The organism is Verrucosispora sioxanthis (genome assembly GCF_010560025.1).
Classification (GTDB): Bacteria; Actinomycetota; Actinomycetes; order Mycobacteriales; family Micromonosporaceae; genus Micromonospora; species Micromonospora palythoicola.
On the sequence record NZ_SAIY01000005.1, the window covers coordinates 402,181 to 459,851 of the forward strand.

Sequence of the window (57,671 nt, forward strand, 5' to 3'; positions counted from 1 at the left end):
TGCGGCTCGACCGGCCAGTCGTCGACGATCTGGTGCCGGGCGCCGGGTCCGGCGGGTGGCGGAAACGCACATACCAGACCGGGTGCCGACTCGTCCACGTGCTGGCTGCCCCGTCCAGCGAGCCGGCGATCCGCCGCGCGAACACCGCGGACACCCTGCGCTTCTGGGCCGAGCAGGTAGGACGTCCCGGACCCGAGGATCAGGTGCTGCTGGTGACCACCGATCTGCACGTGCCGTTCCAGCACTGCGACGCAGTCCGCACCCTCTCGCTGCGCTACGGCTGCGGCGTCGACACCGTGGGGCTGGAGCCACAGGCGTTGGCCGACCCGCAGCTGCGGCACGCGTATCCGACATCGGCCGTACTTCAGGAGTTGAGGTCCGCCGTGCGATCGATGCGCGCTCTCTACGAGGCGCTGCCAGCGGTTTCCTTGATGGCCTCGCGAAACGCCTCAGACCGGTGTTGATAGTTGCGGTAGCGACCGTAGCTGGGGGCGGCCGGTGACAGAAGTACCACCCCGCCGGGTGGCGTGAGCTTGCGGGCCTGCCGGACCGCGGCCGTCAGACCCTCGGCGATCTCGCTATTTACACCTGGTAGATCGGCCAGGGTCGCGACGATTCGAGGACCGCTGTCCGGGATGCCGATGACAGTGATCTCTCGTTCGGCAAGGTGATCGCGCAGCGGGCCGTAGTCCACTCCCCGGTCATTGCCACCGAGGATCACCGTGAGCGGTCTGCCGTCGTAGGCGTCGATGGCGTACATGGCCGCGTACGGGCTGGTCGCGAGGGTGTCGTCGACGAACGTGATGCCCGACGGGTCGGCGATCTCGGTGAGTCGGTGAGCCAGGCCCTGGAACTCGGCGACCGCGATCGCCAGGGTGTCCTTGCGCGCGACCACGTCCACGCCGATCGCGCCGAGCACCGCCAGCGCCACGCAGAGGTTGCCCTCGTTGTGCCGGCCCACCAACGGCAGCACCGCACGCGGAAACAGCGGCTGATCGACCAGGTGGAACCAGGGTTCGCCGTCCGGCCCGACCGCCACGTTCACTGAATCGCCCGTGCCGGCGCGTACCGCCGCGCGGTCGCCCAGTTCCACGTCCAGCCGGGGGTCGCTGCCGTTCACCACGACGGTACGTGGACCATAAGCGATCAGGTTGAGCTTGTCCCGGTAGTACTGCTGCTCGCTGCCATGGGCGTCGAGGTGCTCCGGGAAGAGCGCGGTGACCACGGCGACTCGGGGTGATTCGGTCAGATCGCTGCACTGGTAGCTGGAGAGTTCCAGCACATACAGCTCCGCCTCGGGCAGTTCGAGTGTCGGTACGCCGATGTTGCCACCGAACACGTTCGACCGGTCGACGGCGGTGAGCAGGTGGCTGATCAGGCTGGAGGTGGTGCTCTTTCCCTTACTGCCGGTCACCCCGATGGTGCGTTCGGCATGGTCGGCCATCCACAGGGCCGTACCCTGAGTGATCAGCACGCCGCGCTCACGCAGCTGTGGCATCCAGGGGTGGGTCTGCGGCACTCCCGGCGAGCGGACCACCACGTCCGCAGCGAGCAGGCGCTCCAGCCCAGCCTTACCGCTGACCAGCGGCGCCGCCTCGGCGACAGCGCCCTCCCAGGGCAGCGACAGGAAGTCCTCGCGGTCGTCCACCGCCACCAGGGCCGCCGGACCGTGCGCGGCGACGGCGGTGGCCGCAGCCATCCCCTCACGGCCAGTGCCCCAGATCGCCACAGAGCGTCCGCGCAGGTCAGACAGGTGCACGTGTGATCTCCTTGCTCGCGGCCAGCGCTGCCCGGACTAGTATGACCTGTGCCCAATAAGCAGCTGGCGCGGATGGACGCGTTCACCTTCCCGTCCTACTCGATCGACCTGTCCACCGGCGAGGTGTTGCTCGACTACGCCCTGACCGGGCCTGACGGCGAGCAACGGTTCACCGAGGTGGTCACGTTGCCGGTGCCGGCGGAGTCCCCGTCGGACGCCGCCGTGGCGGCGCTGGGTCGGGTGCTGGAGCTGCTGCACGTGGTGGCCGGGGTCAGCTACTACAAGACGGCCGCGCCGGGGCAGCTGGTGCTGCCGGCACCGCTCGGCCCGGCCGCCGTCGAGCTCGTCACGGCCGTCTACACCAAGGGCCTCGCCGAGTACGCGTACCGCAACCAACTGCCGCACGTGCTGGAGCTGACCCCGCGCGTGCCCGACGGACGGGTCAAACCCGCGGCCGAGTACGACAACTCCGACCGGCGCCCGCTGTCGGCGGTCGGCGGCGGCAAGGACTCGATCGTCAGCCTGGAGGCGCTGCGTCGGGCCGGCCTCGACCCGGTGCCCTTCTCGGTCAACCCGAACCACGTGATCAACGCGGTGAACGCGGCGTCGGGGCTGCCCGCTCTCGCGGCCCGGCGGCGCATCGACCCGGTGCTGTTCGAGCTGAACGCGGCCGGCGCCCGCAACGGCCACATCCCGGTCACCGCGATCAACTCCCTGATCGCGGTCGCCACGGCGGTGCTGCACGGCCTGGGTCCGGTGGTGATGTCCAACGAGCGCTCGGCGTCGGACCCGAACCTGATCTGGAACGGTCACGAGATCAACCACCAGTGGTCCAAGGGCGTCGAGGCCGAGGGGCTGCTGCGGGCAGCCCTCGCGGAGCACGCCGGGCTGGCCGAGCCGTACTTCTCGCTGCTGCGCCCGCTGTCCGAGCTGCACATCGCCCGGTTGTTCGCCGGCATCGACCGCTACGACGACGTGGTCACCAGCTGCAACGCCGCGTTCAAGCTCCGCGACGCCAGTGAGCGGTGGTGCCGCGGCTGCCCCAAATGCCGCTTCGTCTTCCTGGCCCTGGCTCCGTTCATGCCCCGCGAACGGATCACCCGCATCTTCGGCGGTGACCTGCTCGCCGACTCCGCGCAGATCCCCGGCTACCGCGAGCTGCTCGGCATCGACGGCCACAAGCCGTTCGAGTGCGTCGGCGAGGTGGAGGAGTCGGTGGTCGCGCTGAGCCTGCTCGCCCAACAACCCGACTGGCGCGACACCCCCGTGGTGACCGCTCTGGTCGCCGCCGTCCCCGAGCAGGCGTGGTCCACCGCCGCCACCTCCGACACCTTCACTCCAGCCGCCGCCGACCACCACATCCCCCCCACCTACCAGAAAACCCTCCAAACCCTCACCCCCTAACCCACCCACCCCACCGCCCACCCCTCCCGAGCAACGCCACGGTTGATCATGAAGTTGTTGTCATCGATATCGACGTGTCGCAACAAAAACTTCATGATCGACGAAGCTGGCGGAGGTCCGGGGGGCGGAAGGGGGTGGGAGGGGGCGGTCAGGGGGTGCGGATGGCGTCCAGGGCCAGGAGGGCTACGTGGAGGGAGAGGCAGGCGTCGACCGAGTCGAGGTCGACGTCGAGGACCCGGCCGATCCGGGCCAGCCGCTCGTAGAACGCCGGGCGGGACAGGTGGGCGACGGACGCCGCCGCCGACTTGTTCCGGCCCTGCTCCAGGTAGGCGCGTAGGGTACCGAGCAACTGCTCCCGGGGATGTTGCGCGTCGTAGGCGAGTAGCGCGCCGAGCTGCCGCTCGACGAAGGTCTGCACCCGGGGCTCGTCACGCAGCAGGTGCAGCAGTCCGGCCAACCCGACATGCGGCAGCCGGAAGATCGGCAGGTCACGTCGGTCCCGGCGGGCCGCGTCGGCGACCTGACGGGCCTCGATCAGTGACCGGCGCGCCTCCCGCAGGCTGCCCACGCCGGATCCGGCGGCGATCAGCAGCCCGGCGACGGACCGTCGGCCGGCACTCAGTACCAGCGCCTCATCGGAACGGCTGGACGCTGGCGGGTCGGGGCGGGACCGGCGCAGCGCGGCGGCGAAGGCGGACAGTGCCCGCTCCTCCGCCGCCGCGTCCGGCAGGGCGAGTAGGACGCCCACCGTCTGGTCGTCCAGGGCGCTCGTGAGCCCGGTCAGCCCGGCCTCGCGCAGCGCCTGTCCGGCGGCCTCGGCGAGGTCGCGCAACCGGGCCGGCCCGGTGTCGGCGTGGTCGAGCACCTCGCCGGAGCGTCCCGGCTCGGTGAGCGGCCCGCTGCCCGCCGGTTGACGGTGGCGCACGGTCTCCGCACCGACGTCGTCGACCCGGTGGCGGACCACCACGCCGACGAGCAGACGGCGTTCCAGCACCACCCCGAGCGCCCGCGCCCGCAGGGCCACCTCGTCCACCGGCCAGGAATGGTCGAGCAGGGCGGTGAGCAGGGTCCGGTGCAGTTGGCGTTCCAGCCCTTCGGCGTCGCGTCGGATCAGCCGACCGAGGGCCAGCGTGGAGGCGGCCCGCTCCACCAGAATGGTCAGCCTGGTCGGTGGCGCCGAGAACGAGCCGCCGTCTCCGGCCGGGACCGCGTCGGCCCGTCCGGAGGCCGACGCCGAGGCGGACCGCCCACCAGCCGACGCCGGAACAGACCGCCCACCAGCCGACGCCGAGGCAGACCGCCCGTCGGCTGGCACCGGCAACGGCTGCCCGCCAGCCAGGTCGCCACCGGGCGGCCAGCGCAGCAGCAGCCGCCCCCAGTCCTGCCCCCGGGCACCCACCATGGTGACCAGCCAGCCCCGGTCCGGGTCGTACGCCGTCCGACCCTCGGGCCGGATCCGCCGTGAGTGCTGCTCCCACCCGTCCAGCAGCAGCTCGGCGCTCTCCCCCGCCGGGTCGTACGCCAGCACCTGGCGGGACAGGTTCTCCAACACCACCGGGCAGCCGGACAACTCGGCCGCCTGCCGGACCACCTCCCCCGGGTCCGCCCCCTCCACCGACAGCTCGGTGAACCGCTGGTGGATCTCCTCGGTGGCCCGCAGCTCGGTGAGCTGGGCGTCCACGATCAGGGCGTGCACCGCCTCGGTGATCCGCACGAACGGGGTGGCCCGGCGCAGCTCCACCAGCGGCAACCCGTGCCTTTCGGCGGCGGCCACCATCACCCGGGGTACGCCGTCGAGGTAGCGCCGACCCAACTCGACCACCAGTCCGGAGACGCCGACGCCGGCCAGGTCACCGATGAAGGCCCGCAACCCGGTGTCGTCGCCGGGCAGCCCGATACCCGTGGTGAGCACCAGCTCGCCGCCGCCGAGCAGGGTGGCGATGTCCGGTACCTCGGCGACGTGCACCCAGCGCACCCGACGGTCCAGTCCGCTCTCCCCCGCGACCAGGCGCGGCGCGCCGTGGCGGACCGGGTCCAGGGCGAGGACCTCACGCACGGTAGGGAACACCCGCGACACGCTACCGTCCGTGACACGTGGGGGCCGCTTGGCGGTGCCTCAGAGTGGGTCGTCGCGGCCGAGTTCCCAGCAGGCCACGGCGGTGGCGGCGGCGACGTTCAGCGAGTCCACGCCACGGCGCATCGGGATCACCACTCGGGCGTCGCTGGCGGCCATCGCCGCGTCGGTCAGCCCGGTGCCCTCGGCGCCGAGCAGTAGCGCGGCCCGGGACCGCCGGGCCGGGTCCAGTCGTTGGATGGGCACCGCGTCCGGTGCCGGCGTCATCGCCAGCACGGTGAACCCGGCGGCCCGCACGTCGGCCAGCGCCGCCGGCCAGGGTTCCAGCTTCGCGTACGGCACGGCGAAGACCTCACCCATGCTGACCCGTACGCTGCGCCGGTAGAGCGGGTCGGCGCAGGTTGGCGAGAGCAGCACGGCGTCCACCCCCAGCCCCGCCACCGCCCGGAAGATCGCCCCCAGGTTGGTGTGGTTGTTGACGTCTTCGAGGATCACCACGCGACCGGCGGCGGCGAGCACCTCACCGGCGGCCGGCAGCGGTTTGCGCCGGAACGAGGCGAGCACACCCCGGTGCACGTGGAACCCGGTGGCCTCACGCAGCACGTCGGGGGTGGCGGCGTACACCGGGGCCTCACCGGTGTCGAGGTCGGCCAGTTGGTCGACCCGCTTGGCGTCGACGAGGAAGGACCGGGCCGGATAGCCGGCCCGCAGCGCCCGCCGCAGCACCAGCTCACCCTCGGCGATGAACAGGCCGTGCGGCGGCTCCCAGCGGGTACGCAGCTCGACGTCGGTGAGCGCCCGGTAGTCGGCGATCCGCTCGTCGTCGGGCTCGGTGATCAGGTGGACGGGCACCCGCCGATTCTGCCGGACCCCCCGACACCGGACACCGCAGGTGCCGGCGGTACGCCGGCACCTGCGGGGTGATCGTCCGGCAGAATCGGCGGGACGGCTACTTCATGGTGGCGAGCTGGATCAGGTTGCCGCAGGTGTCGTCGAGCACTGCGGTGACCACCGGACCCATGTCGGTCGCCTCCTGGGTGAACTCCACGCCCAGCCCCTTGAGCCGCTCGACCTCGGCGTACACGTCGTCGACGGCGAACGAGGTGAACGGGATGCCGTCGGCGACCAGGGCCTGTCGGAACGGACCCACCGCCGGGTGGCCGGCCGGTTCCAGCAGCAGCTCGACACCGTCGGGGTCGGCCGGCGAGACGACGGTGAGCCAGCGGTACTCACCGGCGGGCACGTCGGTCTTCTTGGTGAACCCCAGCTTCTCCGTGTAGAAGGCGAGCGCCTTGGCCTGGTCGTCGACGAACACGCTGGTCACGTGGATACGGATCACGGGTCTGGTGCCTCTCGGTCGATGGGCCACCGCTCGACGATCGAGCGCAGCGGGCTGGTGTCGATGTGGTGGAACTTGTAGCGGCCTGCTCGCCGAGTGCGGACCAGACCGGCCTGTTCGAGCACCGCGAGGTGCTGTGAGATCGCCTGGCGCGAGGAGGTCAGATGGTGCTTCATGGTCAGACGGCTGCAGATCTCGAAGAGCGTCTGACCGTCCCGGTCGATCAACTCGTCCAGGATCGTGCGTCGCGTCGCGTCACCGATGGCCTTGAACAACAGGTCAGGGTCGGCGTCCACAGACACAGTTATAGGCAAGTGGCTGCTTGCCTGTCAAGCGGACCCGGCACCGATGATCCAACCGGGTGGGACGTGGTCGGTCAGCCAGACGCCGTTGACGGCCCGGTAGAAGACGAACCCGTGGCGGTGCATGCCGGCCGCGTCGATGCTCAGCACCACCGGGACACCGCGTCGGGCACCGACCGTGGCGGCGGTCTCCGGGTCCACCGACAGGTGGACGTGGGTACGACCGCGTGGTCGCAGCCCCTCCGCGCGGATGCCGGGCAGGTGACGGGCCACCGTGCCGTGGTAGAGCAGCGACGGCGGCACCACGGAATCGAGCCGCAGGTCGACGCGGACCGAGTGGCCCTGCGCGGCCCGGATCCGCCCGGCGCGCAGCTCGAACCGCCGCTTGTCGGTACCGGCGACCAGCTCGGCGAGCACCTGCCGGCTGACCGGACGGCCGTGCCGGGCGAGCGCGGCAAGCAGCACGTTCACCTCGACCCAGCCGCTCCCGTCCAGCGTGATGTCGATGGCGTCCGGACGATGACGGAGCACGTACGCGAGGAACCTGCTGGCAGCGGTGAGCCGGTCGGTCACCGGTCCGTGCCGAACTGGTCGAGCAGGTCCCGCACCACGGGCCGTCGAGCAGGCCGCCAGGTGGCCCAGTACCGGACCTCCGGCAGGCCGTGGATCGGGACGGCACGCAGACCGTCGGGCAGCCCGACACATCCGTTGACCACGGTGGCGCCGACCCCCAACGCGGCCAGGTGCACCAGCAGGTCCCAGCCGTCGACCTCGGCGGCGACCTGCCAGCGCACGCCCGCGTCGTGCAGGGCACGGTCCAGCGCCCTGCGATGCGGGCGCCCGGCCGGCGGTACGACGAGATCCAGGCCGTCGAGATCACCGAGCCGGACCTGCCGGCGCGTGGCGAGCGGGTGCTCGGCACCGAGTACGAGCACCTGCCGGTAGGCGGCGATCTGTCTCGCCTCGACCTGCCGGCCGGGCGGATCGTGGGCGACCACGGCCAGGTCGGCCCGCCCACTGGTGACGGCGGCGAGGGCGGCGTCCCGGTCAGCGGTGATCACGTGGACCCGGCGACCCTGGCGGCCGATCCGCTCGATCGATTCGCCGATCACCCACCGCAGCGCGCCCCGGCCGGCCGCGATGGTGAGCGTCGGCGCGGACTCGTGGTCCAGCTCGCGCAGGAACTCCTCGGCCCGGCGGCGTGAGTCGAGCGCGTACGCGGCGAGGCGGTCACCGGCGGCCGTCAGCGTCAGCCGGCGACCGTCGCGCTCGTACAGCTCCACGCCGAGCGCGGTGGCGAGCTTCCGGATCTTCACGTGCAGGGACGGCTGGCTGATGTGCAGCTCCCGCGCGGCGGTGGTGAAGTTGCGGTGCTCGGCGAAGACCGCGAACGAGCGCAGCGCGTCGGCTTCCAGCAGGTCCCGCCCGTCCATAGTCGGTAACTATAGGGGGCATCGCGAACAATAGTTCCGGATGGTAGTGAGCGCGCCGCATCCTGAGCGGCATGACGAACATCCTCCCCCGCCTCGGCATCGACATCGGCCGGGTGATCATCGACGGTCCGGCCCATCCGGGCGGCGGTGACACCGCCTTCTTCAGCGGGGACGAGGCGACCATGCTGGCCACCCCCGAGGTGCCCGGTGCCGTCGAGACCATCGCCCGCCTCGTCCCCCTGTTCGACGGCCGGGTGTGGCTGGTCTCCAAGTGCGGCCCGCGCGTGCAGGCCCGTACCCTGCGCTGGCTCGCCGGCCACGACTTCCACCGGCGCAGCGGCGTCCCCCACGACCACGTCCGGTTCTGCCGGGCGCGGGCCGACAAGCGGGCCCACTGCCGCGACCTCGCCCTCACCCACTTCGTCGACGACCATCCCGAGGTGCACGCCGCCATCCGGGGCACCGTCGCCCACCAGTACTTCTTCGGACCCCAGCGCCGACCGGTGCCCGCCTACGGCCGACCGACACCAACCTGGGCCGATGTGGAACGCCTCGTCCTGCGTACGCTGCACGTCGCAACCCCGCCGAGTCCCTGACCGCGACCGTCGCTGGTGGTGCTCAGCGACCGAGGCGTCACGGCGGTACGCCCGGGCGGCGGCGGGTGGCCGGCGCCGCCACTCGCCAGACGGGACGGTGCGGGGCACCGATCACCACCGGTACGGACATCGACCTCCACGGCAGACCGTCTGGGTGCGTTTGTTGTCGTTCCCACGACAACAAACGCACCCACAGCAGGCGCAGGACCGAGCCGCCGGACGTTGGCCGGCTCGTCGCGGTGATCGACGAGTCCGTGCTGCGCCGCCGGGACGCCATCATGGCCGAGCAGCTCGCGCACCTGCTGCGGACGGCCGAGCTACCGCCCGTCCGCATCCAGAGATCGTCCCCGCCAGCGCCGGCCCTCGCAGGCCCGACCGCGCTCGCGAGTTGCGGCATGTTGCGCCTTCCCGCTCCGCTGACACCCCAAGATGCCGCAACCCGCGAGCACAGCCACCGGGCGGGCCGCACGGCCGCCGGGTGCGCAGCGCGTGCCGGCAGCGCGGTGGTCAGGGTGGCGACAGTCGTGACAGCGTGCGGTGGGCGTCCTCGGCCGCCGGGTCACCGAGATCGTCGAGGATCTGCGCCGCCCGTCGCCACGCGTCGACGGCCCCGGGGACGTCGCCCGTCGCCTCGCGCGCCTCGCCGAGCCGCTGGAGGGTCTCGGCCTCGTGGTAGCGGTCGGCGGACTCGCGGAACAGCGCGATGGCCTCCTCGTAGCAGCCGGCCGCCCGATCGTGCTCGCCCAACCGGGCGTGGGCGAAACCCAGACTGTCCAACGTCGCCGCCTGGCCGTTGTGGTCGCCGCTCGCCCGTTGCTGCGCGAGCGCCTCGGTGCAGCTCTCGATCGCCCGTGGGTAGTCCCCGGTGGCGGCGTAGAGCCAGCCGACCGCGTTCAACGCCCGAGCCTCCCCGGCGCGGTTGCCGACCGACCGGTAGAGCCGCAGCGCCTCCTGACCGTGGCGCAGCCCCTCCTCGGGTCGCCCCCGCATGTAGCAGACCTCGGCGTGGTTGTGCAGCGTGAGCGCCTGACCGGTGGGGTCGTCCAGTCGCCGGTGCAGCTCCAGTGCGCACAGCAGCCGTTTCTCCGCCGCGTCGAGGTCGCCGAGGCGGGTCTGGGCGCGGGACAGCAACCGGTTGGCGACGGCTTGGCCGGCCAGGTCGTCGACGCGCTCGGCCGCGGCGAGGGCGACCTGTTGGGCGGCGCGTTGCTCCTGCCACAGACCACGCGGGGCGAAGAACGTGGTGAGCGCCCAGGCCAGTTGCCAGGCGTACGCCTCGAAGCCGGTCTCGGCGGCCTGACGCACCGCCCGCAGCAGCACCTGGTGCTCCGCCGCGAACCAGCCGAGCGCGGCGTCGTGGTCCTTCGAGACGGACCTGACGTTCGACGGCACCGCGGGGACCGGGTCGATCGTCGGCCACTGCGGCTGGAGCAGCACCGCCGCCGGATAGGAGCTGTGCAGGTAGTAGTCGAACAGCCGGTGGCGTGCCTGCCGCGACTCGTCGGCCTTCCCGGCGGACCGGGTCAGCTCGGCCGCGTACGCGCGGAGCAGGTCGTGGAAGGCGTACCGGCCGGGCAGGTGCTCGGCCAGCAGATGTAGCCGCGTCAGCTCCCGCAGTGACGACGCGACACTCGCCGGGGTCTGGCCGGTGAGTGCCGCGGCGGCCTCGGCGGTCAGATCCGGACCGGGGTGCAACCCCAGCAGGCGGAACAGGCGGGCCGCCGGCCGGCTCAGCGCCAGGTAGGACCAGGAGAAGACGGCGCGTACGTCGCCGTCGGCCAACGCGTCCAGCATCGCCTCGTCGGGGCGCAGGCTGGCGGCGAAGGCGTCGAGCGGAAAGCCGGGATGCAGCGCCATCCGCGCCGCCACGATCGACAACGCCAGCGGCAGCCGGCCGGTCGAGTCGATGATGTCCGCCGCGGCCGCCGGCTCGGCGGCCAGCCGACCGGCACCGAGCCGACTGGCGAGCAGACTCATCGACTCGGTGCCGGTGAGTACGTTCAGCCGGATCGGGTGCGCTCCCTCCGCCGCGATCAGCCCGGACAGTTCGTCCCGGCTGGTCACCACGACCACGCAGCCGCCCGCGCCGGGCAGCAGCGGCCGGACCTGCGCCGAGTCCCGGGCGTTGTCGAGCACCAGCAGCATGCGCCGCTCGGCCAGCAGGCTGCGGTGCAGTCCGACGCGGGCCTCCAGCCCGGCCGGTATGCCGGTGGCCGGCACGCCGAGCGCCTCGAGGAAGCCGCGCAGGGCGTCGTTCGGATCGACGACGTCGGCCTCGTCGTAGCCCCGAAGATTGACGTAGAGCTGGCCTTCGGGAAACGAGCCGGCGGCCCGGTGCGCCCAGTGCAGGGCGAGCGCGGTCTTGCCCACCCCGGCCATTCCGGAGATCGTGAAGATGGCCACCGCCGGACGCTTCGCCGGTTCCGGGTGGCGGCCGGAGTCGAGGGTCTCCAGTTCGGCGCAGCGGCCGACGAAACCCGGCACCGCCAGCGGCAGTTGCTGCGGTCGTTCCCCCTCCGGGGCGGCCAGGTCGGGGTCGGCGGCGTGGATGAAGTGGACCCGGTCGGCGGCGGACAGGTTGAACGCCTCGGCGAGCAACCGGACCGTCGACGCGCGCGGCCGGGCCACCCGCCCGCTCTCCACGTCCCGGATGCTGCGCACGGCCAGCCCGGTGGCGGCCGCGACATCCTCCTGGGTCAACCCGAGCCGTCGCCGGTGGGCCGTCACCATCTGACTGAACCGGGCCATGCCCATCCACTCACGGCCTTGGGTCCGAAGTGGACTCTTCAGCCTCTCGACGGGAAAATGGATGTCCGGTGATGGTTTCTACTGGATGGCGTTGCCCATGTCGAGCCGGAGCCCGACGGCCGGGACGGCGCGGGCGGGTCCGTCTCCTCAGGAGTTGACCATGCTGTCGGTCGGGTTCTCCGCCACCGCCTCCAGGCTCAGCGTTGAAAAACCGCTGCGGGAGGGTCCCGTTGACAGAAGTGTCACCCGCAGCGGTACCAGGAACGCTATTTCCACGATCGGAGGCCATCCAGGAGATTGACCGGCAGTTGACCGGCAGTTGCCGGCTGGACCGCGCCACGCCGACCCGGTGGTCGGCCAGCCGGGACCATCCGGGCGGCGACTACGACGACCGGGGTCGGGTGGTCTCCAGATTCAGCCAGGTGGCGAGAGCCTCGATCTCGGCGTCGACCTCGGCGGTCATCGCCGGGGTGAAGGGGACGTCCTGGTGCAGTGCGTTGACGACGAGGACGCCCGCCTTGCGGTCGGCGGTCGCGTCCAGCTTGCCGACGAGCCGGTCGTGATGAAGGACCGGCAGGGCGAAGTAGCCCCAGCGGCGTTTCTCTCGGGGCTTGTACATCTCCAGGAGATACTCGTAGCCGAACAACTGCTCGGTGCGTACCCGATCGTGGATCAGCCGGTCGAACGGCGACAGCAACGCGGTACGCCCCTCGAACGGCAACCCGAGGTACGCCGGGTCGACCCGCCAGGTTCCGGGTACGCCCTCGACCACGGCCTCCTCCCCGGCGAGGCCGACGAACGGCGACTCGCCCGGGGTCAACGTGCCACCGGACCGGGCGATGCCCAACGCGGCGAGCCGGCGCTCGTCGCGCAGCCGGGCCGCCTCGCCCGGATCGAGGTCGGGCAGGTCGACCGGGTAGACCCGCTCGGGAAGATCCCAGTAGCGCTGCCGTCCCTTGCGGCCGGCGATCGCCACCTCGCCGTGCCGGGCCAGCAGTTCGAGCATCTTGGTGACGTTGCGGTTGTTGGTCCAGCCGCTCGACGGCCAGGGCACCACACTGGTGTCCGGGATGTCCCGGGACAGCAACGGGCCCTTCGCCGCCAGCACAGCCAGGATGTCCCGGCGGAACGACGCGTTCTGTTCCAGCCAGGCCCGGGCGGACGGATGGGTCGCGGCGCGGGCCTCGGCGATCACGGCGGGCAGATCATCCGGCGTCCGGATGTAGGCGACGGTCTCGACCAGGCGGCGCTCGACCTCGATCGCCCTGGTCAGCTGCGCGGGATCGTAGGTCGGACCGAGTCGGCTGAACAGCACGAGATCGGCGCTTGGCGCGATGGCCGCCGTGGGATCGAGTTGCAGGACCGTGAGCCGCTCGACGACCGCCACCAGGTCGTTCGGGCGCGGCACGGCGAGCAACTGGGCCCGGACCGCGATCCGCCGGGCGTCGTCCCGCGTCAGCCGATGAACGACCATTCCGCGACCCTACCCGGTCGACCAGCCCCCTCAAGATCCGCGCACTTTCGGGGATATCGCTGCCTCCGGCACCCGCGACGCCGCACCATCAGGGAAGTTGCGGCGCAGTGCCGGTAGTCCGACCCGGAAGGCGTACCCGATGAGCGCAGACCATGTCGGCACGCGGGTGCCGGCCGAGCCGTGGCCGTTGCCCCGCGACGCCAGCGTCGCGGACCACCTCGTGCAGCGGCTCGCCTGCTGGGGCGTACGCCGCTACTTCGGCTTCCCCGGCGACGGCATCAACGGGATGACCTCCGCCCTGCAACGCACCAACGAGCAGACGCAGTTCGTCCAGGTGCGGCACGAGGAGACCGCCGGGTTCGCCGCCTCGGCACACGTGAAGTACGGCGGCGGGCCGCTCGGCGCGGTGCTGGTCACCAGCGGTCCGGGCGCCATCCACGCCCTCAACGGGCTCTACGACGCGAAGCTGGACCACCAGCCGGTGATCGCCCTGGTCGGACACACCGCGCTCACCGCCGAGGGGGGCGGCTACTACCAGGAGGTGGACCTGCTCGCCCTCTACAAGGACGTGGCGGCGGCGTTCCTGGCCCAGCTCGACCACCCGTCCCAGGTACGCCACCTGGTGGACCGGGCGTGCCGGACCGCGCTGGCCCGGCGTACCGTCACCGCCCTGGTGCTGCCGCTCGACGTGCAGGACCTGCCGGCGGTGCCCAACCCACCGCACGCCCACGGCTTCTACCACACCAGCAGCGTGCCGAGCAGCGGTCCGACCACGCCGCCGGAGGCGGACATCCGGCACGCCGCGCAGGTGCTGGGCAGCGGCGAGCGGGTGGCCATGCTGGTCGGCCAGGGTGCGCTCGGCGCCGAGAACGAGGTCCGCGAGATCGCCCACCGGCTCGGCGCGGGCGTGGCGACGGCGCTGCTCGGGTTCACCGCCGTGGACCACCGGGAGCCGTGGGTGACCGGCGCCATCGGTCTGCTGGGCACCCGACCCAGCTGGCAGTTGATGAACCAGTGTGACCGGCTGCTCATCGTCGGCAGCAACATGCCGTACTCGGAGTTCTACCCACCGCCCGGCCAGGCGCGCGCGGTGCAGATCGACCACGACGGCACCCAACTCGGGCTGCGTTACCCGACCGAGGTGAACCTGACCGGTGACGCCGCGCCGACCCTGCGGGCGCTGCTCGCCGCCCTCGGTCCCGGCCCCGGACCGACCCGTTGGCGGGAGACCGTCGCCGGGGCCACCGCCGCGTGGCGGCAGTCGCAGCGGGAACTGGCCGAGCAGGCCGCCCACCCGGTCAACCCGCAGCTGCTCTTCGCCACCCTCAGCGAACGTCTGCCCGACGACGTGATGCTCGCCGTGGACTGCGGCACCACCACCGCCTGGTACGCCCGGCACGTCAAGGTGCGTCCGGGGATGCTGGCCAGCCTGTCGGGCACCCTGCTGTCGATGGGCGGTGCCATGCCGTACGCCCTGGCGGCGAAGTTCGCCCACCCGGACCGTCCGCTGGTGGCCCTGATCGGTGACGGCGCGATGCAGATGAACGGGGTCAACGAGCTGATCACGGTGGCGAAGTACTGGCAGGGCTGGGCCGACCCACGGTTCGTGGTGCTGGTGCTCAACAACCGGGACCTGGCCTTCGTCAGCTGGGAGCAGCGCTCCGACGAGGGCACCCCGATGTTCCCGGACAGCCAGCAGCTGCCCGACATCGCGTACCACCGCTGGGGTGAGGTGCTGGGGCTGCGCGGCGAGCTGGTCGACCACCCGGACCAGGTGACCGACGTGTGGGACCGGGCACTGCGCGCCGACCGCCCGACGGTGATCAACGCGCTGGTCGACCCCGCCGAGCTGATGATGCCGCCACACTTCACCGTCGACCAGGCCCGCAAGACCGCCGCCGCGGTGCTGCGCGGCGACACCGACTGGGCCGGCATCGTCCGCCGCGGCATCCCCAGCGTCCTCACCACCTACCGCCCCCGCCGCCACTAACCCCACCCCCTCCCCCACCTTGTCGATCATGAGGTTGACGGCAGTTTTTGATCTTCAGCCTGCCGTCAACCTCATGATCAACGGGGGTAAGGTCGGGCAGCAGGACGGTGTGGGTCAGCCGCGGGTGCGGTCTCGGAACCAGCGGCGGAGGTCGGACAGCGGGTCGTCATCGGCGCGGCGGGGATCGGTGAGCGGGTCGCGGTCGACCGGGCGGCGGGGGGTGCCAGCCAGTTCGCGGGTGGGCGGGGTGAAGGACTGCTCCGGCTGGCCCTCGACTGCCGTGCCGATGATCCGGGCTACCGCGTCGATCACCCGGGCCTGGACGGCGGCACCGACCGAGTCGGTCGGGTCGTCCGGGTTGGCGGCGATGCCGGCGACCGCGACCTGCGGGGTGTACCCGACGAAGCTCTCCGTGGCGGCCTGGTCGGAGCTGCCGGTCTTGCCGGCCACCGGACGCCCGTCGAGGATCCGGTTCACCGCGGTGGCGGTGCCACCGTTGCACTGCCCGAAGGCGGACTGCTGACCCACCGGGCAGCGCGCGGCGTCGGTGGCGGCGCGGGCCACGTCGGGGTCGAGCACCTCGCGGCAGTCCGGGTCGCCGACGGGCAGCCGCTGACCGTCCGGCGCGGTCACCGACACCACCGGCAGCGGCGCGCAGTACGTCCCCTCCGCCGCCACCGTGGCGTACGCGTTGGCCAGGTCGAGTGGGGTGGTGGCGGCCACGCCGAGGGTGAACGCGCCCCAGTCGGCCGCGTCGTTCTCGGCGAAGTCGGCGTCGGACTCCGCCCGGAAGGTGATGCCCAGCCGCTGGGCCATCTCGACCACCTTCTCCGGTCCGACCTGCTCAGCCAGCCAGACGAAGTAGGTGTTCACCGAGCGGCCGAAGCCGTCCCACATCATCCGGTACCCGTCCATCCACTCCGGGTTGGCGTTGGCGGGACACCAGCGACCGTCGCAGCTGCCCTCCCCCTCGGCGGCGTACCGGGTGGGCAGCCGGCTGGGCGCGTCGAAGCCGGTGGACAGGGTCCGGCCGGACTCCAGCGCGGCGAGCATGGTGAACAGCTTGAAGGTGGAACCGGCCTGGTAGCCGGCGACACCGGCACCGCCGGAGATCAACGGGTTGACGGTGTTCGGGTAGTTGACCTGACCGCCGGGGTTGCCGTCGAGGCTGTAGTGCCGGTTGACCGCCATCGCCAGGACGCGACCGGTGCCCGGCTCGACGGCGGCGATCGGTACGGCGCGCGGGTTGTCGTACCCGTAGATGCCGGTGGCCTGGCGCTGCGCGGTGGCCTGGATCTTCGGATCCAGCGTCGTCACCACGGTGTAACCACCGCGTCGTAGTGCCTGCTCCCGCTCCTGCACGGTGTCGCCGAACTCCGGCTGGGCGACCCACCAGCGGCGCAGGTAGTCGCAGAAGAAGCCCCACCCGTCGCGCCCACCGGCGGTGGCGGCGCAGCCGTTGGCCTGCTCGCTCGGGTCCAGCGTCAGCTTCTCGGCGCGAGCCTCGGCGGCCTGATCGGCGGTGATCGCCCCGGTCTCGACCATCGAGTCCAGCACGTAACCTCGGCGTTCCAGCGCCGCGTCGGCGTCGCCGTCGATCGGGCTGTACGCCTCCGGCGACTGCACCAGGCCGGCGAGCAGCGCCGCCTCGGCGAGAGTCAGGTCGGCCGGCGCCTTGGAGAAGTAGCGCTGGCTCGCGGCCGCCACCCCGTACGCCCCCGACCCGAAGTACGCGATGTTAAGGTAGCGGTTGAGGATCTCGTCCTTGCCGAGGCGCTGCTCCAGGGCGTTCGCGTACCGGATCTCCTGGAGCTTGCGGCCGATCGTCGGTTCGGTGGCCGCGGCCCGCTCCTCCGCGGTGCGGTTCGGGTCGGTCTTGAGCACGTTGCGGACGTACTGCATGGTCAGCGTCGAGCCGCCCTGCCCGCTGCCCTCGGTGACGTTGCTGACCACCGCCCGGAGCATGCCGCGCAGGTCGACCCCGCCGTGGTCGTAGAACCGCCGGTCCTCGGCGGCCACGATCGCCTGGCGCATCACCGGCGCGATCTCCGCCAGCGCCACGTCGGTGCGATTGACGTCGTAGAACGTGGTGATCAGCGTCTTACCGTCGTTGGCGTAGAGGTAGGACCGCTGCGGGGTGGCCGGGGTCCGCAGCGCCTCGGGCAACGCGGCGTAGTTGCCGAGTGCCGCCTTCGCGGCGAAACCGAGCAGCAGGTTGCCCGGTAGCGCGGCGACCGCCAGGACCAGGCCGGCGAGTACGCCGGTCAGCACGACGGTGAACAGCCGCGACAGCGGCGTAGGGGTGGCCATGGTCACCAGGATTGCCGCGAAAGCCATCTTCCGGCCACCACAATCGGCCAATTGTCAGGCAATTCACCGCCATTTGCCAGCCAACCGGTGCAGGTCAGCCGCCGAAGACCCGATGCCAGCTGATCAAACCGGGCAGCAGGAGCACCGCACCCAGCAGGGACAGTACGGTCGACACCAGCGGGAACCGGGCCCGACGCAACGCCCGGCTCAGGTACTCCTGCCGTATCTCCTGTTTCTCTGCCTCACTGAAGTCACGGTCGATGTAGAGGTCCGCCTCCCGCTCCGCCGTCTGGAACAGGTGCGCCGCCCAGGTGGTGAAGGCTGCGGCAACCACCCAGAGCGCTGCGTCCAGCGCCACCTTCGCGGTGGACACCTGCGGGTCGGGTGGCCCCGTCGACACCGACGTCAACATGTTGATCCCCGCGCCGGCGAAGAGCCCGGCGAGGAAGTTCAGCGTCGACGGGGCCGGGATCGCGACGCTCATCGGCCCGGCTCCGATGGCGGTTCGGGCCAGGGCAGGTCGGGCCAGGCCGTACCGCAGATCCGCTTGCCCAGTGCGTCGATGCGTTCCAGGAGGTCCAGGCTGACGGTGTTGTCGAGTTCGGTGGCGAGTGCGGTGAGTTCTGCTCGGTAGCCCAGCAGTTCGCGGAGCTTCTCCTGCACCGCCGGCGTCTGCACCGTCCCGTCCCGCTTGGCGATCTGCTCGCGGATCGTGCCTTCGATCTGGTCGACCCCGCGCCGCCAGGCACGCAACTGCTGGGTGGTCAGCGCCATACCGGTCGGTGCCAGGACGGTCTCGGGCAGGACGGGTTGCGTGCGGGGCTCGGTCGGGTCGGGTCGCCCGTGATTGAGCACCTCGCCGATGAGCTTGAGGCTCTCCATCTGCACGATCCGCCAGACGATGTCGGCAAGCTGCGCGGCCACGAACGGGATCCGTAGTCGCTCCTCCGGGGCGGTCGGCAGGGTCGGGGTTCGCATCGCCCGCAGCACCCGCTGGAACAGCGTCTGAAGGTGGTCGCGGGTGCCGGTCGCGGCCTCCGTGCAGAGCAGGTTCGCCTCCAGCACCTGCGACAGGTCGATCTCGCGACCAGCCACGGTCCACTCCTGCTCCCGACCCATCAGCCAGGTGTGTGCGGTCTCCATCGCCTGGTGCATCGGCGTGCCCGCGCGGACCAGGGCGCTGAGACACATCGCGGTGGTGGCCTCGTCGCGGTTCCAGGTGCCCGTGCCGCTGCGCCACCAGTTGTCGAACGGCCCACCCTCGGCCACCCGGCGCAGCAGCCAATTGCAGGCATCGCGCACCACCGGGTGGTCGACACGCAGGTTGGCCTGGCACAGACCGAGGACTACGCGGGCGGTCACCCAGGGCACCCGGGCCGGGTAGAAGTTGCCGTCGGCCTCCTGCGCCCGGGCCGCCACCTCCACGAGTTGGTCGATCCGGTCCTGCTTGCGAAAGCGGGCCGGCGCGGAGCCCTCGAAGCCGAGCAGCAGACCGAGCACCCAGTTGCGGTACATCCGGTCGGGGTCCAGCTCGTCAGCGGTCATGCCGGCCAGGTGCGGCGCCCCGCCCAGCAGCGCGTCCTCCTGGGCCATCGACCGCTGGATCTCCTCGAAGTCGGCGAAGTCGGCCGTCACCGCCCCCACCGGTTCGGGAAGCGCACAGCCCGGGTCGTGGTAGCTCCACCGCTCCCGCACCCAGCCGGCGATCGCCTGCCACGCCTCGTCGTGACTGAGCTGATGCAGGGCGCTGGCGGCGAAGACCCCAGCCCCCAGGTTGTCGTTCCAGGTCGAGTCCTCGGCGCTGCGCTGGCTCAGCGAACGGCCGAGCCGGGTCAGTGTGTCCCAGGTGGTCACCAGGTAGAGGCTGTCCCGGCGGACCTCGTCGGGCGAGATGAGACTGTCCAGCCGACTCAACGTAGCCTTCATCAGCCGGTCGCCGCCGCGTTGCAGGTGCAGCCAGACGATCCGCTCCGGACGACTCCACCGCCGGTCGGCGTCCCACTGGTTACGGGCCCGGTTCATCACCAGTTGTGCTCGCCGCCGCGAACCGATCTGGTACGCGCCGTCGATCTGGAACACCAACCCGGCGTCCCGCAGCTGCTGCAACGGCTCCCGCAGATGCCCCGCCTCGCGGACCGCCATCTGCAACTCCAGCATGCCCAGGCAGGCCAACCGGTACAGCGCCTCCTGCCGCCCCGCCCCGGTCACCTCGCGGGTGTAGTACTCCTCCAGGTCCGATTCCGTCGGCACCCGGCCCAGAGCGTCGGACAACTCGATCGCGGTGAGCGCGATGTGGGCGTCCTCGCGGGCCAGGGAACGGATCCTCGGCCAGCGCTGTTCATCGATGCCGCTGTCCACCAGGAGCTGGTTGACCAGTTGCCGTCCCTCGGCCAGCACCGGCGTGAGGGCTCGGGCCGGCTCACCCCGACGCAGGATCTCGGCGGCCGACTTCCAACTCGTGGCCAGCACCTGCAGGGTCAGACCGAAATCGCTGCGCAGCCGCTCCACGCAGTCGAACAGTTCGTTGCGCACCGGCAGGTTCGCGTGCAGGTTCTCCATCACCACGAGGTACGCGCCGGTCCGGCTGCGCTCCTGCTCCAGCATCGCCAGCACAATCGACGCCGGCCCGTCCGCCGGGTCGCTGAGGTTCAGCCACACCACCCCGTCGCCCTGGGCCAACCGCTGCTCGACGACATTGGCCACCAGCGCCGACTTGCCACAACCGTGGTCACCGACCACGACCACGTCCTGCCCCGCCTCCAGCATCTCGTCGACCTTGATCGAGCTGGGGGTAATCCGGTGCAGACGGGCGTAATAGTCCATTGTGGTCTGATTCGGCAACTGCGCGTGCCCGACCCGCTTGGGCTGCCACCAGTCGCCCAGGGTCTCCCCCCACTCGACCAGGGCGTAGCTCAGCAGCACCAGCGGGGAGACGCCGACCGACACGGCGGCGACCCGGACCGCCGCTTCGGGAAGCCATACCTGCAACGGCTCGCCCGCAGTCTCGACCCGCACCATCAGGCCATGCACACCGTTGACGAACTGCCTGGTCACCTCGGTGGAGACGTGCAGCGCCGCACGCCGACCGTTCGGCAGTGCCGTCTGCGCGAGCAGATCCAGCCGCGCGGCATCGAGCAGTTCGAGGATGGTGGCATCCGAGCCGAGGGCGCTCACCGCCTTCCAGCCGGCGGGTGATTCGACCGTCGTCACCGGCGTACCCCCTCCTCAGGCGGCTCACCCTGGGTCAACCGGCGGTCACCGGGACGCTTTTGATGCTAACCGCCGCGCCGGGCACTGTCGTCATGGGACAGCGCGGCGCAGAGCCTGAGGTACTTGGTCCGGACCAGCTCACCGTCGACCTCGCCGACATCGGTCTCGGCGAGAGTGAAGCCGCGGCGGCCGAACGCCGCGCGAACGTCGTCGGCGTCGCCCAGATCGTGGCTCACCATCCGAGTGGCGTACCGACGTACCGCCGTCGACAACTCCTCCAACTGCACCTGGAGCAACCCACGCCAACTGGCGGCGCGTTCCCGGAACCGCAGCTCGAAGTCGTCAACCAGATCGGTCACCTGGTGCCGGTTGTCCTGCCCGTCGACGCTGGGCCACTCGTTGCCGGCGTGCAGCCGCACCGTGGTGACCACCGTGCCTCCGGGACGCAGCAACGCCGACCAACTGTCGATCACGGTGGTCGCTGTGCCTCGGTCGAAGCGGGTGAGGAAGGCGTCGGCGACCACCAGATCGTATTTTCCGTCCGCCGTCAGCTGTCGTACCGTATCCGGGCAGGTGATGTCGGCCTGGTGACCGTGGATCTCGGTACCCAGTTGTCTGGCGTACCACTGGCAGGCCAGCAGCGGGGTCTGGCACTTGTCCACCACGTGGACATCCAGCCGACCCGGCAGTTCGCCGGTCACCGACCGGATCGCGTCCAGCACGAAGGCGAGCGTTGTGTAGTCGGCCGTGCCGCTGATCAGCACCCGCCGGGCGCCGTCCCGTACGGCCTCGACCAACCGCCGGTTGTAGAACTCCGCGTGCCACTGGGGACTGCTCACCATGTCGAACAGGCGTAGGTACTGCCACGCCGAGTGGTACCAGGAACAGTTGGCGCTGTCCTGGTGCGAGGGGCCGCACGACATAGGTGCCATCGCGTAGAGCATCTTGGCGGACTGGAGCAACGAGCGGGTCAGTTCCGGACCGGGCGCGGGCTGCGGAGCCCCACTTGCCGGGGCCCGACGCATCAGGGCCTCCCAGAGCAGGCTGGCCCGTTGCACGTCCTCGGAATGCCGGCTGACCACCCAGGAGGTCATCCCGTCGCGCCCCGTCTCCTGACGTACCACCACCTGGCGGTCGATCAGCCACATGCCCGTCATCGGGACCTGGGTGGCCTCGCCACCGATACGCACCGCGACCTTCACCGGGTGCAGGTGATGCTGGCGATCCTCGTCCACCTGGCGGTCGACCTCGACGCTACCCACGTCCTCGCCGGGCACGAGGTACATCCGGCGAATCGTGGCCCGCCGCGCCAGCTGCCCGAACACCGCCCGGGAGAACAGGTCAGCCGGCCGGCCGACGGCGGAGTAGGGCACGATCTGGCACAGCTCCCGGTGCACACCTGACGCCAGGCCCTGGATCAGTTCGTCGACCGCGGCACCGGGCAGCCGTACCCGCTGGGGGTCGGTGCCCTCGTACGACGCCCGGAAGAACACGTTCGCTCGACGGGCCCGCTCGATCAGATCGGCGGGCGACACCTGTGCCCTGGTATCACCAGGCTCGGTCATACCGGCCCCTCTCTCACCGCCACGACGCTGTCACGACCAGGTGGCTGCCACCCGGCACCTGCACCGCGTCGCGGACCTGCCAACCCGACTCCCCGACGGCCACGATGACGTCACGGGTACGGAATCTGCGGGACTGAAAACAGCGGATCCGGTGCCCGGCGCGCAGCGGCCAGCCGTCCAGCCGCACCGATCGCCGCAGCACCGCCTCGCCGACCACCACGTCGTTGTGCCAGCTCAGCGCGAACTCCAGGTCGGCCTCGACGAGGCCGGCGGCCAGCAGCGGTTGCAGTGCGGCGGCGCGGAACTCCGGCGACCGGTACGGGGCCAGGACCGCGTCCGGTACGGGGCAATCCGCCGTGCCGACAGCGACGCTGAGCAGAAGCACATCACCGGCGCGCAGCGCGTCGTGGATGTTCGCCAACACCTCGTCGGGGCGTTCGACGTTGCCCAGGGTGTGCCCGAGCAGGCAGCTCACCACCGGGCCCGGTCCGGCTCGCCACCGCTCCACGCAGCCGGAGGTGCCGTGCTCGATGTCCCACACGTGTGAGTCAACGCTCATCGGGTCGCCTGCGAAGCGGGCGACCCGGGCACAGGCGAGGCCGAGCAGGGTCTCGCTGAAGTCGAGTGCCAGATATCGCTGGCAGGGCAGACCCCGGTCGGCCAGCCGGTCGAGGAACGCTCGGCTGCGACTGCCGTTGCCCGGCCCGATCTCGGCCAGCCTGAGCTCTCCGGCGGCCACCACATCGGCGGCGACCAGAGCGTCCGCCTCATGCCTCGCCGAGGTCAGCATGCTGAGGTAGTCGTCGGAGCGGGCGTACGCGTCGTGGGTGTGGGCGGCGCTGCCGGCGTAGGCGAACTTGAGCGGCACGCGGCCGGCCTTGATGGCCCGCACCACCGCCTCGCGGTGCGGCTCGCGTTCGAAATAGGGAGCCGCGCAGCCGGCCGAAGAAATCGGCGGATGCCCCGCGAACGACGAGGACGAACGAAGCGTCCCGGCACCACCCGCCACGCCATGCGCGCATCTCGTCTCTGCCACAACGTCCTCCGACGAGGTCAGAGCTACCGCCGATTACCCGACAATAAGCGTGAGCCGCAACCTCGCGCACCCTTTGTGACGCCTCATTTCGCGATCTGCAATCCGTACACCGTCGAGGACTTATCTAACACGATGATTCCGCAATGAGTTCCGTCGATCAGTTGAGCGATTTTGGACCGAAGGGGGGATGGTTTTCATCAGCTCGGTTGACTCACGCCTCCGGCGTGTCTCCGCGCCCGCTGCGTTCCAGCAGCTGGGCGACGGCATCGCGGGCCGCCGCCGTAAACGTGGTCGGCGTGAACACGTGACGTTGCCAGTCTCCCTGCAACCCGCCGATGTCGTCGACGCCCTCCTCCACCAACAGCACCATGTACTTGCGGTACGCGAGTGCGGCACCCTTCTCCTCAATCAGCCAGGCGCTCGTGGCGTACTGCTCCTCGTCCCCGGCGAACCGCCGAGCCCTCGTCATCAGCGACACGAAGAACTCGCACTCGCGGATCCGGTTGAGCACCGCCGCGCCCACGTACCCGTCGGCGCGGCGGCCGGTGACCACGGTGAATCCCCGATCCTCCAGCAGGCCGGACAGCCCACGCACGTAGCCGTCCTCCTCGGCGAAGCGGTACGACAGGAAGACGCTCGCGGGGGTGGCGGTCGGCCGCACCAGGTGCGCGCGGGCCGCCTCCAGGCTGCGGCTCTCGTCGACGTCCTCGACCAGTTGTTCCAGAGTGTCGTCGCCGGTGTCAGCCGCGATGTCCCTGACCCGGTCAAGCAACCGTCCGGTACGCGTGGTGCCGGTGGCCAGCAGCCGAAAGTCCCGGCACTTGACCAGCATCGCCTCGGTCTCCGCGGCCAGCATCTGCGCCGGGGTTCGTTTGTCCAGCGTGTACATCTCCTTCAGCGCGCTGCGCGCCCCACGGTAGAACGTGGCCGCGTGGTCCTCCACCGCCGCCAGGTCGACGTGCAGCACGACTGCTACACCCGCCGCCGACCAACCGAGCGCCAGGTCGCCCGTGCGGGTCAGCCCGGTCGCCAGCGGATCGACTATCACCACGTCGAAGTTGTCGTTCGCCACAGCGCGTTCGGCCTCGTCGAGGCTCTCCCCCACCACCACCCGCTCCACCAGAGGGCTGTTGGTCAACTCCTGATAGAGCTGCCGGACGGCGGGTACCGAGTCGCACAAGAGCACGGTCAGTCGGGACAACTGAGGCACGGCACAGGCTCCATGAATATCTCATCGGCGGGAAATGAGCACCCATGGTGCCATGGTCAAGAACGTGAACACCTCGGGGAAATGTCCGTCGACCATAGCCGAACGGCCCCTGTGACCACCGTGCCGACCGGTAGCCCGATCACCCGTTTCCGTTCCCGCCCGCGAAGGAGCGCGAGACACGCCGCCATGAATAGCGCTCGGTCCGGAATCCGACAGTATTGGGCGCTGGTTCGTCAATTGCCATCGACGACGGCCGCCATTTTCGGCGTCGTTTCCGGCGGTCAGGCGGTTCCGAGCGGACCCGCGCCACCGGGGCCCATCGGCGCGGCCGGACCGGCGGTGGCGACGCTGGCGCTGGTCGCGTCCCGGAGGATCTCCCGGGGCAGCAGGCGACCCGAGCGGTAGCAGATTCCGATACCGGAGATCAGCACGAAGATCGCACCGAAGGTCTGCAACGAGCCGATCAACGCGCCGCCGAGACCGAGCAGCGGGCTCGCGATCATCAGCATCGCCCCGTCCCCGATGCTGAACATCCCCGAACGGGCCACCGCCCAGCCGGTGAGCAACCAGCCGGCGCTGTAGCAGGTGGCGCCGACCAGTACCAGCGATCGGGCGTTGGTGCCGAAGACCGGGGTCTGCTCGGACAGTCCGGCGAAGGGCAGCATGAGCACCGTACCGGCGATGCTGACCAGCAGGCCGGCCACGGCGGCGTGCCGGCTGCGGGTGGCCGCGAGCAGCCCGGTCAGCCCGAGCAGGGCCAGCAGGCCCAGCCAGACCGCGGCCACCCAGCCGACCAGGTAAAGCGCCCGACCGTCGGCGGGTACGGGTCGTTGCCCACCCCGCCGTCGCTGGCCATCGCCACCGCGCCGTAGAGGATCGCGTACGCCGGCAGCAGCCAGACCGCGGCCCGGGCCAGCCGCCGCAGCGACCAGGCCCAGCTGGCGTTGGTGGCCGCCCTGGGTGGCGCCGGCTCGTCGACGAAGGGCAGGACGCCGAACCCCCCGCCGGTACGTCGGGTGCCGATCGGCCCCTTCGGGTCGTGGGCCCCGGGCACCTCCGGCGTGGACCACAGTCGCCGCACCGGCTCCATGCGTCACCTCGCTCACCTGCGGGCGGTGCCGGGACACGCCGAGGCGCCCCGATGCCTGGTCACCACCCGCGCTAGGACCGATGGTGGCAGGCGCCGGGCGGCTTAATGAGCGTTTCTCGCATTTGTCGTCGCATCCGCGCCGCGCTGGAATCCCGCGCAGCATCGGCGCGAGACCACCGGTCAGACGCGAACCGGGCAGGACGCGAACCGGCCCGAACCGCCGAAGCGGTTCGGGCCGGCACCGGATTGCGTCAGCCGCGCTCGCGCTGATCCGAGGTGTCGTTGAGCAGGGCGGCCGGGGAGACCGGCTCCGGCGCGGGCAGCCCCTGCGGGCTGTTGCCGCCGGTGGCCTGCGCCTCGGCCACGCGTACCTCATCGTGGATCTCCTGGGCCGCCGCGGCGGCGGCCTGCGCGGCCTCCGCGGCCTCCCGCTCGACCGCGCTGGCGTCGTCGGAGGCCTCCTTGCTCGGCGCGTCACCGACCATCTGGCCCAGACCGCCGAGTGCGCCGCCCATGCCCTCCAGGGCCCTGGTCAGCTCGGTCGGCACGATCCACACCTTGTTGGCCGTGCCGTTGGCGATCTGCGGCAGGGCCTGGAGGTACTGGTACGCGAGCACCTTCTGGCTCGGGTTGGCCTGGTGGATGGCGTCGAACACGGTGCGGATCGCCTTGGCCTGACCCTCGGCCTGCAGGATCCGAGCCTGCCGGTCACCGTCGGCGCGCAGCACCGCCGCCTGCTTCTCGCCCTCGGCGGACAGGATCTGCGACTGCTTGTGCCCCTCGGCGTTCAGGATCGCGGCCCGGCGGTCCCGCTCGGCGCGCATCTGCTTCTCCATCGAGTCGCGGATGCTCGGCGGCGGCTCGATCGCCTTGATCTCCACCCGGGTCACCTTGATGCCCCAGCGGCCGGTGGTCTCGTCCAGCACGCCGGAGAGGTGCCGGTTGATCTCCTCCCGGCTGGTCAGCGCCCGCTCCAGGTCCAGCGAGCCGATGACGTTCCGCAGCGTGGTGACGGTCAACTGCTCGATCGCCTGGAGGAAGTTGGAGATCTCGTAGGTGGCCCGGACGGAGTCCACCACCTTGAAGTAGAGGACGGTGTCGATCGACACGACCAGGTTGTCCGAGGTGATCACCGGCTGCGGCGGGAAGCTGACCACCTGCTCGCGCATGTCGACCTTGGTACGCACCGCGTCGATGAACGGCACGAGGATGTTCAGGCCAGGGTTCAGCGTGCGCTTGTAGCGGCCGAGCCGCTCGACGACGTCCTGACGCTGCTGCGGCACGATCCGCACCGACTTGGCCAGGGTGACCACCGCGATCAGTGCCACTGCTATCAGTAGGGCGGGAACTACGAACTCCATCCGTTCACCTTTCCGCTTCGGGTAGCTCACCGGGAGTGGTGACGTCCCGCCAGACCAGGGCTACCGCTCCCTTGACCTGGATAACCTGCACCCGCTCGCCGGGTGCGTAAACCTGGGTGGCGTCGTAGGCGCGAGCGCTCCACACCTCGCCGTCGATCTTCACCATGCCCCGGTCGGCGTCCACCTGCTCGAGTACCAGGGCGGTGGAGCCCTCGATCGCCTCGACCCCGAAGGTGGTGTCGCCGCTGTCGGAGCTGGTCTGTTTGTGTCGTTGGATGACCGGCCGCGCGGCGAAGACGGTGAGCGCGGAGACCACCGCGAAGACCACCGCCTGCACGGCCACCGGTGCGCCGAGCGCGGCGGCACCGGCGGCGGCGAACGCGCCGACCGCGAACATGATCAGGAACAGGGTCGCCGTGAAGATCTCAGCGACCGCCAGCACCACACCCAGCACGATCCACAGCACGGCATCCACGTAACGATCGTGACACGTCCGTGCACGTGTCATCGAACTGTCATGATCTCAGAGCGACCCCCACCGACCTCGAGGGAGACTTCGTGCCCCTGCGTCCCGAAACCGCCCGGCAGGTCGACGCTATGGTGGCCGACGCTCAGCGCGCCGGCCACGCCCCATCGCTGATCATCGGCGTGGTCCGCGACGGTGCGCTGGCCCACCTGGCCGCCGCCGGCACACAGCCATCCCCCGACGCCGATCTCCAGTACCGCATCGGCTCGATCACCAAGACGATGACCGCCGTACTGGTCATGCAGGAACGCGACGCCGGCAAGCTGGCGCTTGACGACCAGCTGCGTCGGCACCTGCCCGAGGCCGCCGCGGCCGGGCGGGTCACTTTGCGGCAGCTGCTCGGGCACGCCGGCGGCCTGCAACGCGAACCCGACGGGCCGTGGTGGGAACGCAACGAGGGCGTCGACCTGACCACCCTGCTGACCGGGTTCACCGCCGCGAAGGTCGCGCACCCGCCGTACCGGTACTGGCACTACTCCAACCTGGCGTTCGGGCTGCTCGGCGGGGTGCTGGAGCGGACCACCGGGACGCCCTGGTCGCAGCTGGTGCGCCAGCGGATCCTGGAGCCGCTCGGACTGCGCCGCACCACCTACGCGGCCACCGAACCGTTCGCCCGCGGCTACGTGCTGCACCCCTGGCACGACACGCTGCGGGAGGAGCCACGAACCGACAGCCGGGCGATGGCGCCGGCCGGTCAGCTCTGGTCCACCGTCACCGACCTCGCCCGCTGGGCGGCCTTCCTGGCCGACCCGGATCCGGCCGTCCTCAGCCCCGCCACCGTCGAGGAGATGTGCGCTCCGGTGATCCTCAGCGACCTGGACGCCTGGCGCGGCGGGTACGGCCTCGGCATCCAGCTCACCCGCGACGGCGACCGGGTACACGTCGGGCACGGCGGTTCGATGCCCGGGTACGTCGCCACGCTGGCGGTGCACCGCCCCAGCCGCACCGGCGTCGTCGGCTTCGCCAACTCGTACGGGTTGCGCACCGGCGGGATCGGGCCGCTCGGTCACCGGATCCTCACCCACGTACTCGACGTCGAACCCGGGCCGACCCGGCCGTGGACGCCGGCCGAGGCCGCACCGCCGGCCGACCTGGCTCCGCTGACCGGCCGCTGGTGGTGGATGGGTACGGCGCTCGACGTCAGCTGGGACCGGGCGACCGGCGACCTGGTCGGCACGGTGCGCGGCGACCGGGTCAGCCGCTACGCCCCGGAGGGCCCCGACCGGTGGCGCGGCGTCAGCGGTGTCGAAAACGGCGAGGTGCTGACGGTGCTGCGGGACGAGGCGGGCCGCCCGGTCGCCCTGGACATCGCCACCTTCGTCTTCACCCGTGACCCGGACGGCGAACCCTGACGGCCATCCCGGTCACCGAACCGGCGAAGGCCGGTCACCCGAGCGGCTCGCCCGGTCGACGGCCGGCGACCGGTCCCGCCGGCACCGTCACGGCGGGGTGGATCGGACCACCACCGCCTCGGGCACCTGTGGCGTCGGCGACGGGGACACGGGGGTCGACGGCGTCGGCGCCGGTGGCGCGGGCCGTTGCCGGGACAGCCGGCGCACCGCGGTGTTGAGCACCGCGATCAGTGGTACCGCGACGAGCGCGCCGACGATGCCCTCCAGCACCACTCCGGCGGTCACCGCCAGCACCACGGGCAACGGGTGCAGCGCCACCGCCCGGCCCATGATCCAGGGTTGCAGGACGTTGCCCTCCACCTGCTGCACCACGACGACCGCACCGAGAATGATCAACGCGGTGACCCAGCCACCGTCGACCAGAGCCACCAGCACCGCGACCGCGCCGGACAACGTCGCGCCGACGATCGGAATGAACGCGCCGAGGAACACCAGCGCCGTCAACGGAAAGGCGAACGGCACGTCGAACAGCACCAGCGCGATGCCGATGCCCACCGCGTCGATGAACGCCACGAGCACCGTGGCGCGCACGTAGGCGACCAGGGTCAGCCAGGAGGCACGCCCGGCGTCGTCGACCCGCCAGCGGGCGGCGACCGGGAACATCCCGACCAGGAAGCGCCAGATCCGGTCGCCGTCCCGAAGGAAGAAGAACGTGGCGAAGAGCACCAGCAGCGCGCCGGTGAACACCTCGACCACAGTGCCGGCGGTCGAGATCGCGTTGCTGGTCAACGCCTGCGAATTGTCGTTGATCCAGTCCTGTCCGGACTCGATGTACCTGTCGAGCTGGGTGTCGGAGAGGTTCAGCGGTCCGTCGCGCAGCCAGTCCTGGATCTGCCCGATGCCGGCCGCGGCGCTGGAACTCAGCTCGGGCAGACCGGCGATGAACTCGTTGACCACAAGCGTCAACGTGCCGATCACCGCAGCCAGCCCGCCGATGAGCACCACGGCCGTGGCCAGCGTACGCGGGAACCGGGCGCGCAGCAGCCAGCCGACGGCCGGCGCCAGCAGGGCGGCGAGCAGCAACGCCACGAGCAACGGCACGATGACGACGCGGATGGCGCCGAGGACGCGCAGCAGTCCCCAGCCGACGATCCCGATGACGATGAGCCGCCACGACCAGGCGGCGGCGATCCGTAGCCCTCTCGGCACGTCCGCGTCGTCCCGGCTCGCCGTGGACACGGCACCGTCGTCGGTCGGCGTAACCGGTTCGGCGATGAAGCGGTCCCGCTCGGCCGCCCGCTCGGCCCGCCGCGCGTTCTCCCGCTCACGGGCCGCGCGCACCGACTCGCGTCCCGTCGCGTACGCCTGACGCAACCGCTGCCGCAGTTGCCCTGTCCGGCTCACGTGCACACCCCCGGGGGTGGTAGGGATCAGGCCGTTCACGGTAACGGTCGACGACCGCGCCGGTGGGGCCGGTTGGTCAGTCCGGTTCGGTCACGAAGTCGATCAGTCGCTCCATCGCGTTGATCAGCGGAGTCTCCACGTCGGCGAAGTTGTTCACCCTGGACAGGATGCGTCGCCACATGTCGGCCGGTTCGGCGACGCCGAGCGCGGCGCAGACACCTTCCTTCCACGGCCGTCCCGGCGGCACCACCGGCCACGCCGCGATGCCCACCGCGGCGGGTTTCACCGCCTGCCACACGTCGACGTAGGGGTGACCGGTGACCAGGACGTGCGGCGAGTTGACCCGGGCCACGATGCGGCTCTCCTTGGAGCCGGGCACGAGGTGGTCCACCAGCACGCCGAGCCGGCGGCCCGGGCCGGGGCCGAAGTCGCGTACCTCGGCGTCGAGGGCGTCGATGCCGGACAGCGGTTGCACCACCACACCCTCGATGCGCAGATCGTCGCCCCAGATCCGCTCGACGAGCGCGGCGTCGTGCACGCCCTCGACCCAGATCCGGCTGGCCCGGGCGACCCGGGCGCGCACCCCGTCCACCGCCACCGAGGCCCGGGCGGTGCGCCGCCGGGCCGCCGGCACCGCCGGCCGGGTGGGACGGCGCAGGGTGACCGGGCTGCCGTCGAGCAGGAACGCCGCCGGCAGCAACGGGAAGTTGCGCCGCCGGCCGTGCCGGTCCTCCAACACGACCGCGCCGGTCTCGAAGCCGACGACCGCACCGCAGAAGCCGGACTCGGCGTCCTCGACCACGAGGTCCGGTTCGGCGTCGACCTCCGGGGTCACCCTCCGCCGCCGCCAGTCCCCCGCCAACACGTCCTCGCCGTAGCGCCGCCCCATCCCGCCACGCTAGTCCCGCCGCCACCACCCCCCAACCCCGACACACCCCACCCCCGGCCGACGTACGCGATCATGCAGGTGTGGCACGTGACAAAAGCCGTGAAGAACAACCAATCGCGCGCCACACCTGCATGATCGGCGCGACGGGGAGGCGGCGGCGCGGCAGTCGAGACACGGACGGGCGTCACCACGTACTCTTTCGGCATGTCCACCCCCGCTGCGGGTGCGGCCATCCTGGCGCCGCGCCGGTCGAGCCGGTTCGTCGCCTGGGTGCGCGCGTGGCGCGCCGGGCTGGTGCCCTTCGACGAGGTCGCCGACGCGGTGGCCGGCACCGAGGAGCACCTGGTCGCCGACGCGCCGGGCACCTGGACCGACGTACCGCTGCAGGAGGCACTGCCCACCCTGGCCAAGCTCTCGCCGGACGAGATCCGGCTGGTGCTGCCGGCGCCGGGTGACCCGGCGGCCTGCCCGGCCCGGGTGACTTCGCCGGTGCCGCGCTGCTCGCCGGCGAGGCCGTGATCGCCGGCGCGCTTGGGCTGATCCCCGAGGTACGCGTGCACACCTCCGGTTCCGGCGACACCTTCGAGACGGTGCTCTGGCGGGTGCACCCGCTGCCGGCGGACGCGCCCGCCGCCTGCCTCACCCTGCCCGGTGCCGCCGAGGCGGAGGCGGAGCTGGCCGCCGCGCTGGCCGACACCACCGCCGCGCTCACCCGTCTCGACGTGGCGCAGTGGCGGCCGGAGCTGGCCGGCGCACTGGAGGCGTTGCGCCGCCCCGACGGCACCACCGACCTGCCGCCCGGGTTCGACCCGCGCTCGCGTCGGCTGTTCGCCCGCGCCGCGGTGCTCGACCGGGTGCTCGCCCTGGCCGGGCACGCGGCACCCGGCGGCGCGGTCAACAACTACGAGGCCCAGCAGCGCGACGCCGCCCTGCGCCCACTCACCGCCGCCTGCCGCCAGGCTCTCGTCGCCGCCTGCAACGCCCCCTCCGCCCCTGACGCGCCCCGGCCCCGGCCCCGGCCCCGGCCCCGGCCCCGGCGATCTTGCACTTTCGGTCGCCATATTGTGGCTTTCGTCAGCTTCTGCCCCGACCAAAAGTGCAAGATCCACGGAGAGCGCGGAGGGCGGGAGTCGTGAAGAAGCGGTGTCGGTCAGGGGGTGTGGGCGGCGAGGAAGATGCGGACGGCCTCGTCGGCCCAGCGGTGCAGCTCCGTCTCGGGAAAGGACACGCGGACGGCGAACATGGCCTCGTTGAGCGGGATCGACAGGATCAGATAGTTCAGGTACTGCGCGGCGAGCAGCGGGTCCGACACCCGTAACAGGCCCCGCTCGGCGAGGCGGGTGATGGCCCTGGCGAGGGTGGCGTGGCCGCGTTCGGGCGCGGCGTGGTGCCACGCGCGGGCCAGCTCCGGAAAACGGCCCGCCTCCCCGATCAGCATCCGGCGCAGCTGGAGCAGGTGCGGTGCGGTGACCGTGGCGATGTGTTCGCGGGCGAAGGCCCGCAGGTCACCCGGGAGGTCGTCGGTGTCGGCCAGGGCCTCGACGTGCGCCGAGCCGGCCCGCTCGGCCTCGGCGATCGCGCCGGTGAACACCGCCTCGAAAAGGGCGTGCTTGTCGGTGAAGTGCGCGTACACGGTCACCTTGGAGACACCGGCGCGGGCGGCGATCCGGTCCATCCCGGCGGCCAGGTAGCCGTGTTCGAGGAATTCGATCAGGGCCGCGTCGAGGATCCCGCGTCGGTTGACGTCCTTTCGCATCCTCGAACTGTACTGTACGGTTCAGTTCATGCCAACGGTCATGTCCCGGGACGGCACCCGCATCGGATACCAACGCGACGGCGCCGGACCGGCGCTGATCCTTCTCGACGCCGCCGGGCACTTCCGCGCCAACAGCCCGCTTGGCGAACTCGCCGACCTGCTCACGCCCCGCTTCACCGTCTACCGCTACGACCGGCGCGGGCGGGGGGACAGCGACGACACCCCGCCCTACGCACCCGAGCGTGAGGTCGAGGACCTCGCCGCGCTGATCGCCGAGGCCGGCGGGTCCGCCGCGCTGTACGGGTACTCCTCGGGTTGCCTGCTCGCGTTGCACGCGGCCGCCGCCGGCCTCGACGTACGACGGCTGGTCCTCTTGGAGCCACCGCTGGACACCGACGGTGACGAAGCTGGCCAACGGGCCTTCACCGCGCACCTGGGCCGACTGACCGGCGCCGAGGCGGTGGCGTTCTTCCTGACCGAGATCGGCGTGCCCGAGCACATGATCAGCGGGATGCGCGACACACCACACTGGAATGCCATGGTCTCGGTGGCGCACACCCTGGCGTACGACAGCCTGCTCAGTGGAGCCACCGGACCGACCGTGCTCGCCCGCGTACGCACTCCGACGCTCGTCCTGCACAGCGCCGGCAGCAGCGACGACCTGACCGGGATGGCCGCCACCACCGCCGGCCTGCTGCCCGCCGCCGAGCGGCGCGGCCTGCCCGGCGAGTGGCACGGCGTGCCGGCGGCGACCCTCGCTCCCGTGCTCACCGAGTTCCTGCTCCGCGACACGGCACGACACTGATCGGGCGCCGGCCTGACCAGGTGCCGGGTCAGACCTCGTCGATCAGGTCGGCGACCGAGTTGACGATGCGGGAGGGGCGGTACGGGTAGCGTTCCGCCTCCGCCCGGGAGCTGATCCCGGTCAGCACCAGGATGGTCTCCAGCCCGGCTTCCAGGCCGCAGAGGATGTCGGTGTCCATCCGGTCACCGATCATCGCGGTGCTCTCCGAGTGCGCGTTTATCGTGTTCAGGGCCGACCGCATCATCATCGGATTGGGCTTGCCGACGAAGTACGGCTCGACACCGGTGGCCTTGGAGATCATCGCGGCCACCGAGCCGGCGGCCGGCAGGGCACCCTCCACGGACGGCCCGGTGGCGTCGGGGTTGGTGCAGATGAACCGGGCCCCGTCGTTGATCAGCCGGACCGCCTTCGTGATCGCCTCGAAGCTGTAGGTGCGGGTCTCCCCCAGCACCACGTAGTCGGGGGCGAAGTCGCTGAGCACGTAACCCACCGCGTGCAGGGCGGTGGTCAGCCCGGCCTCGCCGATGACGTACGCCGTACCGCCCGGCCGTTGGTCGGCCAGGAACTGGGCGGTGGCCAGCGCGGACGACCAGATCGCCTGCTCCGGCACGTCCAGACCCATCCGGGCCAACCGGGCCTGGAGATCGCGCGGGGTGTAGATGGAGTTGTTCGTCAGCACCAGGAACGGCTTGCCGGAGGTACGCAGTCGCTTGACGAACTCCGGCGCACCCGGCACCGGCTGGCCCTCGTGCACCAGCACCCCGTCCATGTCGGTGAGCCAGCTCTCGACGGGCTTACGGTCCTGCATGATCATCCCCAGGGTGTCGTCGGGTGCGCCGTGGCGGTCAGGACGGACGGCGGGCCGGGACGCAGCAGACCGTGGGACAGGTGTCCCACATCGGCAGCTGGCCCAAGCGACGGCGCGACTGCGCCCCGTCCGGTTCGATGCGTTCCCGAACCAGTTCCCGCACCATGGTCACGTAGCGCGGGTCGGTGCCGGGGGTACCGGCGCGGACGAAGTCCACACCGAGCCGCTTGGCCGTGTCCAACGCCTCGGTGTCGAGATCCCACACCACCTCGAGGTGGTCGGAGACGAAGCCGATCGGGCTGACCACCACGCCGGTGACGCCCTGCTCGGCGAGCGTTTCCAGGTGGTCGTTGATGTCCGGCTCCAGCCACGGCACGTGGGGTGGGCCGGAACGGCTCTGCCAGACCAGGTCGTACGGCAGGTCCGGGGCCGCCGCCGCGTGCACCAGCCGGGCCGTCTCGGCGAGTTGGGCGGTGTACCGGCCGCCGTGCGGACCGGCGCTGTCGGCCGCCGAGACCGGCACCGAGTGTGCGGTGAACACGAGCCGGGTGCTGTCCCGCCGCGCCGGATCGAGCTGGGCCAACGCGGCGCGCACCGCGTCGGCGTGCGGCTCGACGAAGCCGGGGTGGTCCCAGAACTGGCGCAGCTTCTCGATCACCGGTGCGTCCGGGCCGACCGCCGCCCGCGCGGCGGTGATGTCCTCCTGGTACTGCCGGCACGAGGAGTACCCGCCGAAGGCGCTCGTGACGAACGCCAACGCCCGCCGTACGCCGTCGTCGCGCATCTGGGCCACCGTGTCGGCGAGCATCGGGTCCCAGTTCCGGTTGCCCCAGTACACCGGCAGGTCGAGCCCGTTGGCGGCGAAGTCGGCGCGGACCGCCGCCAACAGCTCGCGGCACTGCTGGTTGATCGGGGAGACCCCACCGAAGTGCTGGTAGTGCTCGGCGACCTCGGCCAGCCGCTCCGGCGGTACGCCCCGCCCCCGGGTCACGTTCCGCAGGAACGGCAGCACGTCGTCGGGCCCCTCCGGGCCGCCGAAGGACACCAGCACCACCGCGTCGTACGCCATGGTCCCATTCTTGCCGGTGGCCTGCGGCGTCCCGGCAACGCCCCCGGGTCCCGGTCGTAAACAGACCGCTGGATCGCCGGCGTCAGGCGCCGACCGCGTGGTAGCCGCCGTCGACGTGCACGATCTCGCCGGTGGTCGCAGGGAACCAGTCCGACAGCAGGGCGAGACAGGCCCGGGCGGCCGGTTCCTGGTCGGTCAGGTCCCAGCCCAGCGGGGCACGCCCGGCCCAGGCGTCCTCGAACTGCTCGAAGCCGGGGATGGACTTGGCGGCCATGGTGCGCAGCGGACCGGCGGCCACCAGATTGCTGCGGATGCCCTGCTTGCCCAGGTGCAGCGCGAGGTAGCGGGAGGCCGCCTCCAGCCCGGCCTTGGCCACGCCCATCCAGTCGTACACCGGCCAGGCCTGGCTGGCGTCGAAGGTCAGACCGACCACCGAGCCACCCGGCGACATCAGCGGCAGCGCCGCGACGGCCAGGGACTTGTAGGAGTACGTCGAGACGTGCAGCGCCGTCGACACATCCGCCCAGGAGGCGTCGAGGAACCCGCCGCCGAGGCAGCTCTGTGGGGCGAACCCGATCGAGTGGACCAGCCCGTCGAGCCCGTCGACGTGCTCGCGGACCTTGTCGGCCAGGCCGGCGAGGTGCTCGGGGTCGGTCACGTCCAGCTCGATCACGGGTGCCGGCTCGGGCAGCCGCTTGGCGATCCGCTCCACGAGTGACAGTCGGCCGTAGCCGGTGAGCACGACCTGGGCGCCGTTCTCCTGAGCGAGCTTGGCCACCGAGAAGGCGATCGAGGCGTCGGTGATGACGCCGGTGACGAGCAGCCGCTTACCGGCCAACAGTCCGGACATTTTGCTCATTCCTCCGTGCTCGGGATTCAGTGGCCCATGCCCAGGCCGCCGTCGACCGGGACGACCGCGCCGGAGACGTACCCGGCGCTGTCCCCCGCCAGCCAGGTGACCACCGCCGCCACCTCGTCCGGAGTGGCCATCCGGCCCGCCGGGATCGACTTGAGGATCTCGGCCTTGCGCTGGTCGGTCAGCCCGGCGGTCATGTCGGTCTCGATGAAGCCCGGCGCGACCACGTTGGCGGTGATGTTGCGGCCGCCAAGCTCCCGGGTGATCGAGCGGGCCACCCCGACCAGACCGGCCTTGCTGGCCGCGTAGTTGACCTGGCCGGCGCCGCCGGAGAGGCCGACCACCGAGGAGACGAAGATCATGCGCCCCCACCGGGCCCGCAGCATCTTCCCGGAGGCCCGCTTGGCGCAGCGGTACGCGCCGGTCAGGTTGGTGTCCAGCACCCGGGTGAACTGCTCCTCCGACATGCGCAGCAGCAGCGTGTCGTCGGTGATGCCCGCGTTGGCGACCAGCACCTCCACCGGCCCCAACTCCGCCTCGACCGCCGCGAAGGCCGCGTCGACGGACTCACCGTCGGTGATGTCGCACCGCACGCCGAACAACCCCTCCGGCGCCCCGCTGCCCCGGTGGGTGATCGCCACTCGGTCGCCCTGCTTGGCGAATGCCTGGGCGATGGCCAGACCGATCCCCCGGTTGCCCCCGGTAACCAGCACAGTTCGCGACACGGTGCGTCCCCTCCCAAAGATCGCTGCGGCTTGGAGACTAGGCGTTACCGCACGGTAATCACTAACCCGCCGCACGTCATACCCGGGTACCACGTGGCGGATCACTCCGTGGTCGCACGACGGGGGCCGCCAATCGAACTACCCTGCCGGGATATGGACCGCAGTACCGTCGGTGCCGCCCTGGCGGGGCTGCGCCGAACCGTGGCGGGGCCGGACTATCCGGCGAGGCGCCGACCACTGGACCGGTTGCGACACCGGCCCCGCACCGTCGCCGTCCTGCGCACGCTCGGGCTGCTGGCGCTGCTCGGGCTGGTCCTGATCACCGCGCAGTTCCTGCTGGACACCCGGCGCCTGCCCGTCGCCACCGCGTGGGTCATCGCGCTGCTCACCGTCGCACCGCTGCCCCTGCTGCCCACCCGACCACTGCTGGCCTGGCGGATCATGTTCATCGGGCAGCTGTTCGGCACCTTCAACCGACGCACGACGGACGACGCCGTGGTGCTCGGCCCCGCCACGTACGAGTTCTGGCCGTGGAGCCCGACGCAGCTCCTGGTCATCATCGTCGTGCTGGTCACCGTGGCCGCCCGGGTCGACCGGGCCGTGCTCGCCTGGACGGGACTGTTCAGCCTGACCCCGGTCTGGATGTTCGTGCCGCCGGGCAACCAGGTGGCCGTCACCCTGCTGTTCGTGGTGCTGCTCATCGTCGGCGACCTGCTGCGGCACAACCTGCTCACCCGACGGGCCCTGGCCGAGCAGGCCGAGGTGAGCGAGTTGGAGAAGGCCCGGCGGGCGGTGCTGGAGGAACGCACCCGCATCGCACGGGAGATGCACGACGTGGTCGCGCACCACATGTCACTGATCGCCGTCCAGGCCGAGACCGCGCCGTACCGACTCGCCGTGTCCGAGCCGGCCCGCGCCGAGTTCAACTCCATCGCCGAGGCCGCCCGGGCGGCGCTCACCGACATGCGGCGGCTGCTGCGGGTCCTGCGCAGCGAGACGGAGGACCCCCGGACCGCCCCGCAGCCGACGCTGGCTGAACTACCGGCGCTGGTGGCAGCCGCACGGCGGGCCGGCATGACCGTGGAACTGGACAACGACGTCACCACCGAGCCACCGGCACCGGTCGGCCTGGCCGCGTACCGGATCGTGCAGGAGGGACTGGCCAACGCGGCCCGCCACGCGGCCGGCGCCGAGGTGCGCGTCACGCTCCGCGATCGCCCCGGCGTCCTGGCGGTACGCGTCCAGAACGCCGCCGGCGGAACCCCGGCCGACCCCGACGCACGCGGCGGCGGGCAGGGACTGACCGGCATGCGGGAGCGGGTCCTCGCCCTCGGCGGCAGCTTCACCGCCTGTCCCACCGCCGACGACGGCTACGCGATCGATGCACTCCTGCCGGCCGACCCGCCACCATCCGACGAGCCGGAGGACGGAACATCATGATCCGGGTGCTGATCGCCGACGACCAGGCGATGGTCCGGCAGGGCTTCGGTGCCCTGCTTGCCGCCCAGCCGGACCTGCTGGTGGTCGGCGACGCCGCCGACGGCGCCCAGGCGGTCGCCCAGGCCCGCCGACTCGACCCGGACGTGGTGCTGATGGACGTGCGGATGCCGGTGCTCGACGGGCTCGCCGCGACCCGCAAACTGCTCGGCGACAGGCCGACCGACCGGCCCCGCGTGCTCATCCTCACCACCTTCGACCTGGACGACTACGTCTACGAGGCGCTGCGCGCCGGTGCCAGTGGCTTCCTGCTCAAGGATGCCCCCGCCGCCGACCTGATCCACGCGGTACGCGTCGTCGCCGGCGGTGACGCGCTGCTCGCCCCGACCGTCACCCGCCGCCTGATCGCGGAATTCGCGGCCCGACCTCATCGGCAGCGGCCCCGACCCACCGCCCTCGCCGCGCTCACCCCGCGCGAGACCGAGGTGCTGCGGCTGATCGCCCAGGGATGGTCCAACGGCGAGATCGCCGCGGAACTGGTCGTCGCGGAGCAGACCGTCAAGACCCACGTCGGCCGGATCCTGGCCAAACTCCAGTTACGCGACCGGGCCCAAGCCGTCGTGCTCGCCTACGAGACCGGTCTGGTCGCCGCCGGGGAGTAGCTCCACGGTGGTAGCCGCGAACGGCTCCCCGGGGTGACGACCGGCACCACACCGCCGACACATCCTGCCCTTCACGACCGGGTGGAGGGAGCACGTGATGGTGGGCAGCAGACTGTTCCGGCTGGGCCTCGCGGCGATGCTGGCGACCGGACTGGTACGGCCTTCGACGGTGCCGCTCGACCACGCGCCGGCCGGCTTCGTCGAGGCGTACCCGTCGACCACCGCCGCGCTGGACGCCGCCGGCGCGCCGTACAGCCACTGGGCCGCGCAGGGCCGGCAGTTCCTGGCCTTCGACCTCGCGCGGCGACGGCCGGGCCGTCGAGGTCCTCGGTGATCTGGCCACCGCCGATCGGATCGCGGTGCTGGTGCCCGGCGTCGGCACCCGGCTGGCCGACTTCGATCGAGGGCTGGGCGGCGTCCCCCAGCGCGCCCCGGCCCGGCAGGCCCGCGACCTGCGTGCCGCGTTGCACGCCGTCGATCCGCACGCCCGGGTGGCCGTGCTGGCCTGGCTCGGCTACGACCCGCCCGACGGTCTCTTACGGCAGCCACCCCGGCCGTCGCCCGTCGCGGTGCCGACCAGCTCGGCCACCACCTGCGCACACTGGCCGGGCGGCTACCGGCCAGCCGCATCACCCTGGTCGGTCACAGCTACGGCGCGCTGGTCGTCGGGCTGGCCGCCATGGACGCCCTGCCGCAGGTCACCGACGTGGTCACCCTCGGCGGTGTGGGCGTCGGCGCGGAACACGCCGATCGTCTCGGCCCGGTCCGCGTCTGGGCTGCCGAGGCGCCGGACGACTGGATCCGGCGCGTGCCGCGACTGCGCCTGCCCGAGTTGGGACACGGGGCCCGGCCGGCCGACGCCGCCTTCCGTGCGCGGCCGCTGCCGGCCGCCTCGACCGGCCACGACGGATACCTGCTGCCCGGCGGGCCAACCCTCGCGGCAGTCGCCGAAGTGGTGCTGTTTGGTGCGATCGGCACGGGCCACGTCCGACCGGACGTCACGGTCAGCGCGGGACCGGTCCGATGAGCGGCCGGCACATCGCCCATTGGCCGGTTCGGGATCCGCTCGTCGACGGGCTGCGCGCCTTCGCCGTCGCCGCGGTGGTGCTCGGTCACTGGTTGGTCACCGGCCTGGTGCTCGACGAGGAAGGCGCGTTGAACCTGGCCAGCCCGCTGACCGCGATGCCGGCCCTGGCCCCGGCCAGCTGGGTGTTGCAGACTCTCGGGCTGTTCTTCTTCGCCGCCGGTCACGCCTCCGCCCGTTCGGCGGACCGGCATCCCGGAGTCGGTTGGGTGCGACACCGGCTGCGCCGGCTGCTGCTGCCGGCGGTCGCCCTGCTCGGCACCGGGTCGGCCGTACTGCTGGCCGCCGCCGTCGCCGGCGTCGCCGACGACACCCTGTCGGTGGCACTGACCCTGGCGATCAGTCCACTGTGGTTCCTGGCACCCTGCTGGCCCTGGTGGTGCTCACCGGCCCGCTGCGAGCCGCCGTACGCCGCTGGGGCACCCCGCGCTGCGCGGTCACCGCAGCGGCCGTGGTGGCTGGCGCCGACCTGGCCGTGCGGCCGCTCCCCGCCGGCGTCTGGCTGCCACCGGTGACGGTGCTGGCCGCCTGGGCCGTGCCGTATCTGCTGGGACTGGCCCACGCCGACGGCCGGCTGAGCCGACGGCGCGACGCCCGCTGGCTGGCCTACACGGGGGCGGTCGGACTGGCCGCCGTACTCGCCCTCGGCTATCCGGCAAGCGCGGTCGGGGTCCCCGGCGAGGGCCGATCCAATCTCGATCCGCCATCGTTGCTCGTGGTGGCGCTCGCGGTGACCCAGACAGGTCTCGGCCTGTTGGCCCGGCCGACGCTGGTACGACTGCTGTCCCGGCCGTTGCCACGCAGGCTGACCGGCGAGATCAACCGGCATGCGGTACGCGTTTACCTCTGGCACCAGCCGGTGCTGGTCGCGGTGGTGGTGCTCGCCGCGCACGGCGGGACCGCGCTGCCGGGGCTGCACACCGTGCCGGACGACTCGCGATGGCTGCTGGCCCGGATCGGTTGGCTGCCGGTGCTCACCGCCGTGCTGGTGCTGCTCGTCCGGCGTGGCGGGCCCCGGCTGGCGACGGCACCCGTCGGCGGCGGGTCCGTCGTCGACCGATGAACGGGCGCGGTCCGTCGGCCGGTCGGCCGAGTGCGCCGGGCGTGCCCGCCGGGTGTACGATGATCGACGTTTGCGGGTCGCTCGGCGGCCCGCGTCGCCCCGGAACTCGACCGCAGGAGGTGATCGCTGTGCGAGATAGCGATCCTCCCAGTCGTGGCCGGGCCGACCGCCAGCCACGCTGAGCTCCGCTCCGCCTGAGCTGGCCCGCTCCCCCGCGTGCCGTCCACCGCCCGGCGACCCTGTCGCGGCGGCCGATCGGACGGCTACCGCCGGAAAGCACCCCGGTCACGACTTCCCGTGTGCGCGTCCCGATCCACCCCTCTCGCGGTCCCCCGCCCTGCCCGGGCCGCCAGTCGCCACGTCGGAGCTGTCATGAGCCGCTACGTCGCCCCGCTGGGCTTCACCCTCGCCGCCGTCTGGGTGGCCGTCCTCTTCTTCCTGGCCAGCGCCACCCACTGACCGCGCCGTCCCACCTCACCCCCACCCGTGCTCCGTTGATCATGAGGTCAGCGGCGTTCTTGATCTTCAAAAGTGCCGCTAACCTCATGATCAACCAAGGGTCCGGCGGTGGTCAGATCATGCGGGAGGACCAGAGGAGGCTGAATGCGCCGGCGCAGAGGGCCAGCAGCAGGGCTATGCCGGCGTACCACTGGGTGATCTCGCGGGGTTCGGTGCGGAAGCCGATCGAGCTGCCCATGTCCTGGTAGACCTGCTTGAGTTCGTTGACCGTCGCCGCCTCGTAGAAGAAGCCCTCGGTGGTCTCGGCCAACTCGGCCAGGGCGAGCCGGTCCACCGGCACCCGCTGCAACTGACCACCGATGTCGACGTGGCCGGAATCGGTGCCGAAGGCGATCGTGGAGACCGGCACGTTCGCCGCCTGAGCCGCGGCGGCCGCCTCCTCCACCGACCGTCCGGCCGTCCGGAAACCGTCGGAGAGCAGCACGATCCGGGCCGGCGGGATGCCGGCCGCCCCGTCGGCCGGCACCGACCGGATCGCCTCCAGGCAGGTGAAGACCGCCTCGCCGGTGGCCGTCGCCTCGGCCAGCACCAGGCCCTCGATGGCACTGGTCACCGCCGGGCGGTCCTTGGTCGGCGGCACCAGCACGTTCGCCGACTTGGCGAACGAGACCAACCCCAGGTTGTACGTCTCCGGCAGCTCCGCCACGAACTGCATTGCCGCCTCCTGGGCCGCCTCCAGCCGGTTCGGCGGCACGTCGTCGGCCTGCATGGACAGCGACACGTCGATGGCCAGCATGATGGTGGCCCGTTCCAACGGCTCCCGGGTGTCGACCGCGGGCCGGGCCAGCGCACCGGCCAGCACCAGCAGGGCCAGCAGGAACGCGGTGGCCGGCACGTGCCGGCGCCAGCCGAGACCCTTCGGCGCCACGGTACGCAGCAGGTCCACGTTGGTGAACCGCAGCGCGTAGTCGCGCCGGCGCAGCTGCCGCCAGACGTAGAGCGCGGCGAGGGCGAGCACCGGCAGCACGGCCAGCAGCCACCACGGTTGCAGCAGTCGAATCATCGTGTCGTCCCCCGGGTGCGGGCGTGCCGCTGGGCGGCCACGAAGCGCACCATGTCCAGCAGCCAGTCTCGGTCGGTACGCAGTCGCAGGTGGGCGGCGCCGGCGGCGCGCAGGGCGGCGGAGATCTCCGCCCGCTGGGCCGCGGCGGCTGCCGCGTAACGATGCCGCAGGCTCGGGTCGGCGGTCTGCACCTCGTGCAGTTCACCGGTCTCCGGGTCGACCACCGGGAGCACCCCGACGTCGGGCAGTTCCAGCTCCCGCGGATCGACCACCTCGATGGCGAGCAGATCCTGTCGTACCCGCAGCTTGCGCAGCGGGCGCGCCCACTGGGCCGGCGGGGCGAGGAAGTCGGAGATGACCACGGCGACGCCGCGCCGCCGGGGTGGCCGGTTGAGCATGTCGATGAGCGCGCCGAGGTCACCGCGGCCGGGCCGGATCTCGGTGCCGGCGATGGCCCGCAGCATGCCCTGGGCCTCCTTGCGGCCGGACCGGGCCGGCAACCGGACCAGTCGCCCCGGGCCAGCCGGGGCGCCTGCCGCCGGCCACGGCGGGGCACCGGCACATCGCCGCCGCTGCCGACCACCGCACCGATCCGGTTGCCGCCCCGCACGGTCAGGTGCGTGATCGCCGCGGCCGCCGCGATCACCACGTCCCGCTTGAGCCACCGGCCGGTGCCGAAGTCCAGGCTCGCCGACAGGTCCACCGCCAGCCACGTCTCCAGCTCACGGTCGGCCACGGTACGCCGCACGTGCGGGGTGGTGGTCCGGGCGGTCACCGGCCAGTCCATCCGGCGCACGTCGTCGCCGGGACGGTACTCGCGCGACTCACCCGCCTCGCTGCCCGGCCCGGGCAGCAGGCCCGCGTAGTCACCCTGGAGAAGTCCGTCGAGTTTGCGGGTCACCAGCAGTTGCAGCCGGGACAGCACGGCACCGGAACGGTCGCTGGCCGCCGTGCGGCCGGGCTCACCGGGTCGAGGGGTGGTGGAGGTCACGGCCGCTGCCCGGGCCACCCTGAGGTAGGTGCCACCGCCCCGGCGGGCGGGGTGGCCTGCTGCCGGGGTGCCACCGACGGCAGCGGGATGGTCGACATCACCCGGTGCACCACGTGGTCGGCCGGCACGTCGTCGGCGAGCGCGTCATAGCTGAGCACCAGCCGGTGCCGCAGGATGTCCGGTGCGATGTCCTGCACGTCTTGCGGCAGGGCGTAGTCACGGCCGCGGAGCAGGGCCAGCGCCCGGGTCGCCCGGACCAGCCCGAGCGAGGCCCGGGGGCTGGCACCGTACTGGATCAGTTGCGCCACGTCGGGCATGCCGTGTTCCGCCGGCGTACGGGTGGCGAGTACCAGCCGGACCGCGTAGTCGACCAGGGCGTTGTGCACGAACACCTGGTCGGCCTTGTGCTGGAGGGCGACCAGATCGTCGGTGTCGAACACCGGGGTGGGCTCGGGTGCCGCGACACCCATCCGGTAGACGATCTCCCGCTCCTCGGCGTCGGTCGGGTACCCCACAATGATCTTCATCAGGAAGCGGTCCCGCTGCGCCTCCGGCAGCGGATACACCCCTTCCTGTTCGATCGGGTTCTGCGTCGCCATCACCAGGAACGGGTTCGGCACCCGGTGGCTCTCGCCACCGATCGACACCTGCCGCTCGCTCATCACCTCGAGCAGCGCGGACTGCACCTTCGCCGGCGCCCGGTTGATCTCGTCGGCGAGCAGGAAGTTGACGAAGACCGGGCCCAGCTCGACGTCGAACTTCTCGCTGGACTGCCGGTAGATCCTGGTGCCCATGATGTCGGCCGGCACCAGATCCGGGGTGAACTGCACCCGGGCGAACGATCCGCCGACCACCTTGGCGAGGGTCTCCACCGCGAGGGTCTTGGCCACCCCCGGTACGCCTTCCAGCAGACAGTGGCCCCGGGCGAGCAACGCGACGAACATCCGCTCGACCATCCGGTCCTGCCCGACGATCACGCGCTTGATCTCGAACAGCGCCCGCTCCAGCAGGGTGGCGTCCTGCGCCGGGGTGGTCGGCGGCGCGGGCGCCTGCGGTTGGGCCCCGTTCGGCGGCGGGGCGTCGGGCGTGGTCGGCTGGGCCACTGGTCCTCCACAGCGTGATCGGTCGTCGCGGCGTGTGCGGTACCAAGCCTCGCATGCCCGACTGAGTGCCGACTGGGGGAGCGACCGATTTCCGCCACGCCGTTCCGGGACGGAAAAATCGCCGATCGCCAGTGGACAAAAGCCGTCCCGGCGTGTGTACCATTCATCCGTCGCCGGGCGGCTTCCCCCGTGGCCGCCCGGCGCTCAATCTTCCCCGCCGTCCTAGACTGAGCGGGATGACCCACCCCGACAGCCCCGCCGAGGCGCTGCCCTGTTCGGCCCGTGGGTGTCGCACCCCGGCCCGATGGGCACTGCGCTGGAACAATCCCCGCCTGCACCGGCCCGAGCGGCGCAAGACCTGGCTCGCCTGTGACACGCACCGGCCCTCGCTCGGCGACTTCCTCAACGCACGAGGCTTTCTGCGTGAGGTCGCCCCGATGGGGGAATCGCCTACGCTCGACGAGTGGACGCGTACAACGAAAGGCTGGCCCCGTGAGCGCGAGGAGTGAGCTTGCGAGCCCCGCAGCCGCGAACGAAAGGCTGACCCGGTGAGCGATGACGCGCCTGAGGTTCCGCCGTCGGCCGCGCCGGCCAGCCCGCTGGAACCGTGGCCGGACACCGTGCGGTGGCGGTCGATATCGACCGACCTGATCTGGGTGGAGCTGCTGCGCCTGGCGGCCGGTGTGGCCGTCGTCGCGGCGGTGCTCGGGGTCGGCTGGGCGCTCACCGGTTCCTGGCCGTTCGGGTTGGCGCTCGGTGCGGTCGTGCTGTTCGCTCTCTGGCGGGTGGTGACCATCGTGCGGGCGGTACGCGCCTGGGGCTACGCCGAACGTGAGGACGACCTGCTGGTCCGGCACGGCCTGCTGGTGCGCCGGCTGTCCATCGTCCCGTACTCACGGATGCAGTTCGTCGACGTCAGCGCCGGACCGCTGGAGCGGGCCTTCGACCTGGCGACCGTCCAGTTGCACACCGCGGCCGCTGCCAGCGACGCCCGGGTGCCGGGGTTGCGTCCGGCGGAGGCGTCCCGGCTGCGGGACCGCCTGACCACGCTCGGCGAGGACCGGGCGGAAGGACTGTGAGCGGCTCGGCCGCTCCGGGTCCGGACCGGACCCCGCCCGGCGCGGACGAGCGGGATCACGTCGGGGAGACGGTGAGCGGCCAGGCTTCCGGTCGGCCCGCCGAACGGGCCGTACCGGCGGTGCCCGCCGAAGCACCACCGTCCGACCACGCCGTGCCGGCGGCACCCGAGGCATCACCACCGGGCGAGCGCCCGCAGCCGGGCCCGTACCAGGTGGCGGGGCCATCGACGCCGGTCGGCGGGTGGATCGGTCCACCGTCGCCGGATCCATCGGCCCGGCAGCGGCTGCATCCGCTGAGCCCCGTGCTGCACGGCGCCAAGTCACTGGTCGTGGTCATCGCCGGGCTGTCCTGGTCGACCCTGTCGCGGGTGGGGCTCGGCTGGTTCGCCGCGATGGTGATCGTGCTCGCGCTCGGCGCGAGCGTGCTGGCGGTGGTCAGCTGGTACAACACCGGCTACCAGGTGGTTGGCCGGGAGCTGCGCATCCACGAGGGGTTGCTCTGGCGCCGCAGCCGGGCGATCCCGCTGGAACGGCTCCAGGCCGTCGAGGTGGTCCGGCCGTTGCTCGCCCAGCTCACCGGGCTGGCCGAGCTGCGCCTGGAGGTGGTCGGCGGCGGCAAGACCGAGGCGCCGCTGGCGTACCTGAGCCTCGCCGAGGCCGCGGCGTTGCGGCAGCGGCTGCTGACCCTGGCCGGTCACTCCTCCGGCACGGTGCCGGCAGCCCAGGCGCAGCCGGTGCCGGCCGGCGCCGAGCCGCCCGCGCAGCCCGGGCGACCGTTGCACGCGGTGAGCAACCGGGATCTGCTGATCAGTCAGCTGCTGACCCCGCAGGCGTTCCTGCTGCCGTTCGGGGTGGCCTTCGTGGCGACGCAGTTCCTGTCCGAGGGGTCCTGGTCCTTCATCGCGGTGGCGAGCACGCTCACCGCGATGGCCGGTGTCCTGCTGCAACCCGTCCGCCGGGTGCTCGACGACTGGCGGTTCCAGTTGGCCCGCGACGACGACCGGCTGCGCATCCGCAACGGCCTGCTGGAGACCAGGTCGCAGACCGTACCGTTGCACCGGGTGCAGACCGTGCGGGTGACCTGGCCACTGCTCTGGCGGATGAAGGGCTGGCTGCGGCTGCGGCTTGAGGTGGCCGGTTACGCGGCCGGCGAGGCCGACGAGCGCAACCGGCCGGACCGGCTGCTGCCCGTCGGTGACCAGCCGACGGGCGAGATGATCGTCGCCGAAGTGCTGCCCGGGGTGGCGCTGGCGTCGCTGCCGTTGCGGCCCCCACCGGCCCGAGCCCGCTGGGTGAACCCGCTGAGTCGCCAGGTGCTCGGTGCCGGCCTGACCGAGCAGGTCTTCGCGGTCCGCTCGGGCCTGCTCACCCGTCAACTGACGGTCGTGCCGTACGCCCGGTTGCAGAGCGTACGGGTGGTGCAGGGGCCGGTGCAGCGGCTGCTCGGGTTGGCCACCGTGCACGCCGACACCGCCGGCGGAGCCGGCGCGGCGGCGGTGGACCGGGACCTCACCGACGCCTGGGCGTTGGCGGCGGAGCTGACCGCCTGGGGTCAGGCCGCCCGACGCGCGGGCTGACCTGACTGTCCCGTCGGCGGGGTCAGCGGGGGGTGGGAAGGGCGGACGGCGCCACGGGTACGGGTTCGGCGGAGGTGTCGGGCGGGGTGCGGCGGGCCTTCCGGCGGGCCCACCAGCGTTCGGCCCAGCCGACCGCCAGGAAGGTCATGGCGACGTACGCCCAGCCGACCAGCACGTCGATCACGTAGTGCTCACCGCTGTAGACCAGGGTGAAGGTCATCGCCAGCGGGTAGGCCAGCAGCAGCGGCCACCAGCGACGCCGGACGTTACGCAGGAAGAACACCACCACGAACAGGGCGAAGGCGGTGTGCAGCGACGGCATCGCGGCCACCGGGTTGGAGGCCAGCTGCCCGGCGTTGAGCAGGTTGCCCGCCCCGTGCATGCCGAACGCCTTCCAGCCTCGGGTGGAGATCCGGGCGACCTCCTCGATCAGCCCGTTCTGGGCTGCCCACCACGGCGGAGCGGCCGGGTAGAGGAAGTAGGTGATCAGGCCGGTGGCGCAGAGGAAGAACCAGCGGCGCATGAACGCCGCCCACCGGCTGCGCTCGCGCAGCCAGAGCACCGCGGCGGCGGCCAGCGCCGCCACGAAATGGGAGAAGTACACCCAGCTGACCAGGACGTCCCACCAGCGGACCTCCGGCTGGTACAGGTGCTGCTGCAACCAGACGGTCGGCACCTGGCCGTCCATGGCCCAGCCGAACATCAGGCGGTCGGCCAGGATCAGTTCGTAGGCGTGCGGCACGGTGCCGTCGTGGTAGGCGAACCCACGGGAGAGGTTGTAGGCCACCAGCAGCAGGACCACCGGCACCCAGTCCCGGGCGAACTGCAGGTGGCTGCGCCACGGTCGGCTGGAGTACCAGGCGATGGTGCCGGCCCAGATCCAGAAGAACGCGTACACCGGGTCGGTGGGCAGGCCGATGACGAGCCAGCCCGCCACGAAGACGACGGCCCAGACCGACATCGCGATCACACGGCGGCGTCCGCCGTCGCGGGGGGCGGGCGGCTCGGTCGAGGCTGGGGGCTTGGGGTCGGTCTCGGCAGACATCGCGGACAAGGTTAGCGGCGACCTGCGCCGGACCGGACGCAGGAGCACCTGCGTGGCGCATCTGCCCGGCCGCGTGGCCCGAGCTCCGCCGACCACCTACGCTGTGGCCATGCGGGAGCTGACGGAGGAAACCCTGGCCCCGGGTCTGACCGGCCGGGTCGAGTTGACCGTCACCGAGGCCGACACCGCCCAGGCGGTCGGTTCCGGTGACGTCCCGGTGCTCGGCACGCCACGGGTGCTCGCCCTGGCCGAGGCGGCGACCGTGGCCGCGACCGCCCGCCACCTGCCGAGTGGCTCGACCACCGTGGGCACCCGAGTGGAGCTGGAGCACCTGGCCGCGACACCGGTCGGCCGCACGGTCGTGGCACAGGCCCGGCTGACCGAGGTCGACCGACGCCGGCTGGTGTTCGAGATCACCGTCACCGAGGGCGGGCAGACCGTCGCCGAGGGGCGGGTGGAGCGGGCCCTGGTCGACCGGCACCGGTTCCTGGACCGAGCCGGCGGGGCCGCATGACGACGACCGGCCGCTTCGTCGAGGTCGCCGACCGGGTACTGGTGCTCCGCGAGCCGGTGCTCGCGGTGAACGTCACGCTGGTGCTGGGCGACGGCGCGGCGCTGCTGGTCGACACCCTCTCCACCGCCGGGCAGGCGGCCGAACTGGCCGCCGCCGTACGGGCGGTCACCACCGACCCGCTGACGCTCGTCAACACCCACCATCACTTCGACCACTGCTTCGGCAACGCCACGATCGCCGGTGACCCGCCTCGCCCGGTGTGGGCGCACGAACTGGCCGCCGTGGCGATCCGCGACGAGGCGGACCGGCTGCGCCGGGAGGCGTACGCGGAGTTGCACGCCGGGCATCCGGAACTCGCAGCCGAACTGGCCGACACGGCGTTGCTGGCCCCCACCCACACCGTCCGCACCGAGGCGGTCCTCGACGTCGGCGGCCGACAGGTGGTGCTGCGCCACCCCGGGCGCGGGCACACCGACGCCGACCTCGTCGTGCGGGTGCCCGACGCCGACCTGCTGGTGGCAGGTGATCTTGTCGAGCAGGCCGGTCCCCCGGCGTTCGAGGACTCGTACCCGTTGCAGTGGCCCGACGCGCTGGCCGAGCTGGCGCGGTCGATCTCACCGGCGACGGTGGTCGTGCCCGGGCACGGCGAGCCGGTCGACGCGGAGTTCGTCCGGGCCCAGCATGCCCAGCTGGTGGAGCTGGCCTGGCTGATCCGGGCCGGGCACACCGGCGGCGCACCACCGGAGCGGGTGGCCGCCGACGCCCCGTTCCCGGCCCGCCACGCACTGGCCGCCGCCCGGCGCGGTTACGCCGAGCTCGACGGCACCGCCTGACCGGGGCCGCTGTCGGCGACGGCGGGCCGGTTCGTCGTCACTCGTCGAAGCGCTGGCGCACCTCGTCGCGGGTGGGCATGGCGACCGCGCCACCGGGACGTTCGCAGACCAGGCCGGCGACCCGCAGGGCGTACCCGACCCGCTCGTGCCAGCCGGACGGCTCGACCGGCTCGCCGCCGGTCAGCAGGTCGGCGACGAGGGCGGCCATCACCGAGTCACCTCCGCCGGTGGCGTCGACGGCGTCGACCTTCGGGGCGGGTACGCGTACCGGATCGGCATCGGCGGCGGCGACCACCGCGCCGGCCGCGCCGAGGTGACCACCACGGTGGCCGCGCCCAGTTCACGCAGGTAGACCGCCACCGACTCGACCGGCTCACCTGGATAGAGCAGTTCCGCGTCGGCGGCGCTGAGCTTGACCAGGTGCGCCCCGGCGGCGAACTCGGCGACCACCTCGCGCAACCCGGCCAGCGCCTGCGGGCCGGCCAGCAGCCGGGGGCGGACGTTCGGATCGAACACCCGCAGCCCGGGGCTGCCGCCCAGGCCCGGCGGGCGGCCGCCAGCGTCGTCGGCGCCAGCAGCACGATCGAGCCGCAGTAGAGCACGTCGGCGCCCTCGACAAGCGCGACGTCGAGTTCGTCGGGACCGAGCAGCGCGTACGAGGGCGGCTCGCCGTAGAAGCGGAAGTCCGGCTCCGCGCCGGAGAAGGTGGCCACGGCCAGCGTGGTCGGCACCGCGGCGGTCACCGCCCCGGCCAGCCCCACCTGCTCGACGGTGAGGAAGTCACGGATCCGACCGGCGAGCACGTCGTCGCCGAGCGACCCGACGAACTGCACCGCGCCACCGAGCCGGGCGACACCGACCGCGACGTTCAGCGGTCCTCCACCGATCGCCTGTCGGTATACCGGCGCGCCGTCGCACTCGCTGTCCAGCAGGTCGACGAGCGCCTCGCCGAGCACGACCGCGTATCCCATCGTCAGGTCCTTCCGTCTGCCGTACGTGATGCCCAGGCTGGCACAGCGGATGTGTGCCGGGCGTGGAAGCCACCGTATTGGCGCGACCTGGGTGTCCCGCGGCGGGTCCGGTTCCACGTATCGAGGAGCGACTATTGCGCCGAGCGGTCCGGCGTGGTGGGATGGTGGTGCCGGGTGGCGCGGGGGCTGCGCGTCCACCGGCGCCGGGCTTCATATCGCGCGAGGGCATTCACGCGTCGACACTCCGCTGGCGGCAGCGTGCCGGCTGGGCCATCCGTCCCCATCCGCACGGTCGCCACGTAGTCGCATTTCGCCCGCAGCGGGGCGGCACCATATCCGCCACCCGCTCGTTCGGCGGGGCGCACCCACGCAATGCGCTCCGCGAGTCAGGAGAACCCGTGCACCGTCCACGCTTGGCCGCGCTGCTAACCGCGGCTTTCACTCTTCTCGCGGGTGCGGTCGTCGTGACCGCCAGCCCCGAACCGGCCGCCGCGCACGGCGCGGCGATGACGCCGGGTGCCCGCACCTTCCTGTGCTGGCGCGACGGCCTCACCCAGACCGGTGAGATCAGGCCGAACAACCCGGCCTGCGCCGCCGCCGTCGCGCAGAGCGGGACGAACTCGCTCTACAACTGGTTCAGCGTGCTGCGTTCGGACGCCGGCGGTCGGACCACCGGCTTCATCCCGGACGGCCAGCTGTGCAGCGGCGGGGCCACCGGCTTCCGTGGCTTCGACCTGGCCCGCAACGACTGGCCGCTGACGCACCTGACCGCCGGCCGGTCGATCGAGTTCAAGTACAGCAACTGGGCCCACCACCCGGGTACGTTCTACTTCTACGTGACCCGCGACAGCTGGAGCCCGACCCGGGCGCTGGCCTGGAGCGACCTGGAGGCCCAGCCGTTCCTGACGGTGACCAACCCGCCGCAGCGCGGTGCGGTCGGCACCAACGACGGCCACTACTACTTCACCGGGAACCTGCCGTCGAACAAGAGCGGCCGGCACATCATCTACTCCCGGTGGGTGCGCTCGGACAGCCAGGAGAACTTCTTCGGCTGCTCCGACGTGGTCTTCGACGGTGGCAACGGTGAGGTGACCGGTATCGGTGGCAACAACCCGCCGCCGAACCCGACCACCCCGCCGCCGAACCCCACCACTCCGCCGCCGAACCCCACCACCCCGCCGCCGAACCCGACCACCCCGCCGCCGGGCCCCGGTGGCTGCACCGCCACGGTCAAGGTGACCAGCAGCTGGTCCGGTGGGTTCCAGGGTGAGGTGGAGATCCGCAACACCGGCACCTCCGCGCTGAGCGGTTGGACCGCCAACTGGAGCTGGCCCGGTGGTCAGCAGATCAGCCAGGTCTGGAACGCCACCCAGACCACGTCCGGATCGTCGGTGACGGCCCGAAACGTGTCGTACAACGGCACCGTGGCGGCCAACGGCAGTACGAGCTTCGGCTTCCTCGCCAGCGGCAGTGGCGCAACGCCGACGGCGACCTGCTCCAGCAGCTGACCGTCAGCAGCACGAAAGGGGGCCCCTCGCGGGGCCCCCTTTCCGCTTGTCTGCTCGTCGGTCAGCGCACCATGGAGCCGACGACGGGCTTGGTCAGCAGGGCCGACTGGTTGCGTTGGATACCCGGGTCGAGGGTCTTCGCGACGAAGATCGCGTGCCAGATGCAGAAGATCAGCACCGTCCACACCTTGCGGGAGTGGTCGAACTCCTCCCGCTTGTGCTCCTCCAGCAGGCGCAACGCGTACGACAGGTCGAGCAGCTCACCGGCGCCGGAGGTGGACAGCACGTGCCGGGCCCACTCGTACATCTCGCCGCGCAGCCAGACCCGGGTCGGGGTCGGGAAGCCCAGCTTCTTGCGGTTGACGATGGCCGGCGGCACGACACCCTGCAACGCCTGCCGCATGGCGTACTTGGTGGCGTCGGAACGCGGCGGCAGCTTCAGCTCCACCGGGATCTTCGCCGCCACCTCGAACACCGCCCGGTCGAGGAAGGGCACCCGCACCTCGAGTGAGTGCGCCATGGAGATCCGGTCCGCCTTGACCAGGATGTCGCCGCGCAGCCAGGTGTAGAGGTCGACGTACTGCATCTTGGTCACGTCGTCCAGCTCGGTGCACTCGGCGTAGATCGGCGCGGTCACGTCGGTGTAGCGCACCGACGGGTCGTAGCGGCGCAGCAGGTGCTGCTTCTCCTCCTCGGTGAACATCCGGGCATTGCCGTAGTAGCGCTGTTCGATCGGCGTGGTGCCGCGCTCCAGGAAGCTCTTGCCCTTGACCCCCTGCGGGATCGCCTTGGAGACCGCCCGCAGGCCCTTCTGCACCCCGTCGGGCAGCCCGTTGACGCCGCTCAACGACAGCGGCTCCCGGTAGATCGTGTAGCCGCCGAAGAACTCGTCGGCGCCCTCGCCGGAGAGCACCACGGTGACGTGCTCGGCGGCCTTCTTCGCGACGAAGTAGAGCGGCACCAGCGCCGGGTCGGCGACCGGGTCGTCCAGATGCCAGACGATCTTCGGCAACGCCTCGATCATGTCCTGTGGCCCGATCTTGGTCGGGATGGTGGTCACGTCGAGGTGGCGGGCCGAGTCCTGGGCGACGTCGATCTCGGAGTAGCCCGGCACGTCGTAGCCGACGGTGAAGGTGAGGATGTTCGGGTTGAACTCCCGCGCCAGGGCGACCACCGCGGTCGAGTCGATCCCGCTGGACAGGAACGAGCCGACCGGCACGTCGGAGCGCATGTGCATGCGTACGCTCTCGCGCAGCGTCTCGCGGATCTCGTGGTAGAGCTTCTGCTCGTCGGAGACCGGCGCCGGCCGGAAGACCGGCCGGTACCAGCGCCGCACGTCGATCCGGCCGCCCGGGGTCCAGGTGAGGTACTCCCCCGAGCCGATCCGGCTGATCCCCCGGTGCAGGGTGCCGGGCTCGGGCACGTACTGCAGGGTGAGGTAGTGGCTGAGGTTGGCCGGGTCGACCCCGGCGTCCCCGGCGTACGCCGACTGGGCGAAGGGCAGCAGGGCCTTCTTCTCCGAGGCGAGGTAGAGCCCGTCGGCGGTCTCCAGGTAGTGCAGCGGCTTGATGCCGTAGTAGTCGCGGGCACCGAACGCGCGACGCTCCTGCCGGTCCCAGATGACGAAGGCGAACATGCCCCGCAGCCGGGTGAGCACCTGCTCGCCCCAGTAGTGGTAGCCGGCGACGATGACCTCGCCGTCGCCGTTGGTGGCGAACCGGGCGCCGAAGTCGCGGATCAACTCCTCGCGCAACTCGATGTAGTTGTAGATCTCGCCGTTGAAGGTCAGCAGGTAACGCCCGTCGGCGTAGGGCAGCGGCTCGTGGCTGAGCGCGACGTCGATGATCGCCAACCGTTTGTGGGCGAACACCCCGTCCGCGTACCGGCCGGAGGCGTCGCCGACCACCTCGACCCCGGTCTCGTCCGGGCCGCGGTGGTGCAGGCATTCCAACGCCCCGGCGATGTTGTCGCGGTGGGCGGCGGCATCGCCGCGCGCACTGAAGAAAGCCAGGAGTCCGCACATGTCCGTCATCTTTCCACGCGCGTTTGTCGGCCGTCGCGGCACTGCCGGGCCCGCCAGGACGGCCACCGGCGGGTCGGCCCGGGACCGGGTTCGCGGTACCGTCGGGACCAGCAACGAGGCGAAGGGAGCGGGGCATGACCGAGGAACGCACCGACGGCGAGCCGACCGACGGCACCGAGTCGCACGACCCGGACTTCCCACCGGCGTTCCTGTCGTTCATGCGGCAGGGCTGGCGGGACACCACCCTGCCGGTCGGTCCACGGCCGGAGGTGCCGAACTACGCCAGGCGTCGGGCCGCCCTCTCGGCGGCCTTCCCGGGTGAGACGCTCGTGATCCCCACCGGCGGCGAGAAGGTACGCGCCAACGACACCGAGTACCGCTTCCGGCCGGGCAGCGACTTCGCGTACCTGACCGGGGACCACGACCCGGACGGCGTGCTGGTGCTGCGGCCGACCGGCTCCGGCCACGACGCCACGCTGTACATGCGCCCCCGCTCGTCGCGGGAGAACGACGAGTTCTTCCGCAGCCGGCACGGCGAGCTGTGGGTGGGCCGGCGACACACCCTGAGTGAGAAGTCGACCGAGCTGGGTCTGCCCACCGCCGATCTGACCGAGCTGGACGCGGCGCTGGCGGAGCTGGCGCCGGCGCGTACCCGGGTGCTGCGTGGCTTCGACGCCCGGGTGGACGCCGCGGTGCGGGCCTGGGACGGCCCGCGAGAAGAGGGGCAGCCGGCCCGCGACCGTGAGCTGGCGATCGCCGTTTCGGAGCTGAAGCTGGTCAAGGACGAGTGGGAGATCGCCCAGCTCCAGGAGGCGGTCGACGCCACCGTACGCGGCTTCGAGGACGTGGCCCGGGCACTGCCGGCCGACCGAGGCGTCTCCGAGCGGCTGCTGGAGGGCATCTTCGCGCTGCGGGCCCGGCACGACGGCAACGACGTCGGCTACGGCTCGATCGTCGGCGCCGGCGAGCACGCCACGATCCTGCACTGGGTGCACAACCACGGTGCCACCCGTCCGGGCGAGCTGCTGCTGATGGACATGGGCGTGGAGGGCCGCCATCTCTACACCGCGGACGTGACGCGGGTGTTGCCGGTCAACGGGCGGTTCAGCCCGTTGCAGCGCCAGGTCTACGACGTCGTGTACGCCTCGCAGCAGGCCGGGATCGATTTCATCAAGCCGGGCGTGACCTTCAAGGACGTCCACCTGACCTGCATGCGGGTGCTCGCCGAAGGACTGGCCGACCTGGGGCTGCTGCCGGTGAGCGTGGACGAGGCGATGGACGAGAACTCTATGGTCTACCGCCGCTGGACGCTGCACGGCTTCGGGCACATGCTCGGCATCGACGTGCACGACTGCTCGAACGCCCGCAAGGAGATGTACCGCGACGGCACCCTGGGTGAGGGGTACGTGCTCACCGTCGAGCCGGGGCTGTACTTCCAGCCGGAGGACGAGCTGGTGCCGGAGGAGTTGCGTGGCATCGGCATCCGGATCGAGGACGACGTCCTGGTCACCACCTCGGGCGCGGTGAACCTGTCGGCCGGTCTGCCGCGCCGGGCCGACGAGGTGGAGACCTGGCTGGCCGAGCAGCGTGCGGCCGGGCCGCGACTGCCTGGCTGATCGGACGCCCGACTGATCGGGCGAGACGCGTAACCGCGTTGCCCAGGGCTCGTCTGAGCCGTGGCACCGGCTACCGAGGGCGGACCCCCGCCGGAGCGATGCTCCTGGCATGGGGTCCGCCCTCGTCTGTCCTGCGGATCCGGCGTTCGTCCTGGTCAACCGCTTTCAACCAGATCTTGCGGGATGGCCGGGTGATGCCCGATCAGGTGTCAATGCGGGGTTGTTTCGGATTCATCCCTCTCGCGAGGAACATTCTCATACGGTGGTCATCAGAGGCTGCAACCCATTTGTAGCTGCTCGCGCCTATTCGCTCGGTGCGGGCCAGTCTGGTAGCAGGAAAGGGCGGAAGGCTCTGATGTCTGATGACGTGACCACTTCCTACGGTGGGCCGCCCCCGGCACCACCACCGGCGGCACCGCCGGGACTTCGACGACGAAAACTATGGCTGACAGCGGGTGTGGCCGGCCTGACCGGCGTCGTCGGTCTGGCCGCGCTGGGCGGGGTGGCCGCCCGGGACGACCGGTCCGGCACGTCGGGTCGGACGGACGCGCAGTCGAACGCCCGGCAGAACGTCAGCGACGCCGGGACGGCAGACGCGGCCGAGAGCGGCGGCGAGCAGGAGGCGGCCGGTGACCACGCCGGCCGCAAGGGCGCTGGCCGCAAGGACGCCGCCGGCGACAAGGACCGGGCCCACGAGGTGCCCTGCGACACCGACAAGCTGATCCAGGCGATCGTGCACGCCAACCAGAACCACGGCGGCGTGCTCACCCTGGCCCGGCACTGCACGTACGAACTGACCCGCAGCGACGACGGCAACGGGCTTCCGGTGATCACCAAGCCGATCACGTTGACGGGTGACGACAGCAAGATCGTCCGGGCCGCCAACGTCGAGCGGTTCCGCATCCTCAACGTCGGTCGAGGGGGTCACCTGACGCTGAAGGGCGTCACGGTCAAGGGCGGGCAGACCGCTCCGGGCATCACGCCCCCGGCGCCGCTCGCGGGACTCGAACTCGGCACCGGGAAACCCGCCGGGACCGCCCCGAGGGCCGGAGCCAAGGCCAAGGCAGCCGGAGCGAAGCCCACGGCCGACGGGGCCAAGACAGCCGGAGCCACTGCGGCCGGAGCAAAGGCAGCCGGGGCCAAGGCGGCACCGGCGGCCAAGGCCGGGACCGGGATCGTCGGAGCGGACGTCGCTCCGCCGAGCATCGCCGCCGACGGCGTCGACGGGGGTGGAATCCTGGTGCAGCGGGGCGGCACCGCCGACCTGGAGCACGTCCGGATCGTGCAGAACCAGGCGACCCGTAACGGAGGTGGCGTCGCCAACTACGGCACCACCACGATCCGCAGCAGCACCGTCGAACAGAACAGTGCCGGCAGCTTCGGCGGCGGGGTGTTCAACGCGGGCACGCTACGGGTCGAGGAGTCGAAGATCGTCTACAACACCTCGGGCGCCGGGGGCGGCGGCATCGCCAACGGCTCCACACCCAACGGCTTCGCCGGCACGGGTGGCACGGTCTGGATCTGGAAGAGCACGATCAGCCACAACCGGACC

At 71.7% G+C, this 57,671-nt stretch carries 47 protein-coding genes and 6 pseudogenes (2 of these 53 only partly in view); 22 read left to right on the forward strand and 31 right to left on the reverse strand.

What is annotated here, in order from left to right; translation table 11 throughout:
* On the forward strand, positions 1–464 hold the final stretch of the coding sequence (locus tag ENC19_RS17525) for a hypothetical protein (RefSeq protein WP_164448212.1). It extends 541 nt beyond the left edge of the window; only the last 464 of its 1,005 coding nucleotides appear in the window; its start codon lies beyond the left edge, outside the window; its stop codon occupies positions 462–464.
* On the opposite strand, the gene murD is transcribed toward ENC19_RS17525, so the two are convergent.
* Positions 404–1,759: a UDP-N-acetylmuramoyl-L-alanine--D-glutamate ligase gene (gene murD / locus ENC19_RS17530; protein ID WP_164448213.1), complete on the reverse strand. Its 1,356-nt coding sequence runs from the start codon at positions 1,757–1,759 to the stop codon at positions 404–406. The two genes, ENC19_RS17525 and murD, sit on opposite strands and share 61 nt — an antisense overlap.
* A 48-nt stretch (positions 1,760–1,807) precedes the next feature.
* Between murD and ENC19_RS17535 the strand changes: the two genes are divergently transcribed.
* Positions 1,808–3,163 carry a hypothetical protein gene (locus ENC19_RS17535; RefSeq protein WP_164448214.1) on the forward strand — a complete coding sequence of 452 codons (1,356 nt, stop codon included), beginning with the start codon at positions 1,808–1,810 and terminating at the stop codon, positions 3,161–3,163.
* 148 nt (positions 3,164–3,311) lie between these two features.
* Here ENC19_RS17535 and ENC19_RS31860 read toward each other — a convergent pair whose 3' ends face one another.
* From ENC19_RS31860 to ENC19_RS17565, 6 genes are all read right to left on the reverse strand, one after another.
* Complete coding sequence (locus ENC19_RS31860) at positions 3,312–5,231, reverse strand: PucR family transcriptional regulator (RefSeq protein WP_164448215.1); 1,920 nt, start codon at positions 5,229–5,231, stop codon at positions 3,312–3,314.
* A 48-nt stretch (positions 5,232–5,279) separates the two neighbouring features.
* On the reverse strand, positions 5,280–6,089 hold the full coding sequence (locus ENC19_RS17545; RefSeq protein ID WP_164448216.1) for a TrmH family RNA methyltransferase: 810 nt from the start codon (positions 6,087–6,089) through the stop codon (positions 5,280–5,282).
* Between the two features lie 97 nt (positions 6,090–6,186).
* On the reverse strand, positions 6,187–6,573 hold the full coding sequence (locus tag ENC19_RS17550) for a VOC family protein (RefSeq protein WP_216592259.1): 387 nt from the start codon (positions 6,571–6,573) through the stop codon (positions 6,187–6,189).
* Entirely contained in the window at positions 6,573–6,872 is a 300-nt protein-coding gene (locus ENC19_RS17555; protein WP_164448218.1) for an ArsR/SmtB family transcription factor, read from the reverse strand. The genes ENC19_RS17550 and ENC19_RS17555 overlap by 1 nt, the downstream gene beginning before the upstream one ends.
* Positions 6,873–6,905: 33 nt before the next feature.
* On the reverse strand, positions 6,906–7,451 hold the full coding sequence (locus ENC19_RS17560; protein WP_164448219.1) for an RNA 2'-phosphotransferase: 546 nt from the start codon (positions 7,449–7,451) through the stop codon (positions 6,906–6,908).
* Positions 7,448–8,311, reverse strand: a complete 864-nt coding sequence (locus tag ENC19_RS17565; RefSeq protein ID WP_164448220.1) for a LysR family transcriptional regulator — start codon at positions 8,309–8,311, stop codon at positions 7,448–7,450. The genes ENC19_RS17560 and ENC19_RS17565 overlap by 4 nt, the downstream gene beginning before the upstream one ends.
* Before the next feature lie 71 nt (positions 8,312–8,382).
* On the opposite strand from ENC19_RS17565, the gene ENC19_RS17570 reads away from it, so the two are divergent.
* Positions 8,383–8,907: a hypothetical protein gene (locus ENC19_RS17570; RefSeq protein WP_164448221.1), complete on the forward strand. Its 525-nt coding sequence runs from the start codon at positions 8,383–8,385 to the stop codon at positions 8,905–8,907.
* Positions 8,908–8,972: 65 nt separating this feature from the next.
* Positions 8,973–9,293, forward strand: a pseudogene (locus tag ENC19_RS31015) (Scr1 family TA system antitoxin-like transcriptional regulator); the annotation flags it as partial.
* Between the two features lie 121 nt (positions 9,294–9,414).
* On the opposite strand, the gene ENC19_RS17575 reads toward ENC19_RS31015, so the two are convergent.
* Positions 9,415–11,655: an ATP-binding protein gene (locus ENC19_RS17575; protein WP_235944860.1), complete on the reverse strand. Its 2,241-nt coding sequence runs from the start codon at positions 11,653–11,655 to the stop codon at positions 9,415–9,417.
* 382 nt (positions 11,656–12,037) lie between these two features.
* Positions 12,038–13,129 carry a DNA glycosylase AlkZ-like family protein gene (locus ENC19_RS17580; protein ID WP_164448222.1) on the reverse strand — a complete coding sequence of 364 codons (1,092 nt, stop codon included), beginning with the start codon at positions 13,127–13,129 and terminating at the stop codon, positions 12,038–12,040.
* Between the two features lie 139 nt (positions 13,130–13,268).
* Here ENC19_RS17580 and ENC19_RS17585 point away from each other — a divergent pair, with 139 nt between their 5' ends.
* A complete protein-coding gene (locus tag ENC19_RS17585; RefSeq protein ID WP_164448223.1) occupies positions 13,269–15,119 on the forward strand; it encodes a thiamine pyrophosphate-requiring protein in 1,851 nt (616 codons plus the stop codon).
* A 114-nt stretch (positions 15,120–15,233) separates the two neighbouring features.
* On the opposite strand, the gene ENC19_RS17590 is transcribed toward ENC19_RS17585, so the two are convergent.
* The 9 genes and pseudogenes from ENC19_RS17590 to ENC19_RS17630 all read right to left on the reverse strand — a co-directional run bounded on the left by ENC19_RS17590 (position 15,234) and on the right by ENC19_RS17630 (position 27,376).
* The gene (locus tag ENC19_RS17590) at positions 15,234–17,429 is read right to left on the reverse strand and encodes a transglycosylase domain-containing protein (protein ID WP_164448387.1); all 2,196 of its coding nucleotides are present in this window, start codon (positions 17,427–17,429) and stop codon (positions 15,234–15,236) included.
* A 94-nt stretch (positions 17,430–17,523) separates the two neighbouring features.
* Positions 17,524–17,913, reverse strand: coding sequence for a hypothetical protein (locus ENC19_RS17595; RefSeq protein ID WP_164448224.1), 390 nt, complete (start codon positions 17,911–17,913; stop codon positions 17,524–17,526).
* Positions 17,910–20,639 (reverse strand): prenyltransferase/squalene oxidase repeat-containing protein, encoded by a 2,730-nt coding sequence (locus ENC19_RS17600; protein WP_164448225.1) that lies wholly within the window; start codon positions 20,637–20,639, stop codon positions 17,910–17,912. The genes ENC19_RS17595 and ENC19_RS17600 overlap by 4 nt, the downstream gene beginning before the upstream one ends.
* A 65-nt stretch (positions 20,640–20,704) precedes the next feature.
* A complete protein-coding gene (locus ENC19_RS17605; protein WP_164448226.1) occupies positions 20,705–22,204 on the reverse strand; it encodes a class I SAM-dependent methyltransferase in 1,500 nt (499 codons plus the stop codon).
* A 13-nt stretch (positions 22,205–22,217) separates the two neighbouring features.
* A complete protein-coding gene (locus tag ENC19_RS17610; RefSeq protein WP_164448227.1) occupies positions 22,218–23,240 on the reverse strand; it encodes an L-histidine N(alpha)-methyltransferase in 1,023 nt (340 codons plus the stop codon).
* 211 nt (positions 23,241–23,451) lie between these two features.
* Positions 23,452–24,450 (reverse strand): helix-turn-helix domain-containing protein, encoded by a 999-nt coding sequence (locus ENC19_RS17615; protein WP_164448228.1) that lies wholly within the window; start codon positions 24,448–24,450, stop codon positions 23,452–23,454.
* 281 nt (positions 24,451–24,731) lie between these two features.
* A pseudogene (locus tag ENC19_RS17620) lies at positions 24,732–25,540 on the reverse strand (hypothetical protein).
* Between the two features lie 251 nt (positions 25,541–25,791).
* Positions 25,792–26,901 (reverse strand): SPFH domain-containing protein, encoded by a 1,110-nt coding sequence (locus ENC19_RS17625; RefSeq protein WP_164448229.1) that lies wholly within the window; start codon positions 26,899–26,901, stop codon positions 25,792–25,794.
* 4 nt (positions 26,902–26,905) lie between these two features.
* Positions 26,906–27,376 carry an NfeD family protein gene (locus ENC19_RS17630; RefSeq protein WP_164448230.1) on the reverse strand — a complete coding sequence of 157 codons (471 nt, stop codon included), beginning with the start codon at positions 27,374–27,376 and terminating at the stop codon, positions 26,906–26,908.
* 83 nt (positions 27,377–27,459) lie between these two features.
* On the opposite strand from ENC19_RS17630, the gene ENC19_RS17635 reads away from it, so the two are divergent.
* A complete protein-coding gene (locus tag ENC19_RS17635; RefSeq protein ID WP_164448231.1) occupies positions 27,460–28,779 on the forward strand; it encodes a serine hydrolase domain-containing protein in 1,320 nt (439 codons plus the stop codon).
* Between the two features lie 87 nt (positions 28,780–28,866).
* Here the strand turns inward: ENC19_RS17635 and ENC19_RS17640 are convergent, their stop codons facing one another.
* Positions 28,867–30,183, reverse strand: a complete 1,317-nt coding sequence (locus ENC19_RS17640; protein WP_328824289.1) for an AI-2E family transporter — start codon at positions 30,181–30,183, stop codon at positions 28,867–28,869.
* Between the two features lie 76 nt (positions 30,184–30,259).
* Complete coding sequence (locus ENC19_RS17645; RefSeq protein ID WP_164448232.1) at positions 30,260–31,072, reverse strand: DUF3097 domain-containing protein; 813 nt, start codon at positions 31,070–31,072, stop codon at positions 30,260–30,262.
* Positions 31,073–31,276: 204 nt separating this feature from the next.
* Between ENC19_RS17645 and ENC19_RS17650 the strand changes: the two are divergent.
* Positions 31,277–32,067, forward strand: a pseudogene (locus ENC19_RS17650) (hypothetical protein); the annotation flags it as partial.
* 155 nt (positions 32,068–32,222) lie between these two features.
* On the opposite strand, the gene ENC19_RS17655 reads toward ENC19_RS17650, so the two are convergent.
* Complete coding sequence (locus ENC19_RS17655) at positions 32,223–32,828, reverse strand: TetR/AcrR family transcriptional regulator (protein ID WP_164448233.1); 606 nt, start codon at positions 32,826–32,828, stop codon at positions 32,223–32,225.
* Positions 32,829–32,856: 28 nt separating this feature from the next.
* Between ENC19_RS17655 and ENC19_RS17660 the strand changes: the two genes are divergently transcribed.
* Entirely contained in the window at positions 32,857–33,633 is a 777-nt protein-coding gene (locus ENC19_RS17660) for an alpha/beta fold hydrolase (RefSeq protein ID WP_164448234.1), read from the forward strand.
* A 28-nt stretch (positions 33,634–33,661) separates the two neighbouring features.
* On the opposite strand, the gene ENC19_RS17665 is transcribed toward ENC19_RS17660, so the two are convergent.
* The 4 genes from ENC19_RS17665 to fabG all read right to left on the reverse strand — a co-directional run bounded on the left by ENC19_RS17665 (position 33,662) and on the right by fabG (position 37,091).
* Positions 33,662–34,441: an HAD-IIA family hydrolase gene (locus tag ENC19_RS17665; RefSeq protein WP_164448389.1), complete on the reverse strand. Its 780-nt coding sequence runs from the start codon at positions 34,439–34,441 to the stop codon at positions 33,662–33,664.
* A gap of 37 nt (positions 34,442–34,478) precedes the next feature.
* On the reverse strand, positions 34,479–35,510 hold the full coding sequence (locus ENC19_RS17670) for a ferrochelatase (RefSeq protein ID WP_164448235.1): 1,032 nt from the start codon (positions 35,508–35,510) through the stop codon (positions 34,479–34,481).
* 82 nt (positions 35,511–35,592) lie between these two features.
* Positions 35,593–36,360 (reverse strand): enoyl-ACP reductase FabI, encoded by a 768-nt coding sequence (fabI, locus tag ENC19_RS17675; RefSeq protein ID WP_164448236.1) that lies wholly within the window; start codon positions 36,358–36,360, stop codon positions 35,593–35,595.
* A gap of 26 nt (positions 36,361–36,386) precedes the next feature.
* Positions 36,387–37,091: a 3-oxoacyl-ACP reductase FabG gene (gene fabG / locus ENC19_RS17680; RefSeq protein WP_164448237.1), complete on the reverse strand. Its 705-nt coding sequence runs from the start codon at positions 37,089–37,091 to the stop codon at positions 36,387–36,389.
* A gap of 153 nt (positions 37,092–37,244) precedes the next feature.
* Here fabG and ENC19_RS17685 point away from each other — a divergent pair, with 153 nt between their 5' ends.
* The 6 genes and pseudogenes from ENC19_RS17685 to ENC19_RS17715 all read left to right on the forward strand — a co-directional run bounded on the left by ENC19_RS17685 (position 37,245) and on the right by ENC19_RS17715 (position 41,796).
* Positions 37,245–38,531 (forward strand): sensor histidine kinase, encoded by a 1,287-nt coding sequence (locus ENC19_RS17685; RefSeq protein ID WP_164448238.1) that lies wholly within the window; start codon positions 37,245–37,247, stop codon positions 38,529–38,531.
* Complete coding sequence (locus ENC19_RS17690) at positions 38,528–39,190, forward strand: response regulator (RefSeq protein WP_164448239.1); 663 nt, start codon at positions 38,528–38,530, stop codon at positions 39,188–39,190. Before ENC19_RS17685 ends, ENC19_RS17690 begins: the two co-directional genes overlap by 4 nt.
* A gap of 97 nt (positions 39,191–39,287) precedes the next feature.
* Positions 39,288–39,524, forward strand: a complete 237-nt coding sequence (locus tag ENC19_RS17695; protein WP_164448240.1) for a hypothetical protein — start codon at positions 39,288–39,290, stop codon at positions 39,522–39,524.
* A 25-nt stretch (positions 39,525–39,549) separates the two neighbouring features.
* Positions 39,550–40,217 (forward strand): annotated as a pseudogene (locus ENC19_RS17705) (alpha/beta hydrolase).
* Positions 40,214–40,789 carry an acyltransferase family protein gene (locus ENC19_RS17710; RefSeq protein ID WP_164448241.1) on the forward strand — a complete coding sequence of 192 codons (576 nt, stop codon included), beginning with the start codon at positions 40,214–40,216 and terminating at the stop codon, positions 40,787–40,789. The pseudogene ENC19_RS17705 and the gene ENC19_RS17710 overlap by 4 nt, the downstream one beginning before the upstream one ends.
* Positions 40,790–41,634: 845 nt before the next feature.
* A complete protein-coding gene (locus ENC19_RS17715; protein WP_164447950.1) occupies positions 41,635–41,796 on the forward strand; it encodes a hypothetical protein in 162 nt (53 codons plus the stop codon).
* A 112-nt stretch (positions 41,797–41,908) separates the two neighbouring features.
* Here ENC19_RS17715 and ENC19_RS17720 read toward each other — a convergent pair whose 3' ends face one another.
* The 3 genes and pseudogenes from ENC19_RS17720 to ENC19_RS17730 all read right to left on the reverse strand — a co-directional run bounded on the left by ENC19_RS17720 (position 41,909) and on the right by ENC19_RS17730 (position 44,953).
* Positions 41,909–42,859, reverse strand: a complete 951-nt coding sequence (locus tag ENC19_RS17720; protein ID WP_164448242.1) for a VWA domain-containing protein — start codon at positions 42,857–42,859, stop codon at positions 41,909–41,911.
* Positions 42,856–43,868, reverse strand: a pseudogene (locus tag ENC19_RS17725) (DUF58 domain-containing protein). The gene ENC19_RS17720 and the pseudogene ENC19_RS17725 overlap by 4 nt, the downstream one beginning before the upstream one ends.
* Complete coding sequence (locus ENC19_RS17730; protein WP_164448243.1) at positions 43,847–44,953, reverse strand: AAA family ATPase; 1,107 nt, start codon at positions 44,951–44,953, stop codon at positions 43,847–43,849. Before ENC19_RS17730 ends, ENC19_RS17725 begins: the two are co-directional and overlap by 22 nt.
* 236 nt (positions 44,954–45,189) lie before the next feature.
* Between ENC19_RS17730 and ENC19_RS17735 the strand changes: the two genes are divergently transcribed.
* From ENC19_RS17735 to ENC19_RS17745, 3 genes are all read left to right on the forward strand, one after another.
* A complete protein-coding gene (locus ENC19_RS17735) occupies positions 45,190–45,462 on the forward strand; it encodes a hypothetical protein (protein WP_164448244.1) in 273 nt (90 codons plus the stop codon).
* Between the two features lie 39 nt (positions 45,463–45,501).
* Positions 45,502–46,032 carry a PH domain-containing protein gene (locus ENC19_RS17740; RefSeq protein ID WP_164448245.1) on the forward strand — a complete coding sequence of 177 codons (531 nt, stop codon included), beginning with the start codon at positions 45,502–45,504 and terminating at the stop codon, positions 46,030–46,032.
* A 212-nt stretch (positions 46,033–46,244) separates the two neighbouring features.
* Positions 46,245–47,609 (forward strand): PH domain-containing protein, encoded by a 1,365-nt coding sequence (locus tag ENC19_RS17745; RefSeq protein ID WP_408058081.1) that lies wholly within the window; start codon positions 46,245–46,247, stop codon positions 47,607–47,609.
* Positions 47,610–47,631: 22 nt separating this feature from the next.
* On the opposite strand, the gene ENC19_RS17750 is transcribed toward ENC19_RS17745, so the two are convergent.
* Positions 47,632–48,654: a phosphatase PAP2 family protein gene (locus tag ENC19_RS17750; RefSeq protein ID WP_164448246.1), complete on the reverse strand. Its 1,023-nt coding sequence runs from the start codon at positions 48,652–48,654 to the stop codon at positions 47,632–47,634.
* A gap of 109 nt (positions 48,655–48,763) precedes the next feature.
* Here ENC19_RS17750 and ENC19_RS17755 point away from each other — a divergent pair, with 109 nt between their 5' ends.
* Positions 48,764–49,168, forward strand: a complete 405-nt coding sequence (locus ENC19_RS17755; protein ID WP_164448247.1) for a thioesterase family protein — start codon at positions 48,764–48,766, stop codon at positions 49,166–49,168.
* Complete coding sequence (locus ENC19_RS17760) at positions 49,165–50,001, forward strand: MBL fold metallo-hydrolase (RefSeq protein ID WP_164448248.1); 837 nt, start codon at positions 49,165–49,167, stop codon at positions 49,999–50,001. The genes ENC19_RS17755 and ENC19_RS17760 overlap by 4 nt, the downstream gene beginning before the upstream one ends.
* 37 nt (positions 50,002–50,038) lie before the next feature.
* Here the strand turns inward: ENC19_RS17760 and ENC19_RS17765 are convergent.
* Positions 50,039–50,972: pseudogene (locus ENC19_RS17765) on the reverse strand (PfkB family carbohydrate kinase).
* 398 nt (positions 50,973–51,370) lie between these two features.
* Here ENC19_RS17765 and ENC19_RS17770 point away from each other — a divergent pair.
* Positions 51,371–52,480, forward strand: coding sequence for a lytic polysaccharide monooxygenase auxiliary activity family 9 protein (locus tag ENC19_RS17770; RefSeq protein ID WP_164448249.1), 1,110 nt, complete (start codon positions 51,371–51,373; stop codon positions 52,478–52,480).
* Between the two features lie 61 nt (positions 52,481–52,541).
* Here the strand turns inward: ENC19_RS17770 and asnB are convergent, their stop codons facing one another.
* Positions 52,542–54,503 carry an asparagine synthase (glutamine-hydrolyzing) gene (gene asnB, locus ENC19_RS17775; RefSeq protein WP_164448250.1) on the reverse strand — a complete coding sequence of 654 codons (1,962 nt, stop codon included), beginning with the start codon at positions 54,501–54,503 and terminating at the stop codon, positions 52,542–52,544.
* Positions 54,504–54,637: 134 nt separating this feature from the next.
* On the opposite strand from asnB, the gene ENC19_RS17780 reads away from it, so the two are divergent.
* Both ENC19_RS17780 and ENC19_RS17785 read left to right on the forward strand, forming a co-directional pair.
* Entirely contained in the window at positions 54,638–56,119 is a 1,482-nt protein-coding gene (locus ENC19_RS17780; protein WP_164448251.1) for an aminopeptidase P family protein, read from the forward strand.
* A 355-nt stretch (positions 56,120–56,474) separates the two neighbouring features.
* Positions 56,475–57,671, forward strand: the 5' portion of a protein-coding gene (locus ENC19_RS17785) for a right-handed parallel beta-helix repeat-containing protein (protein ID WP_164448252.1). It continues 537 nt past the right edge of the window; only the first 1,197 of its 1,734 coding nucleotides appear in the window; the start codon lies at positions 56,475–56,477; its stop codon lies off the right edge, out of view.

Excerpts from the sequence above, each read along its gene's own strand:
- ENC19_RS17565 (WP_164448220.1), bottom strand. The coding sequence starts at position 8,311 with ATGGACGGGCGGGACCTGCTGGAAGCCGACGCGCTGCGCTCGTTCGCG.
- ENC19_RS17570 (WP_164448221.1), top strand. The coding sequence starts at position 8,383 with ATGACGAACATCCTCCCCCGCCTCGGCATCGACATCGGCCGGGTGATC.
- ENC19_RS17575 (WP_235944860.1), bottom strand. The coding sequence starts at position 11,655 with ATGGCCCGGTTCAGTCAGATGGTGACGGCCCACCGGCGACGGCTCGGG.
- ENC19_RS17580 (WP_164448222.1), bottom strand. The coding sequence starts at position 13,129 with ATGGTCGTTCATCGGCTGACGCGGGACGACGCCCGGCGGATCGCGGTC.
- ENC19_RS17585 (WP_164448223.1), top strand. The coding sequence starts at position 13,269 with ATGAGCGCAGACCATGTCGGCACGCGGGTGCCGGCCGAGCCGTGGCCG.
- ENC19_RS17590 (WP_164448387.1), bottom strand. The coding sequence starts at position 17,429 with ATGGCCACCCCTACGCCGCTGTCGCGGCTGTTCACCGTCGTGCTGACC.
- ENC19_RS17595 (WP_164448224.1), bottom strand. The coding sequence starts at position 17,913 with ATGAGCGTCGCGATCCCGGCCCCGTCGACGCTGAACTTCCTCGCCGGG.
- ENC19_RS17605 (WP_164448226.1), bottom strand. The coding sequence starts at position 22,204 with ATGACCGAGCCTGGTGATACCAGGGCACAGGTGTCGCCCGCCGATCTG.
- ENC19_RS17625 (WP_164448229.1), bottom strand. The coding sequence starts at position 26,901 with ATGGAGTTCGTAGTTCCCGCCCTACTGATAGCAGTGGCACTGATCGCG.
- ENC19_RS17645 (WP_164448232.1), bottom strand. The coding sequence starts at position 31,072 with ATGGGGCGGCGCTACGGCGAGGACGTGTTGGCGGGGGACTGGCGGCGG.
- ENC19_RS17655 (WP_164448233.1), bottom strand. The coding sequence starts at position 32,828 with ATGCGAAAGGACGTCAACCGACGCGGGATCCTCGACGCGGCCCTGATC.
- ENC19_RS17660 (WP_164448234.1), top strand. The coding sequence starts at position 32,857 with ATGCCAACGGTCATGTCCCGGGACGGCACCCGCATCGGATACCAACGC.
- ENC19_RS17665 (WP_164448389.1), bottom strand. The coding sequence starts at position 34,441 with ATGCAGGACCGTAAGCCCGTCGAGAGCTGGCTCACCGACATGGACGGG.
- ENC19_RS17670 (WP_164448235.1), bottom strand. The coding sequence starts at position 35,510 with ATGGCGTACGACGCGGTGGTGCTGGTGTCCTTCGGCGGCCCGGAGGGG.
- fabI (WP_164448236.1), bottom strand. The coding sequence starts at position 36,360 with ATGTCCGGACTGTTGGCCGGTAAGCGGCTGCTCGTCACCGGCGTCATC.
- ENC19_RS17685 (WP_164448238.1), top strand. The coding sequence starts at position 37,245 with ATGGACCGCAGTACCGTCGGTGCCGCCCTGGCGGGGCTGCGCCGAACC.
- ENC19_RS17690 (WP_164448239.1), top strand. The coding sequence starts at position 38,528 with ATGATCCGGGTGCTGATCGCCGACGACCAGGCGATGGTCCGGCAGGGC.
- ENC19_RS17695 (WP_164448240.1), top strand. The coding sequence starts at position 39,288 with ATGGTGGGCAGCAGACTGTTCCGGCTGGGCCTCGCGGCGATGCTGGCG.
- ENC19_RS17710 (WP_164448241.1), top strand. The coding sequence starts at position 40,214 with ATGAGCGGCCGGCACATCGCCCATTGGCCGGTTCGGGATCCGCTCGTC.
- ENC19_RS17720 (WP_164448242.1), bottom strand. The coding sequence starts at position 42,859 with ATGATTCGACTGCTGCAACCGTGGTGGCTGCTGGCCGTGCTGCCGGTG.
- ENC19_RS17735 (WP_164448244.1), top strand. The coding sequence starts at position 45,190 with ATGACCCACCCCGACAGCCCCGCCGAGGCGCTGCCCTGTTCGGCCCGT.
- ENC19_RS17750 (WP_164448246.1), bottom strand. The coding sequence starts at position 48,654 with ATGTCTGCCGAGACCGACCCCAAGCCCCCAGCCTCGACCGAGCCGCCC.
- ENC19_RS17755 (WP_164448247.1), top strand. The coding sequence starts at position 48,764 with ATGCGGGAGCTGACGGAGGAAACCCTGGCCCCGGGTCTGACCGGCCGG.
- ENC19_RS17760 (WP_164448248.1), top strand. The coding sequence starts at position 49,165 with ATGACGACGACCGGCCGCTTCGTCGAGGTCGCCGACCGGGTACTGGTG.
- asnB (WP_164448250.1), bottom strand. The coding sequence starts at position 54,503 with ATGTGCGGACTCCTGGCTTTCTTCAGTGCGCGCGGCGATGCCGCCGCC.
- ENC19_RS17780 (WP_164448251.1), top strand. The coding sequence starts at position 54,638 with ATGACCGAGGAACGCACCGACGGCGAGCCGACCGACGGCACCGAGTCG.